The sequence below is a fragment of the Kitasatospora xanthocidica genome (genome assembly GCF_014656195.1).
Taxonomy (GTDB): Bacteria; Actinomycetota; Actinomycetes; order Streptomycetales; family Streptomycetaceae; genus Kitasatospora; species Kitasatospora xanthocidica.
The window spans coordinates 1-54,225 of record NZ_BNBY01000031.1; the positions used below are offsets into that span (position 1 = coordinate 1).

General features: G+C 74.4%; 62 protein-coding genes and 1 pseudogene (1 of these 63 only partly in view). 29 read left to right on the plus strand and 34 right to left on the minus strand.

Annotation, left to right across the window (positions count from 1 at the left end):
• Positions 1-63: 63 nt before the first annotated feature.
• Positions 64-1,002, minus strand: a complete 939-nt coding sequence (locus IE332_RS33975) for an NADP-dependent oxidoreductase (protein WP_229929142.1) — start codon at positions 1,000-1,002, stop codon at positions 64-66.
• Positions 1,003-1,120: 118 nt separating this feature from the next.
• On the opposite strand from IE332_RS33975, the gene IE332_RS33980 reads away from it, so the two are divergent.
• Both IE332_RS33980 and IE332_RS33985 read left to right on the plus strand, forming a co-directional pair.
• Complete coding sequence (locus tag IE332_RS33980) at positions 1,121-1,531, plus strand: winged helix-turn-helix transcriptional regulator (RefSeq protein WP_229929133.1); 411 nt, start codon at positions 1,121-1,123, stop codon at positions 1,529-1,531.
• 388 nt (positions 1,532-1,919) lie between these two features.
• Positions 1,920-2,321 carry a hypothetical protein gene (locus IE332_RS33985; RefSeq protein ID WP_189924129.1) on the plus strand — a complete coding sequence of 134 codons (402 nt, stop codon included), beginning with the start codon at positions 1,920-1,922 and terminating at the stop codon, positions 2,319-2,321.
• A 39-nt stretch (positions 2,322-2,360) separates the two neighbouring features.
• Here IE332_RS33985 and IE332_RS33990 read toward each other — a convergent pair whose 3' ends face one another.
• The 3 genes from IE332_RS33990 to IE332_RS34000 all read right to left on the minus strand — a co-directional run bounded on the left by IE332_RS33990 (position 2,361) and on the right by IE332_RS34000 (position 4,336).
• Positions 2,361-2,975 carry an AAA family ATPase gene (locus IE332_RS33990; protein ID WP_189924132.1) on the minus strand — a complete coding sequence of 205 codons (615 nt, stop codon included), beginning with the start codon at positions 2,973-2,975 and terminating at the stop codon, positions 2,361-2,363.
• Between the two features lie 258 nt (positions 2,976-3,233).
• On the minus strand, positions 3,234-3,755 hold the full coding sequence (locus IE332_RS33995; RefSeq protein ID WP_189924134.1) for a DUF6328 family protein: 522 nt from the start codon (positions 3,753-3,755) through the stop codon (positions 3,234-3,236).
• Between the two features lie 11 nt (positions 3,756-3,766).
• Positions 3,767-4,336 (minus strand): MarR family winged helix-turn-helix transcriptional regulator, encoded by a 570-nt coding sequence (locus IE332_RS34000; protein WP_189924136.1) that lies wholly within the window; start codon positions 4,334-4,336, stop codon positions 3,767-3,769.
• A gap of 49 nt (positions 4,337-4,385) precedes the next feature.
• On the opposite strand from IE332_RS34000, the gene IE332_RS34005 reads away from it, so the two are divergent.
• From IE332_RS34005 to fusA, 3 genes are all read left to right on the plus strand, one after another.
• Positions 4,386-5,342, plus strand: a complete 957-nt coding sequence (locus tag IE332_RS34005) for a DMT family transporter (RefSeq protein ID WP_189924139.1) — start codon at positions 4,386-4,388, stop codon at positions 5,340-5,342.
• A 77-nt stretch (positions 5,343-5,419) separates the two neighbouring features.
• Complete coding sequence (locus IE332_RS34010; protein ID WP_229929134.1) at positions 5,420-5,929, plus strand: hemerythrin domain-containing protein; 510 nt, start codon at positions 5,420-5,422, stop codon at positions 5,927-5,929.
• A gap of 394 nt (positions 5,930-6,323) precedes the next feature.
• Positions 6,324-8,459: an elongation factor G gene (fusA, locus tag IE332_RS34015; RefSeq protein WP_189924145.1), complete on the plus strand. Its 2,136-nt coding sequence runs from the start codon at positions 6,324-6,326 to the stop codon at positions 8,457-8,459.
• 71 nt (positions 8,460-8,530) lie between these two features.
• Here the strand turns inward: fusA and IE332_RS34020 are convergent, their stop codons facing one another.
• From IE332_RS34020 to IE332_RS34035, 4 genes are all read right to left on the minus strand, one after another.
• Entirely contained in the window at positions 8,531-9,388 is an 858-nt protein-coding gene (locus IE332_RS34020) for an NAD-dependent epimerase/dehydratase family protein (RefSeq protein ID WP_189924148.1), read from the minus strand.
• Between the two features lie 150 nt (positions 9,389-9,538).
• The gene (locus tag IE332_RS34025; protein WP_189924151.1) at positions 9,539-9,910 is read right to left on the minus strand and encodes an ArsR/SmtB family transcription factor; all 372 of its coding nucleotides are present in this window, start codon (positions 9,908-9,910) and stop codon (positions 9,539-9,541) included.
• Positions 9,907-10,365 carry an SRPBCC domain-containing protein gene (locus IE332_RS34030; RefSeq protein WP_189924153.1) on the minus strand — a complete coding sequence of 153 codons (459 nt, stop codon included), beginning with the start codon at positions 10,363-10,365 and terminating at the stop codon, positions 9,907-9,909. Before IE332_RS34030 ends, IE332_RS34025 begins: the two co-directional genes overlap by 4 nt.
• Before the next feature lie 133 nt (positions 10,366-10,498).
• Positions 10,499-11,029, minus strand: coding sequence for an EF-hand domain-containing protein (locus IE332_RS34035; RefSeq protein ID WP_229929135.1), 531 nt, complete (start codon positions 11,027-11,029; stop codon positions 10,499-10,501).
• A gap of 147 nt (positions 11,030-11,176) precedes the next feature.
• Here IE332_RS34035 and IE332_RS34040 point away from each other — a divergent pair, with 147 nt between their 5' ends.
• Together IE332_RS34040 and ypfJ are read left to right on the plus strand one after the other, a co-directional pair.
• Positions 11,177-12,007, plus strand: coding sequence for a helix-turn-helix transcriptional regulator (locus IE332_RS34040; protein WP_189924314.1), 831 nt, complete (start codon positions 11,177-11,179; stop codon positions 12,005-12,007).
• Between the two features lie 136 nt (positions 12,008-12,143).
• Positions 12,144-13,046 carry a KPN_02809 family neutral zinc metallopeptidase gene (gene ypfJ / locus IE332_RS34045; protein ID WP_189924155.1) on the plus strand — a complete coding sequence of 301 codons (903 nt, stop codon included), beginning with the start codon at positions 12,144-12,146 and terminating at the stop codon, positions 13,044-13,046.
• Between the two features lie 51 nt (positions 13,047-13,097).
• Here ypfJ and IE332_RS34050 read toward each other — a convergent pair whose 3' ends face one another.
• A complete protein-coding gene (locus IE332_RS34050) occupies positions 13,098-13,988 on the minus strand; it encodes a LysR family transcriptional regulator (RefSeq protein ID WP_189924157.1) in 891 nt (296 codons plus the stop codon).
• A 194-nt stretch (positions 13,989-14,182) separates the two neighbouring features.
• Between IE332_RS34050 and IE332_RS34055 the strand changes: the two genes are divergently transcribed.
• Together IE332_RS34055 and IE332_RS34060 are read left to right on the plus strand one after the other, a co-directional pair.
• Positions 14,183-15,844, plus strand: a complete 1,662-nt coding sequence (locus IE332_RS34055; RefSeq protein WP_189924158.1) for a hypothetical protein — start codon at positions 14,183-14,185, stop codon at positions 15,842-15,844.
• A 115-nt stretch (positions 15,845-15,959) separates the two neighbouring features.
• Positions 15,960-17,576, plus strand: coding sequence for a hypothetical protein (locus IE332_RS34060; protein WP_189924161.1), 1,617 nt, complete (start codon positions 15,960-15,962; stop codon positions 17,574-17,576).
• Between the two features lie 55 nt (positions 17,577-17,631).
• On the opposite strand, the gene IE332_RS34065 is transcribed toward IE332_RS34060, so the two are convergent.
• On the minus strand, positions 17,632-18,480 hold the full coding sequence (locus IE332_RS34065) for a patatin-like phospholipase family protein (RefSeq protein WP_189924163.1): 849 nt from the start codon (positions 18,478-18,480) through the stop codon (positions 17,632-17,634).
• Positions 18,481-18,568: 88 nt separating this feature from the next.
• Here IE332_RS34065 and IE332_RS34070 point away from each other — a divergent pair, with 88 nt between their 5' ends.
• Complete coding sequence (locus IE332_RS34070) at positions 18,569-19,141, plus strand: TetR/AcrR family transcriptional regulator (RefSeq protein ID WP_189924166.1); 573 nt, start codon at positions 18,569-18,571, stop codon at positions 19,139-19,141.
• Positions 19,142-19,233: 92 nt separating this feature from the next.
• Here IE332_RS34070 and IE332_RS34075 read toward each other — a convergent pair whose 3' ends face one another.
• From IE332_RS34075 to IE332_RS34085, 3 genes are all read right to left on the minus strand, one after another.
• Positions 19,234-20,463 (minus strand): cytochrome P450 family protein, encoded by a 1,230-nt coding sequence (locus IE332_RS34075; protein ID WP_189924168.1) that lies wholly within the window; start codon positions 20,461-20,463, stop codon positions 19,234-19,236.
• 204 nt (positions 20,464-20,667) lie between these two features.
• On the minus strand, positions 20,668-21,198 hold the full coding sequence (locus IE332_RS34080) for a GNAT family N-acetyltransferase (RefSeq protein WP_229929136.1): 531 nt from the start codon (positions 21,196-21,198) through the stop codon (positions 20,668-20,670).
• Positions 21,199-21,367: 169 nt separating this feature from the next.
• The gene (locus IE332_RS34085; RefSeq protein WP_189924170.1) at positions 21,368-21,733 is read right to left on the minus strand and encodes a hypothetical protein; all 366 of its coding nucleotides are present in this window, start codon (positions 21,731-21,733) and stop codon (positions 21,368-21,370) included.
• Between the two features lie 348 nt (positions 21,734-22,081).
• Here IE332_RS34085 and IE332_RS34090 point away from each other — a divergent pair, with 348 nt between their 5' ends.
• Entirely contained in the window at positions 22,082-22,435 is a 354-nt protein-coding gene (locus IE332_RS34090) for a DoxX family protein (RefSeq protein ID WP_189924172.1), read from the plus strand.
• 13 nt (positions 22,436-22,448) lie between these two features.
• Here the strand turns inward: IE332_RS34090 and IE332_RS34095 are convergent, their stop codons facing one another.
• The 5 genes from IE332_RS34095 to IE332_RS34110 form a co-directional block, all read right to left on the minus strand.
• Entirely contained in the window at positions 22,449-22,976 is a 528-nt protein-coding gene (locus IE332_RS34095; RefSeq protein ID WP_189924174.1) for a YcxB family protein, read from the minus strand.
• Positions 22,977-23,116: 140 nt separating this feature from the next.
• Entirely contained in the window at positions 23,117-24,424 is a 1,308-nt protein-coding gene (locus IE332_RS34100) for an outer membrane protein assembly factor BamB family protein (RefSeq protein ID WP_189924176.1), read from the minus strand.
• Between the two features lie 27 nt (positions 24,425-24,451).
• Positions 24,452-24,577: a hypothetical protein gene (locus IE332_RS42075; protein ID WP_268256659.1), complete on the minus strand. Its 126-nt coding sequence runs from the start codon at positions 24,575-24,577 to the stop codon at positions 24,452-24,454.
• An 82-nt stretch (positions 24,578-24,659) separates the two neighbouring features.
• The gene (locus IE332_RS34105; protein ID WP_189924178.1) at positions 24,660-25,103 is read right to left on the minus strand and encodes a GNAT family N-acetyltransferase; all 444 of its coding nucleotides are present in this window, start codon (positions 25,101-25,103) and stop codon (positions 24,660-24,662) included.
• A gap of 11 nt (positions 25,104-25,114) precedes the next feature.
• A complete protein-coding gene (locus IE332_RS34110; protein ID WP_189924180.1) occupies positions 25,115-25,501 on the minus strand; it encodes a nuclear transport factor 2 family protein in 387 nt (128 codons plus the stop codon).
• A gap of 272 nt (positions 25,502-25,773) precedes the next feature.
• Between IE332_RS34110 and IE332_RS34115 the strand changes: the two genes are divergently transcribed.
• The 6 genes from IE332_RS34115 (at position 25,774) to IE332_RS34140 (ending at position 30,530) form a co-directional block, all read left to right on the plus strand.
• Positions 25,774-27,405 carry a serine hydrolase gene (locus tag IE332_RS34115; RefSeq protein WP_189924182.1) on the plus strand — a complete coding sequence of 544 codons (1,632 nt, stop codon included), beginning with the start codon at positions 25,774-25,776 and terminating at the stop codon, positions 27,403-27,405.
• Positions 27,406-27,556: 151 nt separating this feature from the next.
• Complete coding sequence (locus tag IE332_RS34120; protein WP_189924184.1) at positions 27,557-27,955, plus strand: hypothetical protein; 399 nt, start codon at positions 27,557-27,559, stop codon at positions 27,953-27,955.
• Positions 27,956-28,169: 214 nt separating this feature from the next.
• Positions 28,170-28,418 (plus strand): hypothetical protein, encoded by a 249-nt coding sequence (locus IE332_RS34125; RefSeq protein ID WP_189924186.1) that lies wholly within the window; start codon positions 28,170-28,172, stop codon positions 28,416-28,418.
• 187 nt (positions 28,419-28,605) lie between these two features.
• Positions 28,606-29,121 carry a DinB family protein gene (locus IE332_RS34130; protein WP_189924188.1) on the plus strand — a complete coding sequence of 172 codons (516 nt, stop codon included), beginning with the start codon at positions 28,606-28,608 and terminating at the stop codon, positions 29,119-29,121.
• A gap of 95 nt (positions 29,122-29,216) precedes the next feature.
• Positions 29,217-29,858, plus strand: a complete 642-nt coding sequence (locus tag IE332_RS34135) for a LysE family translocator (protein ID WP_189924193.1) — start codon at positions 29,217-29,219, stop codon at positions 29,856-29,858.
• A gap of 153 nt (positions 29,859-30,011) precedes the next feature.
• Complete coding sequence (locus IE332_RS34140) at positions 30,012-30,530, plus strand: hypothetical protein (RefSeq protein WP_189924195.1); 519 nt, start codon at positions 30,012-30,014, stop codon at positions 30,528-30,530.
• 4 nt (positions 30,531-30,534) lie between these two features.
• Here IE332_RS34140 and IE332_RS34145 read toward each other — a convergent pair whose 3' ends face one another.
• The 9 genes and pseudogenes from IE332_RS34145 to IE332_RS34180 form a co-directional block, all read right to left on the minus strand.
• The gene (locus tag IE332_RS34145; RefSeq protein WP_189924198.1) at positions 30,535-31,035 is read right to left on the minus strand and encodes a PH domain-containing protein; all 501 of its coding nucleotides are present in this window, start codon (positions 31,033-31,035) and stop codon (positions 30,535-30,537) included.
• A gap of 44 nt (positions 31,036-31,079) precedes the next feature.
• Positions 31,080-31,739, minus strand: coding sequence for an ATP-binding protein (locus IE332_RS34150; RefSeq protein ID WP_189924200.1), 660 nt, complete (start codon positions 31,737-31,739; stop codon positions 31,080-31,082).
• Between the two features lie 182 nt (positions 31,740-31,921).
• Positions 31,922-32,995, minus strand: a complete 1,074-nt coding sequence (locus IE332_RS34155; protein WP_229929137.1) for an ABC transporter substrate-binding protein — start codon at positions 32,993-32,995, stop codon at positions 31,922-31,924.
• Between the two features lie 86 nt (positions 32,996-33,081).
• Complete coding sequence (locus IE332_RS34160; RefSeq protein WP_189924205.1) at positions 33,082-34,635, minus strand: RICIN domain-containing protein; 1,554 nt, start codon at positions 34,633-34,635, stop codon at positions 33,082-33,084.
• A gap of 220 nt (positions 34,636-34,855) precedes the next feature.
• Complete coding sequence (locus IE332_RS34165) at positions 34,856-35,125, minus strand: hypothetical protein (protein WP_189924207.1); 270 nt, start codon at positions 35,123-35,125, stop codon at positions 34,856-34,858.
• A 45-nt stretch (positions 35,126-35,170) separates the two neighbouring features.
• A pseudogene (locus IE332_RS42290) lies at positions 35,171-35,335 on the minus strand (IS630 family transposase); the annotation flags it as partial.
• A gap of 95 nt (positions 35,336-35,430) precedes the next feature.
• Positions 35,431-35,847, minus strand: coding sequence for a GNAT family N-acetyltransferase (locus tag IE332_RS34170; RefSeq protein ID WP_189924209.1), 417 nt, complete (start codon positions 35,845-35,847; stop codon positions 35,431-35,433).
• A 185-nt stretch (positions 35,848-36,032) separates the two neighbouring features.
• Positions 36,033-36,242 (minus strand): DUF397 domain-containing protein, encoded by a 210-nt coding sequence (locus IE332_RS34175; RefSeq protein ID WP_229929138.1) that lies wholly within the window; start codon positions 36,240-36,242, stop codon positions 36,033-36,035.
• Positions 36,227-37,066 (minus strand): helix-turn-helix domain-containing protein, encoded by an 840-nt coding sequence (locus IE332_RS34180; protein ID WP_189924211.1) that lies wholly within the window; start codon positions 37,064-37,066, stop codon positions 36,227-36,229. Before IE332_RS34180 ends, IE332_RS34175 begins: the two co-directional genes overlap by 16 nt.
• A 119-nt stretch (positions 37,067-37,185) precedes the next feature.
• On the opposite strand from IE332_RS34180, the gene IE332_RS34185 reads away from it, so the two are divergent.
• The 4 genes from IE332_RS34185 (at position 37,186) to IE332_RS34200 (ending at position 40,030) form a co-directional block, all read left to right on the plus strand.
• Positions 37,186-37,395 (plus strand): hypothetical protein, encoded by a 210-nt coding sequence (locus IE332_RS34185; RefSeq protein ID WP_189924213.1) that lies wholly within the window; start codon positions 37,186-37,188, stop codon positions 37,393-37,395.
• Complete coding sequence (locus tag IE332_RS34190) at positions 37,392-37,640, plus strand: hypothetical protein (protein WP_189924215.1); 249 nt, start codon at positions 37,392-37,394, stop codon at positions 37,638-37,640. The genes IE332_RS34185 and IE332_RS34190 overlap by 4 nt, the downstream gene beginning before the upstream one ends.
• 74 nt (positions 37,641-37,714) lie before the next feature.
• Positions 37,715-38,182 carry an NUDIX domain-containing protein gene (locus IE332_RS34195; RefSeq protein ID WP_189924216.1) on the plus strand — a complete coding sequence of 156 codons (468 nt, stop codon included), beginning with the start codon at positions 37,715-37,717 and terminating at the stop codon, positions 38,180-38,182.
• Positions 38,183-38,344: 162 nt separating this feature from the next.
• Positions 38,345-40,030, plus strand: a complete 1,686-nt coding sequence (locus tag IE332_RS34200; protein ID WP_189924217.1) for a CocE/NonD family hydrolase — start codon at positions 38,345-38,347, stop codon at positions 40,028-40,030.
• Between the two features lie 54 nt (positions 40,031-40,084).
• On the opposite strand, the gene IE332_RS34205 is transcribed toward IE332_RS34200, so the two are convergent.
• The gene (locus IE332_RS34205; RefSeq protein ID WP_189924219.1) at positions 40,085-41,023 is read right to left on the minus strand and encodes an alpha/beta hydrolase; all 939 of its coding nucleotides are present in this window, start codon (positions 41,021-41,023) and stop codon (positions 40,085-40,087) included.
• Between the two features lie 43 nt (positions 41,024-41,066).
• On the opposite strand from IE332_RS34205, the gene IE332_RS34210 reads away from it, so the two are divergent.
• On the plus strand, positions 41,067-41,549 hold the full coding sequence (locus IE332_RS34210) for a MarR family winged helix-turn-helix transcriptional regulator (protein WP_229929139.1): 483 nt from the start codon (positions 41,067-41,069) through the stop codon (positions 41,547-41,549).
• A gap of 75 nt (positions 41,550-41,624) precedes the next feature.
• Here IE332_RS34210 and IE332_RS34215 read toward each other — a convergent pair whose 3' ends face one another.
• Both IE332_RS34215 and IE332_RS34220 read right to left on the minus strand, forming a co-directional pair.
• Positions 41,625-41,918, minus strand: a complete 294-nt coding sequence (locus tag IE332_RS34215) for a hypothetical protein (protein ID WP_229929140.1) — start codon at positions 41,916-41,918, stop codon at positions 41,625-41,627.
• 168 nt (positions 41,919-42,086) lie between these two features.
• A complete protein-coding gene (locus IE332_RS34220) occupies positions 42,087-43,271 on the minus strand; it encodes a serine hydrolase domain-containing protein (RefSeq protein ID WP_189924223.1) in 1,185 nt (394 codons plus the stop codon).
• Between the two features lie 209 nt (positions 43,272-43,480).
• On the opposite strand from IE332_RS34220, the gene IE332_RS34225 reads away from it, so the two are divergent.
• Complete coding sequence (locus IE332_RS34225) at positions 43,481-44,089, plus strand: DUF2306 domain-containing protein (protein ID WP_189924225.1); 609 nt, start codon at positions 43,481-43,483, stop codon at positions 44,087-44,089.
• A gap of 59 nt (positions 44,090-44,148) precedes the next feature.
• Here IE332_RS34225 and IE332_RS34230 read toward each other — a convergent pair whose 3' ends face one another.
• Positions 44,149-44,556, minus strand: a complete 408-nt coding sequence (locus IE332_RS34230; protein WP_189924227.1) for a hypothetical protein — start codon at positions 44,554-44,556, stop codon at positions 44,149-44,151.
• A 216-nt stretch (positions 44,557-44,772) separates the two neighbouring features.
• Between IE332_RS34230 and IE332_RS34235 the strand changes: the two genes are divergently transcribed.
• A complete protein-coding gene (locus IE332_RS34235) occupies positions 44,773-45,183 on the plus strand; it encodes a PPOX class F420-dependent oxidoreductase (protein ID WP_189924229.1) in 411 nt (136 codons plus the stop codon).
• Between the two features lie 57 nt (positions 45,184-45,240).
• Here the strand turns inward: IE332_RS34235 and sigJ are convergent, their stop codons facing one another.
• Positions 45,241-46,188, minus strand: coding sequence for an RNA polymerase sigma factor SigJ (gene sigJ / locus IE332_RS34240; RefSeq protein WP_189924231.1), 948 nt, complete (start codon positions 46,186-46,188; stop codon positions 45,241-45,243).
• Between the two features lie 122 nt (positions 46,189-46,310).
• Between sigJ and IE332_RS34245 the strand changes: the two genes are divergently transcribed.
• Together IE332_RS34245 and IE332_RS34250 are read left to right on the plus strand one after the other, a co-directional pair.
• Positions 46,311-46,787, plus strand: a complete 477-nt coding sequence (locus IE332_RS34245) for a carboxymuconolactone decarboxylase family protein (RefSeq protein ID WP_189924233.1) — start codon at positions 46,311-46,313, stop codon at positions 46,785-46,787.
• 84 nt (positions 46,788-46,871) lie between these two features.
• Positions 46,872-47,399 (plus strand): SixA phosphatase family protein, encoded by a 528-nt coding sequence (locus IE332_RS34250; protein WP_189924235.1) that lies wholly within the window; start codon positions 46,872-46,874, stop codon positions 47,397-47,399.
• A 30-nt stretch (positions 47,400-47,429) separates the two neighbouring features.
• Here IE332_RS34250 and IE332_RS34255 read toward each other — a convergent pair whose 3' ends face one another.
• On the minus strand, positions 47,430-48,803 hold the full coding sequence (locus tag IE332_RS34255) for an FAD-dependent oxidoreductase (protein ID WP_189924237.1): 1,374 nt from the start codon (positions 48,801-48,803) through the stop codon (positions 47,430-47,432).
• Positions 48,804-49,073: 270 nt separating this feature from the next.
• Between IE332_RS34255 and IE332_RS34260 the strand changes: the two genes are divergently transcribed.
• Both IE332_RS34260 and IE332_RS34265 read left to right on the plus strand, forming a co-directional pair.
• On the plus strand, positions 49,074-49,439 hold the full coding sequence (locus tag IE332_RS34260) for a hypothetical protein (protein WP_189924239.1): 366 nt from the start codon (positions 49,074-49,076) through the stop codon (positions 49,437-49,439).
• A gap of 71 nt (positions 49,440-49,510) precedes the next feature.
• On the plus strand, positions 49,511-51,217 hold the full coding sequence (locus tag IE332_RS34265) for a hypothetical protein (protein ID WP_189924241.1): 1,707 nt from the start codon (positions 49,511-49,513) through the stop codon (positions 51,215-51,217).
• Positions 51,218-51,230: 13 nt separating this feature from the next.
• On the opposite strand, the gene IE332_RS34270 is transcribed toward IE332_RS34265, so the two are convergent.
• Entirely contained in the window at positions 51,231-51,881 is a 651-nt protein-coding gene (locus tag IE332_RS34270) for a histone deacetylase (protein ID WP_189924243.1), read from the minus strand.
• Between the two features lie 426 nt (positions 51,882-52,307).
• Between IE332_RS34270 and IE332_RS34275 the strand changes: the two genes are divergently transcribed.
• Positions 52,308-54,225, plus strand: the 5' end (the start) of a protein-coding gene (locus tag IE332_RS34275) for a Pls/PosA family non-ribosomal peptide synthetase (protein ID WP_189924245.1). The gene runs 2,051 nt beyond the window's last position; 1,918 of the gene's 3,969 nt are visible here — the first part of the coding sequence; it begins with the start codon at positions 52,308-52,310; its stop codon lies beyond the right edge, outside the window.

The window sequence follows — 54,225 nt, forward strand, 5'->3', positions numbered from 1 at the left end:
CCTGGTCCCACCACGCAGACCTCCATGCCGCTTGACCTCAAACGTCATGGGGTGTCTGACCCCTCAGGGCGTCAGCACCAGGCGCCCGCGCAGTCCGCCCGCCGCCAGGCGTTCGTGCGCCTGGCCGGCCCGCTCCAGCGGCAGGGTGTCCGCCACCCGCAGGGTCAGCCGGCCCTCGCCCGCGAGGGCGGCGAGGCCGGCCAGGGCGGGGCCGTCGGCGGTGATCCACACGTTGGCGACCCGGATCCCGCGCAGCCCCACCGGTTCGCTGCCGCCCGCGACCGCCACGAACGCCCCGCGGCCGCGTACCGCGCCAAGGGCCCGTACTCCCAGCAGGGCCGCGTCGACCGCGCCGTCGACCCCGCCGGGCACCAACTCCCGTACGGCCGCGGCCACATCGTCCGCCGTGCGCGGCACGAACCACTGCGCGCCGAGCGCGCGAACCAGCGTCTCGTCCCCCTCCCCGGCCAGTGCCGCCACCCGCAGGCCGCGCCGCGCGGCGAGTTCGACGGCGAAGCCGCCGACCGCGCCCGCCGCGCCGGTGACCAGCACGGTGGAGCCGGCGGGCAGGTCGAGCAGGCCGAGGGCCTGCAGGGCGGTGAGGCTGTTCAGGGGCAGGGTCGCGGCCTGCTCGAAGGGGACGGAGGCCGGCAGGGGCGCGAGGGCGCCGGCGTCCAGGACGATGTGCTCGGCGTAGGTGCCGAGGTCGGCGTCCAGGCGGTCGCGCAGGCCCACCACCCGCTGTCCGGGCGCGAATCCGGTGACCCCGGGGCCGACGGCGTCCACCACCCCCGCCACGTCCCAGCCGATGCCCGTCACCGCCCGGGGCGTCATCAGCCCGGCCCTGGCGAGCACCCCGGCGCGGGTGACCGCGTCCACCGGATTGACCCCGGCCGCCGCCACCCGCACCCGCACCTGCCCGCGACCGGGCTCCGGCAGCGCCACCTCGACCAGCTCCAGCACCTCCGGACCGCCGAACTCCCGCACCACCACGGCACGCACCACCCACCACACTCCTTCAGACGGAACCAGGGGAACGCCGCCCAACCTAAGGAGAGCTACTCTCCGACGGGAAGCACGCACCCGAAGGTGCGTACCGAACGGCAAGGAGAGCGAGCACGTGCCCACCATGACCGCCGCCCAGCGCCGCGCCGCCGACGCGGCCGGCTTCGACGCCTACCTCGCCGAGTGCCCGGCCCGCCAACTCCTGGACCGCATCGGGGACAAATGGACCAGCCTGGTCGTCAACGCCCTCGCCGACGGGCCGCGCCGCTACAGCGACCTGCGCCGGCGCCTGTCCGGGGTGAGCGAGAAGATGCTCACCCAGACCCTGCGCGCCCTGGAACGCGACGGCCTGCTCACCCGCACCGTCACCGGCGGCGTCCCGGCCCGCGTGGACTACGAACTCACCGTGCTCGGACGGGACTTGCTGCCGCTGATGCGGGCCATCAAGACGTGGGCGGAGTCCCACATGCCGCAGGTGCTGGACGCGCGGGCCGCCTACGACGACGGGCAGGGCGCGCGGGGTTGAGCCGTGGCGCCGGGACGGCCGCTTTCGGGTGATCGACGGCGCGACGCACGCCCACGGACGGAGGCGTGTGGGACGTCGGCGAACGGAACGTCCCGCAGCAGGAGAGGGAGCGGGTGAGCCACGTCCTGCGCCGTCGCGTAGGGCGTCACGGCACCTTGCCGCAGCCGTTCGCGGCCGTGTCGGCCCGCACGCTCGTTCGCGTGCGGGCCGACACGCGTGCGGGGCCGGGGCGCCGGGGCCTCGGGGGACGCCAACTCGGCGGTGCCGGCGGCGCGATGGGGATTTCGTGGCCGCAACCTCCCCGGTTCCGGGCTCGTTGTCCCGGGCGGGTCGAACGGCCCGGCCGGGCGGCGGCGAGCCGCTGCGGCCCTGACGAAGGGACACGTTCATGACCGACACCGACACCGACACCGAGACCGGCGCGGGCTCCGCCGTGCGCGGAGGCAGCCCGGACTCCGCGGTGGACCGGGTCGCCGACTTCTACGGGGCGTACATCGACGCGGTCTCCGACGGCACCGACGACCTGGGCGGCGAACTGCGCGCCCACTACCTGACCGAGGACTTCCGCCAGCGGCTGGCGGCCTGGGAGGAGGCCAACCACGCCGACGGAGTGCTGCGCGCCCAGGACGTGCCCACCCGCTGGGAGGTGCGCTACCAGGACTCCGGCGCCGGGCACCTGTTCACCACCGTCACGCTGACCTGGGGCACCGGCCCCGACGCCGGCCACACCCGGCTCGCGGTGCAGAGCGACCTGGGCACCAGGCTGATCTCGGACATCGAGGACGCCTGATCCGGCCCCGCGGCCTGAGGGCCCCGCGCCCCGGGGGCCTCAGGCCAGGGTGGCGGTGAGGCGTTCGGGGAGGGTGGGGTAGGGGCGGCAGTCGACGACGGGCAGGGCGTGGGCGGTGGCCTGGGCGGCGAGCCAGGCGGAGTAGCGGGCGCTGACGGCGGCGCGTTCGGGCTGGGGGCCGTCGTCGGGCTCGCGGTCGGCGTAGTTGGCGGCGATGCGGTGCGGGTCGCCCTCGTGGAGGAAGACCGCCCTCACCCGCCGGCCCCGCGCGGCGGCCTCGGCGGCGGCGCGGGCGGCGGCGGCCGGGGTGAGGTAGTCGCCCTCGACGATCGCGGGCACGTCGACGGTCAGCCGGTTGCGTACGACGCCGAGCAGGGCGTCGTCCAGGGCGTGGGCGGTGGCGATCTGCAGCTCCAGGACGCGTTCGGCGCTCAGGGCCCGTTCGGCGCTACGGGCCCGGTCGGGGGCGGTGAAGTGGTGGAGTCCGGGGTGGGTGGCCGCGGTGGTGGCGGCCTGCAGGGCGGCGACGACGTCGTCGAACTCCACGGTGAACGCCCCGTGCCGGGCGGCGAGGCGGGCGGCGGCGCGGCTCTTGCCGGTTCCGGAGGCGCCGCCGATCAGCAGGACGTCCCAGGGGGTGTCGTCGGTGTGCATACCGTCACGGTAGGCGGTGGGGGCGCGGACGGGCCCGGTGGGGGTACGGACGGGCCCGACAGGGGGCCCGGTAAGCGGTCCGGGGGGTGGGTGGGCTCTAGGGGGCGGGGGAGGCGGCACGGGGTGCGGCCTCCCCGGCCCGGCCCCCGGCGTCGGCAGCCGGCCCAAGGCCCGGTCCGTCGTCCGCCGCCCGCGTTCCCCGCGCGGGCGGCGGAAACGGACGGCCCCCGGCGGCCGGGTGTGGCCGGCCGGGTGCGGTCAGCTGCTGTCGTGGGTGGTGGCGCGGCGTACGGCCCAGGGCAGGACGAACCACAGGGCGGCGAAGATCAGCGCGATGAGGCAGGTGATCGGCACCGCGACCGCCGTGCCGAGGACGACGTCGAGGACCAGCAGGACGGCGCCGCTCAGGGCGGCGGCGAGCAGCAGCAGGCCGGCCTGGGCGATGCGGGCGGAGACGGTGACGATCCGTTCCTTGCCGGGGTGGCGGTACAGGCCGCGGTGCAGGGCGACGGGGGTGGCCAGGACGGCCGCGGCGACGACGGCCAGCAGCAGGGTGGCGACGTAGACGTCCTGCTGGGCGTCGGTGAGTGCGGCGAAGCGCGGGGTGAAGGCGACGCCGAGGAGGAAGGCGAAGACGATCTGTACGCCGGTCTGCAGCACCCGCAGTTCCTGCAGCAGTTCCACCAGGCGCCGGTCTGCCCGTACGGCGGGGTTCTCCCAGCCGGGCGGGGGCGGGGCGGCGGGCGGCGGGGAGTCCGGGGGAGGCGGCGCGCTGGTCATGGGTCAGCTTCTCACCCCGCGCGGCGGTCCGGCTGCCCGGTGCCGTCCAGGCGGGTCTGCCAGGCGGTGAGCAGGGTCTGCAGGGCGGCGGCCTCCTCGGGGGCGAGGTGGGCGAGCAGGCGGTGCTCGTTGCGCATGTGGGCGGTGAACGCCTCGTCGATCAGGCGCCGGCCGGCGTCGGTGAGGGCGACCACGCGCCCGCGCCGGTCGTCCTCGGCGGGGCGGCGGGTGACCAGCCCGGCGCGTTCCAGGCGGTCGATCCGCTTGGTCATCGCGCCGGTGGTGACCATGGTGTGTGCGGCGAGTTCGCCGGGGGCGCGCTCGTAGGGGGCGCCGGCGCGGCGCAGCGCGGCGAGGACGTCGAACTCGCCCTCGCCGAGGCCGTAGCGCTGGTAGACGAGGGTGAGTTCGGCGGTCAGGCGGTCGGCGAGGCGGTGCAGGCGGCCGATGACGGCCTGCGGGGAGACGTCGAGGTCGGGGCGTTCGCGCTGCCACTCGGCCTGGATCTGCGCGACGTGGTCGACGGGGTCGACGGGGGCGGGGTGGCCACCGCGCCGGTCGGGGTGCTCGGGGTGCTCCATGGCGTCCAGTGTAGCGCGGGTAGCTTCCAAGGAAGCTATATTGTCTTCCATGGAAGCCAATGCGCGCTGGGTGCTGCCGACCGCCCTCGCCCCGCTCGCCTGGGGCGCCAACTACTACGTGACCCACGCCTACCTGCCCGCCGACCGCCCGCTGTGGGGCGCCGTCCTGCGCGCCCTGCCCGCCGGCCTGCTGCTGCTCGCCCTCGCCCGCCGCCGACCGCACGGCGCCTGGTGGTGGCGCAGCGCCCTGCTCGGACTGCTCAACACCGCCGTCTTCTTCGTCCTGCTCTACCTCGCCTCCCAACTGCTGCCCACCAGCGCCGCCGCCACCGTCATGGCCGCCTCCCCGCTCGCGATGCTGCTCACCGCCTGGGCCCTGGCCGGACGGCGCCCGCACCGCGCCCACCTGACCGGGGCACTGGTCGGGCTGGCCGGGGTCGCGCTGACTCTGCTCGGCACCGGCGGCGCGATCGGCTGGCCGGGCCTGGCCGCCTCGGCCGGGGCGATGCTGGTCTCCTCCGTCGGCTACGTCCTCGCCGCCCGCTGGCGCGAGGGCGCCGACCCGCTGGCCGCCACCGCCTGGCAGCTGAGCGCCGGCGGCCTGATGCTGCTGCCGCTCGCCGCGGCCGACGAGGGCCCGCCCCCGGCGATGGACACCCCCGCCCTGCTCGCCTTCGGCTACAGCACCCTGATCGCCACCGCCCTCGCCTTCACCTGCTGGTTCGCCGGACTGCGCCACCTGCCGGCCGGGACGGTGGGCCTGCTCGGACTGCTCAACCCGATGGCCGGGGTGCTGCTGGGCACCGCGCTGGACGGCGACCCGTTCGGGCTGCGGCAGGGGCTGGGCCTGGCGCTGGTCGCGGCCGGGATCCTCCTCGGACGCCCGCGCGGCCGGGCCGCGGAGCCCGCACCCGTCGAGCGGACCGAGGAGCCCGCACCCGTCGAGCGGACCGAGGAGGCCGGGCAGACCGAGGGGGCGCGCTTGCCCGGGAGCCGGACGGCATGATCTGCTGGCGCCAGCATCGCGTGCCGGTGACGGACCGCGTCAGGCATGGAGGTGCGGAACCGAAGGGACCGCCACCCGTGGCCTCCCCCGTGAACGGCCGTACGGCCGCCCTCAGTCTTCAACTCTCCCGCGCGCACCAGGACTTGCGACGCCGCCTCACCGACGTGCGCACCAACCTCGGCCGCCGCCCGGACGACGGCACGCTCCTCACCCACTGCCTGGCCTTCTGCACCGCCCTGACCAACCACCACCAGGGTGAGGACGACGGCCTCTTCGCCCAACTCCTGCGCGAGCGGCCCGACTTGGCGCCGACCGTCGCCAAACTCGTCGAGGACCACGGATTCATCGCCGCCATCCTCACCCGGGTCCGCGACCTCGCCGAACAGGCCGCCGCGGCGCCGGACGCCGACGCGGCGGACGCGGGCGACCCGGCGGACCTGGAGGCCGTCGGGCGCGAACTCGACGGGCTGGCCGCCATCATGGACTCCCACTTCGGCTACGAGGAACGGGCCATCTCCGCCGCCCTCGACGCCGGGGTGCCCGACGACGGCTGGTCCGAACCGGTCCTGCGCTTCAGGGGGCCGTAAAGACCCGGCGCCGGGTCTTTACGCCGTAAAGATCCGGCCCCGTAAAACCCCTCGCCCCGCGAGGCCCGTCCTCCCTACACTCGCCACGCAGCCGCGCTCCGACGCGCGGCCCACCGTGCCGATGAACGAGACAGACGAGAGAGAGGGGGGTGAGCGGCCGTGCCGAAGCAGAGCGCCGCCGCCCCCTCTCCCGCCTCCCGGTACGAGGTGATCCTGGTGTCCCCGTCCTCCCGGTGCCCGCTGCGCGGCCGGCACCGGAGCAGCGCCGCCACCGTCTGAACCACGCCCTCGCCCGGCCCGCAAAGGCCTTGCCGGGAACCGCACATGACGGTCTGCGGGCGCTGCACGATCGCGCGCCCACCCGCAGGAGAACGCCTCGAAAGGCACCCGGGCCATGCGCACCGACACCACCACCAGCACCAGCACCCGTACGACCGCCACCGCCACCGCGACCACCGCCGCCGCGACCGCCGCCATCGCCGAGGTCCGCAACCTCGGCATCCTCGCCCACGTCGACGCCGGCAAGACCACCGTCACCGAGCGGATCCTCTACCTCACCGGCACCACCCACAAGCGCGGCGAGGTCCACGACGGCACCACCGTCACCGACTTCGACCCCCAGGAACGCGACCGCGGCATCACCATCTTCGCCGCCGCCGTCAGCTGCGCCTGGGCCGGGCACCGGATCAACCTCATCGACACCCCCGGCCACGTCGACTTCGCCGACGAGGTCGAACGCTCCCTGCGCGTCCTGGACGGCGCGGTGGCGGTGTTCGACGCGGTCGCCGGCGTCGAGCCGCAGAGCGAGTCCGTCTGGCGCCAGGCCGAACGCCACGGTGTGCCCCGCATCGCGTTCGTCAACAAGCTCGACCGCGCCGGCGCCGACCTGGACGCCGCCGTCGCCTCGATCCGCGAACGCCTGCACCCGCGCCCGCTCGCCGTCCAACTCCCCATCGGCACCGAGGAGTCGTTCACCGGCGTCGTCGACCTGCTGCGCCTGCGCGCGCTCACCTGGCACGACGACGGCACCCCCGCCCCCGAAGGCCCGGTGCCCGCCCACCTCGCGGCGCAGGCCGCCGAGCGCCGCCGCGCCCTGGAGGAGGCCGTCGCCGAACTGAACCCCGAGGCCCTGGAGGAGTTCTGCACCCACGGGAGCGTCACCGCCGCCACCCTCGCCACCGCCCTGCGCGAACTCACCCGCACCGGCGAGGCCGTGGTCGTGCTGTGCGGCTCCGCCTACCGCAACCGCGGCATCGAACCCCTCCTGGACGCCGTCGTCGCCTACCTGCCCTCCCCGCTCGACCTCCCGCCGGTCCGATCCGCCGAGGGAACAGGCACCGCCGACCGCGCCGAGGAGCGCGCCGCCGACCCCCGACAGCCCCTGACCGCCCTGGCGTTCAAGGTCGTCGCGGCCCCCACCGGCCGCCTCACCTACCTGCGCCTGTACGCAGGCACCCTGCACAAGGGGGCGACCGTGCTCGACACCACCACCGGCCGCACCGAACGCGTCGCCCGCATCCTGCGGGTGATGGCCGACCGCCACACCGAGACCGACCACGCCCGCGCCGGCGACATCGTCGCCGTCATCGGCCCCAAGGCCGCCCGCGTCGGCGCCACCCTCTGCGACCCCGACCACCCGATCCGCCTGGAGGCACCCGTGAGCGCCGAACCCGTCGTCACCGTCGCCGTCGAGGCCCGCCGCGCCACCGACACCGACAAGCTCACCGCCGCCCTCGCCCGCCTCGCCGAGGAGGACCCCTCGCTGCGCCTGGCCACCGACCCCGAGACCGGGCAGCGCACCCTGGCGGGGCTGGGCGAACTGCACCTGGAGGTGGCGATGGAGAAGGTGCGGCGCGACAGCGGCGTCGAGGCGGTCACCGGAGCGCCGAAGGTCGCGCTGCGCGAGGCCCTGGTGGAGGGCGTGCGCGGCTTCGTGTACCGGCACGCCAAACAGGACGGCGGCGCGGGCCAGTTCGCCCACCTCGTCCTGGACGTCCAGCCGCTCGCGCAGGACGAGGGGGAGGGGTTCGTGTTCACCTCCACCGTCACCGGCGGGCGGGTGCCGCGCGAGTACGTGCAGGCCGTCGAGGCGGGCTGCCGCGACGCGCTGACCGAGGGGCCGCTGGGCGGGCACCCGGTCACCGGCGTCGCGGTCACCCTCACCGACGGGGCCACCCACCCCAAGGACTCCTCCGAGCTCGCCTTCCGCACCGCCGCCCGCCTCGGACTGCGCGAGGCGCTGCGGGCCGGGCGGATGCGGCTGCTGGAACCGGTCGCGGAGGTGACGGTCACCGTGCCCGAGGACGCGCTGGGCACCGTCCTGGGCGACCTCGCCGCCCGGCGCGGCCACGTCCGGGCCACCACGGCCGGACACGGCACCACCGCGCAGGTGAGCGCGCTGGTACCGCTGGCCGAACTGTTCGGCTACGCGGGCCGCCTGCGCGGCCGCACCCAGGGCCGGGGCACCTTCACCACCCGCCCGGCCGGCTACGCGCCCGCGCCGGCGAGCGGGCCGGTGAACGCCGGCTGACACCGGGGCGCCCGGCCCTCCCGGACGACGGGAGGGCCGGGCGCCGCGCGGCTACGCCGTCACCGTCACCGTTACGCCGCGCCGGCCTCCGCGGCCGACCAGGCCGACGGGTACAGCGGGCGCCAGCCGAGGTCGCGGCGCGCCGCTGCCGTCGACATCTGCCCCTCCCACGGGTCGAACGGCGTCTGCGCCGAAGTGCCCGGGTGGGTACGGCCGTTGAGCTCGTGGACGTCCCAGGCGGTCAGCGGCGCGTCGTCGCCGACGTTGTAGGTGCGTCCTTCGATGCCGGGCGCGGTCAGGGCCCGCCACAGGGCCTGCGCGACGTCCGCGTGGTGCACCACGGCCAGGCGCTGGTGCGCGGGCCAGGTGGCCGCCCACTGCGCCGCCTGCGCGAGGTGCGGGTCGCCCTCGCCGTACACGAACGCCAACCGGGCGACCACCAGCGGCAGTTCGTCGCCCAGGGCGCGCAGTCCGGCCTCGGCCTGCGCCTTGGACGCCGCGTACACGCCCCACGCCGGGTGCGGCGCCAGCCGGTCGTCCTCGACGGCCGGGCGTCCCAGCTCCCGCCCGTAGACCAGGTTGGTGCTGGTGTGGACGAACCGGGCCACCCCCGCCTTCGCCGCCTGGCGGCCCAGCGCCACCGCGGCGTCCCGGTTGACCGCCCACGCGTCCTCGTCCGGCACCCCGCGCAGCGCCGCCGCGACGTTCAGCACCGCGTCGGCCCCCTCCAGGGCCTTTGCCCGGTCGGCCTCTTCGGTCAGGTCGCCGGCCACCACCTGCGCGCCGAGCGCGGCCAGGGGGGCTGCCTTCCGCTCGTCGCGCACCAGCACCCGGACCGAGGAGCCCTGCGCCCCGGCCCACCGCAGCAGCCGCGGCACCAGCCGGGTGCCCACGGAACCGGTCGCGCCCGTCACCAGGATCGTCGTCATGGTCTGTCTCCTTCGGGAAGTCGCTGTCCTTCGACACCCACAACCCTGCCCGCGGCGCGCTCGGCGCGGCAGAGACCTCCCGAACCAGGGACCGCCGGTCCCTGGTTCGGGCCGGCGGCCGGGCCGGCGTCCGGGACGGCCGGCGCGGCCTCACGGCGCAGTGCCCTCCTCCTCGGACAGCTCCTCGGACAGCTCCTTGATCGCGTCCAGGCGCTCCTCCCACCGGGCGGCGAGGGTGTCCATCCACCGGGTCGTGCGCCGCAGCGGCCGCAGGTCGGCCTCGTAGCGGACCTCGCGGCCGGCCCGGCGGGCGCGCACCAGCCCGGCGCGGCCGAGGACGGCCAGGTGCTTGGCGACCGCCTGGCGGGTGACGGGCAGCCGTGCCGCCAGCGAGGTCGCCGTCGCGCCGCCTTCGAGGGCGAGGGCGGTCAGCACGTCCCGGCGGACCGGGTCGGCGAGGGCCACCAGGACGTCCTCGGGGACCGGTTCGGGAGCGGGGCCGCCCTCAGGGGCGCGGGTCACGCCGGAATCTGTTCGCAGTCCGCGGCCAGCCGGTCGAGCTTGCCGGGCCAGTTCAGGGTGTTGGCGCGGTGCCGGTCGGCGGCCTGGCCGGCGGGCAGGCCGAGGCGGGCGAAGCCGCTCTCGACCATGGTGAGCCGGGTGCCGGCGGTGGAGCCGTCCGCGGTCAGGGTGAACTCGACCAGGGTGGCGTCGGTGTCGCCCGGCTCCTGTCCGGCGGCGCCCTGGGACCACCGCCAGGACAGGGTGTGCGGCGGTTCGACCCGCTGGAGGCGGGCGGGGATGGTGCCGTGGACGCCGTGGTCGAAGACCAGGAGGCCGCCGGGGCGCAGGTCGACCTCGACCGGCGCGCCGCTGCCGAACCAGCGGCCGAGGAACGCCGGTTCGGTCAGGACGGACCAGACCCGCTCCCTGGGGGCGTTGATCATGACGGTGCGTTCGATCGTGTCGGGGATCACGGGCAGCCTCACTTCGTCGTCATCCGGATGCGCAACTCCAAGGTTGCACACCCGGAACCCCATGCGCAACCGTACGGTTGCGTGAAGCGGTCGGCCGGCCGACCGCCAGGCCGCCGGGGCGCGGGTCGACCGGTCAGCGGGCGGACAGTTCCCGCGGGTCCGGGCGGTCCTGGCCGTAGGCGCCGGCCATGGGGGAGGCCCCGGTGGTGAGGAAGTCGTGGATCGCGGCCAGGTAGGCGGCGCGCGCCACCGTGCCGAGCCCGTCCGGGTCGAGGGCGTCGAACGCGGCGTCCGCCCCCTCGGCCGGGTTGCCGCTGGTGGTGCGCAGCCGGGTGAACTCCGGGCGGGTCAGGCGCCCGTCGCCGTCACCGTCGGCGAGGTCGAACAGCGAGCCGAGGGCGGGCCGGCAGGTCGACTCGAAGGCCTCGTGGCCGGCCCAGTCGCGGTACTCCTCGAAGGTCACGCCGCCGTCCCCGTCGCCGTCCATCTGCCCGAACACCTCCCGGTGGGCACCGAGGGCCGCGGCGACCAGCGGGTCCCGGTCGCCGCGCCCGAAGGCCGCGGCCGCCCGGTCGACCCGGGCGAGGTACTCGTCCCGCGTGATCACGCCGTCGCCGTCGCTGTCCAGCATCGCGAAGATGCGCCGCTTCGCCGTGTCCGACATCTCGTCACCGTCCGTTCTCCGAGGGGAAGTGCGCCCGGTCCAACGCGACGGGCGGGGAAGGGTCACCCGGCGGGGCGGCGCGGCCCGCAGCCAGGGACCGGTAATCCCTGGCCACGGCCCGCCCCCGGGGGCCATGCTGGGGGCATGATCGACCGCGCGGCGCTGGCCGACTTCCTCACCCGCACCCGGGCCCGGCTCACCCCCGCCGACCTGGGGCTGCCGCCCGGGGCGCGGCGGCGAACCCCCGGGCTGCGCCGGGAGGAGGTGGCGCAGCTGGCCGGGCTGTCGGTGGACTACTACGCGCGCCTGGAGCAGCGGCGCGGCCCGCAGCCCTCGCCGCAGCTGCTGGCCTCCCTCGCCCGGGCGCTGCGGCTCAGCGAGGACGAGCGCGACCACCTGTTCCGCCTCGCCGGGCACGAGCCGCCGCGCCGCCACGGCCCGCTCGGACACGTGCGCCCCGGCCTGCTGCTGGTCCTGGACCGGCTGCACGACACGCCCGCCCAGGTGGTCTCCGACCTCGGCGACGTGCTCGCCCAGAACGCGATGGCCGCCGCCGTCTTCGGCGACGTCGGCGCCCTGGCGCCCGAGCGGCGCAACCTGCTGCTGCGCTGGTTCACCGAACCGGACGTCCGCGCGCTGTTCCCGCCCGAGGACCACGAGGACCTCACCCGCGCCCACGTCGCCTCCCTGCGCGCCGCCCGTACCGCCCGCCCCGGCGACCGGCGCGCCGCCGACCTGCTGGAGCAGCTCCTCGCCACCGGCGAGGAGTTCACCGCCTGCTGGCAGCGGCACGAGGTCGCCCGGCGGCGCAGCGGCCGCAAGCGGGTGCTGCACCCGGTGGTGGGGCCGCTGGACCTGGAGTGCGAGGTGCTGGCCACCGCCGGCGAGGAGCAGCTGCTGCTGGTGCACACCGCCGCGCCCGGCAGCGAGTGCGCCTCCCGCCTGGACCTGCTGCGGGTGGTCGGCGCCCCCGTCTGACGGCCCCTGGAAAGCCCCCCCGCCCGGGGCCCCGCTGCGGCGCGCCGGGCGCCGCCCGCCGTAGGCTGGGCCGGGCCGCCGACGGCACAGACCGTCACCATCCGGGCGGAACGCGACAGGAACGGGCAGGCAGGGCATGCAGTTCGACGACCAGGGCGACCTCGACACCTCGCAGGTGGACGACCGGCGCGGCATCCCGGGCGGCAAGGTCGCCATCGGCGGCGGGGCCGTGGGCCTGATCGCGGTGCTGTTCGCGGTCATCCTCGGCGTCGACCCGCAGCTGCTGGGCCTGTCCTCCGGCGGCGGCTCCGCCTCCTCCCCGGGCGTACGCACCGCAGGCGAGGCGCAGCAGGCCTGCAAGACCGGCGCGGACGCCAACAAGCGCCAGGACTGCCGGATCGTGGCCGTCACCAACAGCCTCCAGGACTTCTGGCGCACCGAGCTGCCGCGCCGCACCAGCATCCCGTACCGGAGCGCCGAGACGGTGCTGTTCACCGGCCAGGTCTCCACCGCCTGCGGGCCGGCGACCTCGGCGGTCGGCCCGTTCTACTGCCCAGGCGACAGGAAAGCCTATTTCGACCTCGGCTTCTTCAACGAGCTGTCCTCCCGCTTCGGCGCCAAGGGCGGCCCGTTCGCCGAGTCCTACGTCGTCGCCCACGAGTACGGCCACCACATCCAGAACCTCACCGGCGCCATGCAGAAAGCCGCCGGCGACCGCCAGGGCGCCAACAGCGGCTCGGTGCGCCTGGAGCTGCAGGCCGACTGCTACGCGGGGGTGTGGGCGCACCACGCCACCACCACCCCGCAGCCCTCCACCGGGCGCCCGCTGATCGCCTCGCTCACCGACCAGGACATCGCCCAGGGCCTGGACGCGGCCGCGGCCGTCGGCGACGACCGGATCCAGCAGCAGGCCACCGGGCGGATCAACCCGGAGGCGTGGACGCACGGTTCCTCCGAGCAGCGCAAGGCCTGGTTCACCACCGGCTACCGCGGCGGCGACCTCGCCCAGTGCGACACCTTCTCGGTGGCGAAGCCGTAGCCGTCGAGCCCCGGGCACCGTCTGCCCTTCCGCCGTCAGCCCCGCCCGCCGTCAGCTCCGGGGGCCGCCGCCCGTCCAGTCCCAGCCGGCCAGGGCGTCGCGCAGCAGCCGGACGGCGGTGGGCAGGCGCCCGCCCGTACCCCAGGACAGGGTGAGGGTGCGCCGGCAGCCGGGGTGGTCGATCGAGACCCAGGTCAGCGGCAGCCGGGTGGCGGTGCGGTGGGCGATGGCGGGCACCAGGCCGACGCCCAGGTCCGCGCTGATGAGTTCGGCGATGGTGCCGGCCTCGTCGACCTCGCAGACGATCCTGGGCGTCAGGCCCTGCCCGGCGAACAGCCGCTCCAGCAGGCGCCGTTGCCAGTGCCCGGGACGGCCGGCGACGAACGCCTCCCCGGCGAGGTCCGCGACGGCGACCGGGCCGCGCCCGGCCAGCGGGTGGCCGCGCGCGACCGCCAGGCCGACCTCCTCGTCGAGCAGCAGCACCGACTCCAGCCCCGGGGCGTCGACCGGCAGGGAGGCGACGGCCAGGTCGATCTCCTGGGCCCGCAGCCGGCGGGCCATCTCCTCGACGGACAGCTGGTGCAGCTCCATCTCCACGTCCGGATGGTCCCGCTTGAACGCGGCCAGCGGCCCGCTGAACGCCAGCAGGGTCTCCGAGGCCAGCCGGACCGTGCCGAACCCCTGCCCGGCGGCCTCCGCCACCGCCCGCCGCCCGGCCGCCAGTTCACCGAGCGCCCGCTCGACGTGGTCGCGGAAGACCCGCCCCGACTCGTTGAGCCGCAGCCGCCCGCCCCGGTCGAACAGCGGGGTGCCCAGCTCCGCCTCCAGCCGGGCGATACTGCGGCTCAACGACGGCTGGGCGACCCGCAGCTCCTCGGCCGCCCGGCTCAGGTGCTCCACCCGCGCCACGGCCAGGAACTGCGTCAGCGCGTGCAGATCCACCGGTACCCCCCCCAGGTCCTGTGTCCACGGCGGCATGACGCCATGGTGATGGTGGTCCCGGCCACGATAGCCCTCCGGTCATGACCCCGTCCGCACCCCGGGGGCGGACGGCGGCGTGGACGGTGTGTCACGATCTTGGAACAAGTGTTCTGCCGGTGTTCCGGTGGCTCCGGTCGGTCGGGTGTGATCGGCACATGGTGCATGGGGGAGTGGCGGGGACGGGGCGGTTGCGGGTGTGCGGCCGCTCGGTCGGCGTCCTGCTCGCGGCGGCGGCTCTGTTCGCCGCCGCTCCGGCCGTCACCCCGGCTCAGGCGGAGGGGGCGGACGGCCTGGTCCTCACCGTGCCGTCCACGCTCGCGGTCATCAGTCCGAGGGATGCGCTGGCCGCCGGCCCCCCGCTCTTCCTCCCGTTCGAGGTCGCCCGCAGCGGTGGCGGCGCGCTCCGGCAGGTCACGATCACCGTCGACGACGCGGCCACGGGGGTGCGGGTCACAGCCCCGGGGACGGGCCAGGGGGGCCAGTACACCGCCCCCCACACATGGACGCTGCCCCTGGGGGACGGCGACGGGCCGGTCGCCCGGGCCCTGCAGCTCGACATCCCCCGGGGCGGCTTCGACTACAACTACAAGACCCTGCACGTCACCGCCTCGGCCGCGGGGCTGGCCCCGGTGACCAGGGACGTCGTCCTGAGGCCCGCCGACCGCAGCCCGCTCATGCAGCTCGCCCCGATGGCCCCCGTGTCGGCCGGGCCCGGGGATGTGCTCACGCCGCGGCCGGGCATCCAGAACTCCGGGGCCGCTCCGGCGCAGAAGGTGGTCCTCTCGTTCACCACCGTGGACGGGCTGGATCCGGCCGAGACCTTCTCCAACTGCGAGTACGCCGAGTTCCCGGAGGACGATCCGCCCACCGGCGGGCGTCCCGACGCCCAGCACGCCATCTGCACCTTCGACCGGACGGTGCAGCCCGGTGAGGCCTACGTCCTCGACCCGTTCGCCCTGAACGTGACCGGCGCCCTCGACTCCACCTGGGCGACCTTCGCCGTCGGCGGCGAGGAGGGCGCCGAGGCCGTCAACTGGCGCGCCCTCCACCCGTTCCGGCAGGGCACTGGACGCCCCCTGGAGCTGGTCCGGATCGCCGGGCTTCAGAAGGAGGGCCTCCGCAGCGTCCAGACCTACCGGGTGGCCGCCGGGGAGGCCGACGTCACCGTCGAGGCGGCCTGGAAGCCGACGTCACCGGACGGCCTCGCCGGGGACCTCACGGTCACCCTCCGCAACACCGGCCGGGTCCCGTTCGTGAACGATCCCGCCGACCTCCTCCGGCGTGACCACATGGATGTCACGCCGCCGTGGGGAACCAAGGAAGCCGAGCGGCCGGACAACTGCGTCATACGCCTCTCCGGCGAGATACCCACCCCTGAGGGCGCCTCGAACTGCACGATTCCCCGGTTCATCGACGTGGGCGGGAAGTTCGGCTTCACCCTTCCCCTGGTCCTCACCGAGGAGAGCCTGGGCCGGCCGGCGAGAATCGCCGGCCTCCCCGACTTCGTCCTCAGCACCGAGCCCGCCGAAGCCGGCCCCGCGCCCCTCTACCCCGGCACCAGGCCGGCCCCTCCGGTGGAGGCGCCTCCGCTGACGGCCTTTCCGCCCGGGGCCGACGCACCCCCGGCGTCCGATGCCGCCCCGGCCGCCGCGCCGCCGCCGGCTCCCCAGGCGGCCGCCGCGCCGGCCGCCCACCACGTCAGGCTCCGCTGGAAGGCCGCCGGATTCCTCGCCGTGCTCGGGGCGGTCGGCGTGCTGCTGCTGGCGGCCCGCCGCCACCGCCGGAAGCGGGAAACCGGGGCGGACCCGGGGGCCTGACCGGCCCGCCGCCTCGACGCCGTCCGACGCCCCGGGCCCGGACGGTGTGTCACGATCGCGGAACAAGTGCCGTGCTCGCGTTCCATCCGCCGCGCCGGTCGGATGTGATCACCGCATGTTGGTTCACAGAGGAGCGTCGGGGGCGGGGCGCACCCGCCCGCGTACCCGGCTGCTCACCGGCCTGCTCGCCGCGATCGCCCTGCTCACCGCCGCCGCCCCGGCCGTCTCCCCCGCCCACGCCGACGAGGCCGGCGGGCTGGTCCTGACCGTGCCGTCCACGCTCAAGGTCACGCAGGGCACCCCTCTGAACGGGAAGCGTCAGAACCTCCTTCGCGTCGAGGTCGGCCGCAGCGGTGGCGGCGCGCTCAAGAAGGCCCGGATCACCGTCGATGCCTTGGGGGCGTGGGCCACCGCTCCGGGTTCCGGCCAGCGGGCCGTCTCCCTTCACGGCTGGACGCTCCCCCTGGGAGACAGCGACGGGCCGATCACCCGGGCCCTGCTGCTCGACGTCCCGTCGGTCGGCGGCGTCCACAACACCGTGCACGTCACCGCGTCCGCCGAGGGCCTGGCCCCGGTGACCAGGGACGTCGTCCTGGAGGCCGCCGACAGCGGCCCGGCCCTGCGGCTCGCCGGAATCGATCCCGCGACGGCGGAGCCCGGGGCCGCGCTCACGCCGCGGCCCGCCTTCGAGAACTCCGGCGACGCCCCGGCGCAGAAGGTGGTCCTCACGTTCAGCACCGTGTACGGGCTGGCCCCGGCCGAGACCTTCTCCAACTGCGAGTACGCCGCGTTCCCGGAGGACGAGCCGCCCACCGACGGCCGTCCCGACGCCCAGCACGCCATCTGCACCTTCGACCGGACCGTGCGAGTCGGCGAGGCCTACGTGGTCACCCCGTTCGTCCTGAACGCGACGGACGCCGTGGACTCCACCTGGGCGACCTTCGCCGTCGGCGCCGAGGAAGGCGCGGAGGCCGCCAACTGGCGCAGCCGCCACCGGTTCCAGCAGGGCACCGGCCGTCCCCTGGGGCTGGAGCGGATCGACGGGCTCCGGCAGGAAGGTCTCAACCCCGCCCAGACGTACCGGGTGACCGGTGGACAGGCCGACGTCACCGTGGAGGCGTCCTGGAAGCCCACGTCACCGGACGGCCTCGCCGGCCATCTCACGGTCACCTTCAGGAACTCCGGCCCGGTCCCGTTCGCGGACGATCCCGACGACCGCAGCCGGGAACACTCCGTGAGAGTCTTCCCGCCGAGCACGGTCAGCGGGGGCGGGAGCAGCGAGGTGCCCGAGCGGCCGGACACCTGTGTCCCCGTCGCCGTTACCGAGCTCAGCCCCGTTTCGGGCACCACGAGTTGCACGTTCCCCAGGTTCATCGAGGCGGGTGGGGAGTACGGCTTCACCCTTCCCGTGATCCTCTCCGAGGGGGCGCTGGGACAGCCGGCACGGTTCTCTCTCCCCTCCCACCCCTCCCTCGCACTCGGAGCCGAACCCGCCACCACCGGCCCCGTGCCCCTCTACCCCCCGCAGCAGGCGTCCCAGCCCTCGCCGGCACCCCCGGCGGCCGGCGCCCCACCGGCCGCCGCGCCCCCGGTAGCCGACGCCGCGCCGGCCCCCGCCCACCACGTCCGGCTGCGCTGGAAGGCGGCCGGGTTCCTCGTCGTGCTCGGGGCGGTCGGTGCCCTGTTGCTGGTCGCCCGCCGTCACCGCAGGGCCGGGCAGCAGCAGCCGTAGCCGGCCTGCCCGTAGCCGGCCCGTCCGCGGCGGGCCCTCCGGGGGCGGGGGGCCGTCAGGCCGTCGTCCAGAGGGCGCGCACGCGGTCGGCGGCGTCGGCGGCCTGGCGCGTGCCCTCGGCGTAGGCGGCGGTCCAGGCGTCCCAGTCGGGGCGTTCGGAGTCGAGGAGGGCCTGGGCCGGGGTGTCGGGGGTGAGGGCCAGGGCGGCCGGCCAGGGGGTGAGGTCGGTGGGCCGGTGGCGGTGGGCCAGCGGCTCGACCACGACCAGGGTGCGGGCGCCGGCGGCGAGGTCGGCGTTGGCGCCGGCGCGCAGCGCGCCGTCGATGGCGCGGCGCCCGCCCGGCAGGGTGACGGGTACCTCCGTGCCGGGGAAGGCGCTGGAGGCGGCGACCGCGCGCAGCAACGGCACGCCGTCGTCGGCGCCGAGGACCAGCGGTGCGCCGTCGACCGCGTCGACGGCGGTCACCAGCAGGCGCCGGGCCGGCCAGGCGGGCGTGCCGACCATGGCCTCGCGGCGGGCCAGCAGGTCGTGTTCGGCGTCGTCGTCGGCGCTCGTGAGCGCGATGCGTCCGACCAGGCGGCGGGCCTCGGCGGGCTCCAGGCCCCGGCCGAGGACGGCGAACACCTCGCCCATGACGGCCGGATCGGGCCGGCGGGCGGGGGCCGGGGGGCGCCGGGCCGGGTCCACCAGGCGCGCCGGGTCCTGCCCGCCGGCCAGCAGGGCGGCCACGATCGCCCCGGCCGAGGTGGCGACCGTCAGGTCCGCCTCGCCGAGGTCCACCCCGGCCTCGTGCAGCCCGCCGACCAGGCCGGCCGTCCAGGCGGCGCCCAGCCGGCCCCCGGGCCCGAGCACCAGCGCCCGCCCGAGTCCGTGACCGTCCGTCACCGCGTGCTCGTCTGCCATGGTTTCCCCCTTGATCGCGGCGGCCTCCGCCGTTCTTGAAACAGTCGTACCATAAACTCGGGCCACTCCGCAGAAAGGACCGACCGCCGTGGGACGACCCGCCGACCCCGCCCGCCGCGAGCGCACCCTGGCCCGCGCGACCGACCACGTGCTGGCGCACGGACTGGCCGGGCTGAGCCTGCGCCCGCTGGCCGCCGCCCTCGACACCAGCCCGCGGATGCTGCTCTACGACTTCGGCAGCAAGCAGGAGCTGGTGGCCGCCGTCCTGGCCGAGGCCCGCCGCCGCGGCGCGGCCCGTCTGGCCTCCCGCCCGCCGCAGGGGGCGGGCACACCCGCGCAGCGGCTGCGCGGCATCTGGGCCTGGCTCAGCGCACCCGACCGCGCCCCGTTCGTCCGGCTGTTCTTCGAGGTCCACGCCGACCTGCTGGCCCACCCCGAGCACTACCCGGACCGCGCCCGGGCGGTCACCGACTGGTTCGACACCCTGAGCGCCGCCTTCGCCGACGTCTGCGAGGGGGAGGGCGACACCGCCACCCCCACCCTGGTCATGGCCGTCCTGCGGGGCCTGCTGCTCGACCTCACCCTCACCGGCGACCGCGACCGCGCCGACCGCGCCCTGGAGCGCTTCGCCGACCTGCTGGGGGCGGCTCGGGGTGCCTGACCGGGCCGATATATGGACAACAGGGGTGAGAGCGGGCAGTTCCGGTCGATCCCGATCATCTGATCGACCATCACCGAACTGCCCTACGAGGATCACCAGGGCGTGGGGACGATCCAGAGTTCGCAGGGGCCGTTGACGATGACGGACTCCAGCCGGGCCGGTGCCGTCCTGGAGGGGTCCAGGACGGCGTCGGGGCAGGCGGTGAAGAGGCCGGCCAGGGCGACCTCGGCCTCCAGGCGGGCCAGGGGCGCGCCGAGGCAGAAGTGCGGGCCGTGGCCGAAGGCCAGGTGGTCCTTGTCGGGGCGGGTCGGGTCGAAGTCGTCCGGGTGCCGGGGGTGGACCTCCGGGTCCCGGCCGGCGGCGCCGAAGCCGAGCAGGATCGGCTCGCCGCGCCGGATGACCACGTCCTCACCGAGGTCGATGTCCTCCAGCGGGTAGCGCAGCGGGACGTGCATGACCGGGCTCTCGTGGCGCAGGGTCTCCTCGACGACGTCCTCCCAGCCGAGGGTGCCCGCGCGGACCAGGGCCAGGTGGCCGGGGTGGGTGAGGAGTTCCTGGACGGCGCTGGTGATGAGGTTGACCGCGGTCTCGTAGCCGGCGCCGAGCATCAGGAACAGCGTGTCGCGGGACTCCTGCTCGGTGCGGCCGGTGTCGCCGCCGGTGCCGAGGGCGGCGACGTCGCTGGCGAGGTCGGGCCCGGGCTCGCGCCGTTTGAGGTCCAGCAGTTCGGCCAGCACCGCGTCGATCCGCTCCCGCCAGAGCGTCATCTGCCCGGTGGTGGCGGTCGTCGTCAGCAGGGCGTCCATCGCGGTGCCGATCCGGGGCCGCAGGTCGGCGGGGACGCCGAAGAGGTCGCAGATCACCGTCATGGTCAGCGGGAGGGCGAGGGCCCGGCGGACGTCCACGGCCTCGCCGGGGCCCAGGTCGCGGAACGCGCCGACCAGGGCGGCGGTGGTCGCCTCGATGCCGGGGCGCAGCGCGCTCACCCGGCGGGGCGAGAAGGAGGGGGCCATCCGCCGCCGGGCCGTGCGGTGTTCGTCGCCGTAGAGGTTGAAGAAGTTCTCCTGGAAGGCGATCGGGCCCAGCGGCCAGCCCTCGGGTACGGAGGCCAGGGCGGGCCAGTGCTTGCGCGGGTCGCGGGAGATGCGCGGGTCGCCGGTCAGGGCGCGGATCACCGAACCGCGGGTCACGGACCAGGCGATGACGCCGTTGGGGAGTTCGACCCGGACGGCGGGTCCGGCCGAGCGCAGCCGCGCGTTCTGCTGGTGCGGGGTCCGGGCGCTCATGTCCAGTACCGGGCAGCGGCGTTCGTCTGGAGCCATGGCCTTGCTCCTCGGGATCTCTCGGGGGTGCCCCCGGTGGGCCTGTGCTCCGTTGTAGGCGGGCCCGGCGCGGCCGTCAACGGCGCACGGCCCGTGCGCCCCGTGTCCGCGCCGTGTTCGTCCGGACGGCCCGCGCCGTGTCCGCCCGGACGGCCCGCACGGGAAGTCGGCGGGCCCGACTTCTCACGCGGGGGAGCCGGGGGTTCAGCGGGCCGGACGGATCATCACGGCCAGCCGGGGGGACTGCGCGGTGGCGTCCTGGGCGTTGAACTCCCGGTAGCCCCAGGCCTCGTAGAGCCGCCGGACCTTCCCGTCCCCGGCGAGCGGGTTCACCATCAGCACGGCGCGCTCCTCGGCGCGGCGGGCCAGCAGCGCGTCGTGGATGCGGCGGGCGGTCCCGGTGCCGCGCCAGGGCGCGCGGACGCCGATCTCCTTGACCGCCAGCACCGGGGCGTCGGTGAACCCGTCGGGCAGCGGCTCGGCCATCCGCCGCCAGTACCGGTCGCCGGCGCCGACACTGTTGCCGTAGGCGTACCCGACCGCCACCTCGCCGTGGTAGCCGAGGACGAGCTCGAAGCCGGGGTCGGCGGTGTGCTGCTCCAGGCGTTCGGTGAACGCGGCGACGCCGTAGTTCGGCAGGTGCAGCAGCGGGGCACGCACGTCGGTGTAGACGTCCAGCAGGTCCCGGCGCACGGCCGGGGTCAGGGCGGTGTGGTGGCGCAGGTCGACGCTCACGCGCTTCTCCGGGTCTCGTGGGTGTGCGCGGGACCCCGAAACGCTTGGAGACCGACCGCACGTGGAGGACGGGTGCGCCTGCCACGGTAACCCCCCGGGGGGACGCGAAAAGGGGGGTGCCCGCCGCTCCCCCTGCGCGGCGGGCACCCCGGCATCCGGTGACGGAACGTCAGGGACGGTCGAGGGTGATCGAGTTGATCGGCCCCAGGTCGTAGTAGACGCCGTTCTGGGCCGGGATGTCGTACACGCAGTCCCGGCCGCCCGAGCCCCGGCACAGGTGCGCGTGCGCGCCGCCGGTCTGGTTGTTGAGCACCCAGTGGTTGCCGTACTGGTTGCTCAGGTTGTGGGCGCCGTAGCTGTAGTACACGTCGGTGGGGGAGACGGCCGGGTTCTGGTTCTGCGGGTAGATGCAGACCGCGCCGGACGGGCAGTTCGCCCAGGAGCCGTCGGCGGCACCGGCGCTGCCGGTGCCCATCGCGGTCAGGGCGGCGGTGGCGAGGCCGAGGGCGGCCAGGGCGTGGGTGATCCTGCGCATGGGGTGGTACTCCCTTGGCTGGTGCGGGGCGGACCCGGCGGTCCGCCGCTCCGGTGCCCGTCAGCCTAGGAACGCGAAGCCGGCGGCGGTCCCTGACATCCGACAGGGGCGCGCCTGCTTGCCCCCGGCGCCCGGAGTGATCCCGTTGCGGGCGGGATCAGTGCGGGTGGCCCAGGTACGGGAAGGCGGGCAGCAGGTCCGCGTGCGGCCCGATGCGGTCGGCGGGCACCTTGCCGTCGGTGAGCATCGACAGCCGCGCCGGGGTGATGTCACGGATCGCGGCGCCGTCCGGTCCTTCAGGCGCACCCCGTCGCGACCACGCGGGGCGAACCGTTCGAAGGAGTTCCTGTGATCCAGCCCTGGTGGCCGCTGGCCGCCCTCGCCGTCATCCACCTCGCGGACGCCGCGATGTGCCTCAAGCCGCTCGGCTTCATCCGCGACTGCCTGAGCGACGTCGGGTTCCCTCGGCGCTGGTGGCCGCTGCTGCCGGTGCTGAAGACCGTGACAGCGGCGGGACTTCTCGCGGGCATCCGGTTCACCCCGCTGGCGGTGCTGACCTGCGCCGCCGTGGTCTGCTACTTCCTCACCGCCGTCGCCATGCACATCCGCGCCCGCGACCTGGGACGCAACCTCTTCCTCAACGCCACCGGCATGCTCGTGCTCAGCGCGGCCACCCTCGGCTCCGTCCTGGCGGCCGCCTGAGCGGGCGTCCGCGCTACCCCGCGTGGGCCGCCGCGGCGGCCTGGACGACGGGCGTCGTGTGCCGGGCGATCAGGGCCCGCAGCGCGTCGGGGGAGGAGGTGCCGCGCTTGGGCAGCACGAGGAAGCAGTTGCCGCTGCGGTTGAGCACCACGAACAGGCGCTCCGTCTCCAGGGAGCGCGGCACCCGCTCCCAGCCCAGGGCCCGGGTGCCGCGCGCGTCGGTGACGCTCACCCCGGTGACGTCCACCACCGCGCGGTACTCCCCGCCGCGCCGCCGCGCCCGCCGGCTCGCCGCGGACACCTGGTAGCGCGGCGCGAGCAGGGCCAGCGCCGCCAGGACGGCCACCAGCACGGCGTCCGAGGCGCCGACCCCGCCGGTCATCGCCGTCGCGGCGCAGCCGAGCGCGGCGACGGCGGCCGGCACCCACACCACCACCCGGGACAGCCGGCCCAGCGAGGTGTGCCGGGCCTGGGCGGCCATCGCCTCGCGGAAGTCCTCCGCGGTCGGCGCGTACGCCAGCTCCATCCGTGCCTGGTCCACTGCCGGCTCTCCTTGATCCACTGTCGGGCGCGGTGGATCCTAGCAAGGGCCGGCGGGCCGGGCGGACCCGCCGGCCACCCCCGTGACCAGCGGATTTCCACGCTCCGTACTCCCACTCCCGTTCGTCAGACGCCGCCCCGTCAGGCCGACGGCGGCGCCCCCAGCGCGCGCAGACCGCTGCGGCTGCCCCGGAAGACCGCCGACCCGGAGGCCGCCAGGAACACCCGGGTGAACTCGGTGTCCTCCCGCAGCCGCTCCGGCTCGTCCCGCCAGCGTGGCAGGCCCGACGCGAGGTCGAACGCGAACAGCCGGTCGTCGTTGGTCCCCACGTACACCGCGCCGTCCGCCGCGGTCATCGAACTCACCCCGCGCCCCAGGCCGGCGGCCACCTCCGCCGTCCACCGCGTCTCTCCGGTGTCCGCGTCCAGCGCCATCAGCCGGTCCCCGCTGAGCAGGCACACCGCCCGGTCCGCGACCGACAGCGGCCCCGCCACCGGCAGGCGCCCGCGCTGCCACACCACCCGCCCGGTGGCCGCGTCCAGCGCGAACACCCGCGCCGAACCCGGCGTCGGACCGTTCTCCAGGACGTGGACGACACCGCGCTCCACCACGGGCGGGGTGTCGAGGACGCCGACCGTCCGCTGCGCCCAGCGCCGTTCACCGCCGCGCGCGTCGAAGGCCAGCAGCCCGCCGCGCTGCCCGGCCGCGTACACCGTGTCCCCGTCCAGCGCCAGAACGCCCGAGACACCCGAGGCGTCCGAGACGTCCGAGACGCCCGAGGCGTCCGGATCACCCACGGCACCGACGGCACCCTCGCCGCTCCAGCGCAGGGCGCCGCTCGCCGCGTCGTAGCAGCGCAGCGCCGACCCGTGGACCGCGAACACCGCGCCACCGCCGACGACCGGGCCCTGCTTCCACCCCGAATCCGCCCCCTGCGGCAGCGCCACCTCCCACCGCGGCTCACCCGAGGCCGCGTCGAAGACCTGCACATGGCTCGTGGACACCACGCACACCACGCCGTCCCCCGCGGCCACCGGCCACCCGCCGGAGGAGTCCAGCTGCCACACCCCCAGCTGGTCCACCGGCGCGGCCGCCCGCACCTCCCGGCTCCACCGCACCGCCCCCGTCCCCGGATCGAGCGCCCGCACCCGGCCGTCGTACCCCGAGGCGAACAGGCCGCGCTGCGCCCCGGCGGGCAGGACGACCCGCCCGCCGAGGTCGGCCGCGCTCCACAGCCGGGGCCCGCGCGCCTGCGGCCGGCGTACCCACCAGCCGACCCCGCCGGTGACGGCGAGCGCGCCGAGGCCCCCGGCGGCGCTCAGCAGCAGCCTTCTGCGGTCGATCTGACGGCGGGCCGGGACGGAGGCGCCCCGGGTCTCGTCCCGGGTCTCGTTCCGGGTTTCGTTCTGGGTGGCGTCGGAGTTCACATCGGACATGACTTCGGACACGGACTTCCGGTTCCCCTCGGAGTGCGGCTAGAAGGCGGTCCAGTCGTCGCGGTCCGGGGTGCCGAGGGTCTTGACGCGCTCGCCGACGGCGGACAGCGGCCCGGCGGCGACCAGCAGGCCGGTCGCCGTGACGGAGCGGGGGGCAGCGGACACGGAGTCCTCCGGGGTCGTGGAACGGCGCGGGGGTACGCGGCCGCGCCCCGACCCGGTCAACGGCCCCTTCCGGCGGGCCGGTTCACCGGGCCTCCCGGACCGGAAGCTCCCAGTGCACGTACCCGCCCGCCGTACGGACCGGCACCAGCCCCGCCTTGGCGAGGACCCGGCCCGAGGCCGCGTTCGCCACCCGCTGCACGGCGACCACCTTCTGCTCCTCGGCCGGCCGCACCCGCGCGAGCAACTCCCGTACGGCGGCGGTGGCGTGGCCGTTGCCCCGGGCGTCCTCGCGTACCAGGTAGCTCAGTTGCCCGCTCGCCCGGTCGAGCCGCACGACGCCGACCAGCTCCCCGTCCACCTCGATCCCGCGCACCAGCAGCACCGGGTCGCGGGCGGCCTCGCGCACGTAGGCGAGGGCCTGGTCGGCGGTCATCGCGCCGAACCACACGTCCGCCGCCGCGCCGCCGCCGTACACCCGGCGCACCGACTCGGCGTCGCCGTCGGCCAGTTCGCGCAGCCGCAGCACCGGGGGAGGGGTCAGCCGAGGAGCAGCCGGAAGACCTGGTTGTAGACGAAGTAGCCGCCCGCCTGGCCGGGGATCGGCTGCAGGTTGAAGGTCTCCGAGAAACGCATCGCCTTGTCGAAGGCGTTGTCGACGGCGAGCACGCCGGTCACGACCACCAGGACCCCGCCGCCGGGCGAGGGCTGTGCGTCGATGCTCTGCACCTGGTGCTTCACGACGGCCAGTTCGGGACCGGTCAGCTTCGCGACGATGTTCGACGCCCCCTGGAGCTGCTGGCCCTCCCAGGTCGCCATCGACTCGGGCCGGTAGAGGCTCAGCAGGTTCTTGCGGACGCCGTCGCCACCGTCGAAGGTGTTGTAGTAGTGCGGGACGAACGAGTTCGCAATGCTCATGAAGTCCATGGGCGGAACGTACCAGCGTGATCACGTTCGGTGCGGGCAAACGCCCCCGGATCACCCCTCGGAGCGCGTGCCCGGTACGCCCCCGCGGTCCACGACCCCCCCGGCCCCCGGCCCCCCGCCCCCGGGCCGACGCCGCGCCGCCCCACGGCCGCCGCCGGACGGGTGGAATCGGACCCGGGCGGCGCGCGGCACCCGCCCGGGGCGTCGCGGCGCGTCGAATACTCGCGCGGTGGGGCGGACGGCCGCGCCCGCCCGGACGAGGGAGGACCCAGATGCACCGCCGCACCGTTGCCCGGCAGGGACGAAGCATCGCCGCACCACTGCTGGCCGGTGCGCTGCTCGCCGGGTGCACCTCCGCCGCCACCGGTCCCGAGGCCGCGCCCACCAGCCCCGCCTCCACCGCCCCCGCCACCGCGCCGCCGCAGCCCTCGCCCCAACTCACCGAGCAGCAGGTCGACTCCGCCGTCGACCGGATCGACGCCTACGTCCAGGACGCCATGCGCACCACCGGCGTGCCCGGCCTGGCCCTGGCCGTCGTCTACAAGGACAAGGTCGTCCACGCCAAGGGCTTCGGCGTACGCCAGCTCGGCAAGCCGGACGCCGTCACCCCCGACACGGTCTTCCAGCTCGCCTCCGTCTCCAAGCCGATCGCCTCCACGGTCGTCGCCGGCGCCGTCGGCCAGAAGACCGTCAAATGGGACGACCCGGTCACCGCCCACGACCCCGGCTTCACCCTCGCCGACCCCTGGGTCGGCAGCCACGTCACGATCGCCGACCTCTTCTCCCACCGCAGCGGCCTGCCCGACCACGCCGGCGACCTCCTGGAGGACCTCGGCTACCCGCGCGACTACATCCTCCAGCACCTGCGCGACCAGCCCCTCGCCCCCTTCCGCGCCAGCTACGCCTACACCAACTACGGCCTGACCGAGGCGGCCGTGGCCGTCGCCAAGGCCAAGGGCGTCACCTGGGAGGCCCTCGCCGCCGACACCCTCTACAAGCCGCTCGGCATGACCTCCACGAGTTCCCTGCGCTCCGCCTACGACAGCGCCGCGAACAAGGCCGTGCCGCACGTGCGCACCGCCGACGGCAGCGGCTGGCAGGTCTCCACCACCAACGACGCCGACCCGCAGTCCCCGGCCGGCGGTGTCTCCTCCACCGTGCAGGACCTCGCCCGCTGGATGCGCCTGCAGCTCGCGAACGGCGGCTACGAGGGCCGGCAGGTCATCGACAAGGCCGCCCTGGGCGAGACCTGGATCCCGCACAGCCTCTCCAACCCGCCGTCCTCGCCCGCCGGCAACCCCGGCCAGTACGGCCTGGGCTGGAACGTCGGCCGTGACAGCGGCGGCCGGCTGCGGCTCAACCACTCCGGCGCCTTCGAACTGGGCGCCTCCACCGTCGTCACCCTGCTGCCCGCCGAGCAGCTGGGCATCGTCGTGCTGACCAACGGCCAGCCGACCGGCCTGCCGGAGGCCGTGGGGGAGGAGTTCTTCGACCTCGCCGAGGTGGGCCACGAGAGCGTCGACTGGCTGGGCTTCCTCGGCAAGGTCGTCCCCGCCGCCGCGCTGACCGGCGTCTCCCCGACCGACTACACCAAGCCCCCGGCCGGCGCCGCCCCCGCCAAGCCCGACGCGGCCTACGTCGGCACCTACGCCAACGGCCACTACGGCCCGCTGACGGTCGGCACCGGCAACGGCGGAGGCCTGGTGATGACCCTGGGCCCGGACAACCGCCAGTTCCCGCTCCAGCCGTACGCCGGGGACGTGTTCAGCTTCCAGACCAGGGGCGAGAACGCGGTCGGCCGCTCCGGCGTGACGTTCACCGTCGGTGCGGACGGGCGGGCGTCGAAGGTGGTCGTCGAGCAGCTCGACCACGACGGCCTGGGCACCTTCACCCGCAACGGCTGAGCGCGGGGACGACCGGCTGACCGTCACATGTACGCGCCTGTGCGCGCCGCAGAGCAGTCACATGACTGATGCCGCGCACGTGACGGCAACGGGACAGTGGAGGCGCTCGCAGAGCAGACCCACAGGAACCGCACCAGGGGAGTCGTCACCCATGAACAACACGTCCGGCAAGCTGGCGAGGACGGCCGCAGTCCTCGGCCTCACCGTGGCCGCGCTGACCGCCGTATCGGCCGCCCCGGCCACGGCGGGCACCTCCGCCACGGCCGGCTGCACCAAGTACTACAAGGTCGACAACATCCAGGTCCAGGTGGACAACTGCTCCGACGGCTGGGTCTGGATCTACACGGGCAGCGGCACCTACTACACGGCCACCGTCCGCGTCACGGACAACTTCGGCCACGACCGCGGCGAACAGCGGGCGGACGCGGGCAAGGCCGTCGCGAACAAGTACCAGCAGGTCCACAGCATCAAGATCTGCGGCACCAAGTGGCTCGGCATTCCCCACGCCAGCCCGTGGTGGACCGACTGCACCAACGAGATCTACGTCTGACCGTCCGGCGGTGACCCGGCCCCGCCGCCGCGGCGGGGCCGGGAGCGTGCCACGGGGGCGGTGTCGGGCGGGCCGCGGCGGGCCGCGGGCGACCGACAGCTTGATGCCACAATTGGTCTCTACCATTGCCTCGAATCCCGGATTCCGGAAGGCTCGCAGCCGAACGCCGGGACGCGGAATCCGGTGTTCCCGCCCGAGGAGGGAAGACACCGACATGGCACTGCGCAGAGCGGTTTCCACCGTGGCCCTGGCCGGACTGCTGACGGTCGCCGGCGGCCTGGCGGCCGCCCCCGCCGCCCAGGCGTCCACCACCAGGACGACCGGCTACACCTACATCGGCATGTACCCGAGCGGCGCCGCGTGCGACGCCGCCGGCCGGGCCTACGTGACCAGCGGGGAGGCGGTCACCTACTTCTGCGACGTCGCCCCGACCACGGCCCGTCTCTCCGTCCTGTTCTACTAGCCGGGCTGTCCGGCCTGGCGTCGAACCCGGCCGGCCCGGAACACGCCGCCGCTCGCCCCTCCCCTCGGCGAGCGGCGGCGCCCGCGCCCGTACCGCTGCCTCGACACCCTCTGACGGGCGGCGCTCTGACGGGCTGCCCGGAAAACCGCGTGCCCCCGCCCGGCCGCCCGGGGTATCCTGCGCCGCCATGGCACCCGAACTGCAACGCCCCCCGCTCCGAGCGGACGAACGCACCGCGCTCATCGGCTGGCTGGACCTGCAACGGCAGATCCTGCGCTGGAAGTGCAAGGGGCTGAGCGAGGAGGACGCGCACCGCGCGGTCATCCCCACCTCGCCGGCGATGACGATGGCCGGGCTCGTCTCCCACATGCGCTGGACCGAGCACATCTGGCTGGAGGTGCTCTTCCTCGGCGGCGACGAGAAGCAGAACCCCGCCTGCGACGAATCGACCGAGGGCGCCGACTGGCACACCGGCGGCCGCCCCCTGGCCGAACTCCTCGCCGAGTACGAGGCCCAGTGCGCCCGCAGCAACGAGATCGTCGCCGCGGCCTCCCTGGACGACGTGGGCCGCCACACCGGCTTCCACTCCGCCGGCGCCAACCTGCGCTGGATGCTGATCCACCTCGTCGAGGAGACCGGCCGCCACGCGGGCCACGCCGACATCGTCCGCGAACTCCTCGACGGCACCAAGGGCTACTACTGACCCCCCGTCCAACCGCCGACCCCTGTCCAACCGCCGGGTCCTAGGCCGAAAGTCGCTCTGGTGCCCGTGTGCGGGCGCGGGGGAGGATCCCGGGCGTGATCAGCTCTCATCAACTCATCGCCTTCTGCTCCACGTCCCTGCTGCTGTCCGCGATCCCGGGGCCGAGCGTGCTGTTCGTCATCGGGCGGGCCCTGGCCCACGGGCGCCGCACCGCGCTGGCCTCGGTGCTGGGCAACGCGCTCGGCGGCTACGCGCTGGTCGTCGCGGTCGCCCTGGGCGTCGGCGCGGTGGTCGAGCGCTCGGTCGTGGTCTTCGAGACGGTCAAGCTGGCCGGGGCCGCCTACCTCGTCCTCCTCGGTGTGAAGGCCCTGCGGGCGAGCTGGAGGAACCGCGCGCAGGCGGTCAGTTTCGCCTCGGGGCCGTCGCGTCGCGGGGGCTCGGTGTGGGCCGGCTTCACCGTCGGGGTGACGAACCCGAAGAGCGTCGTCTTCCTCACGGCGATGCTGCCGCAGTTCGTCGACCGGGAGGCCGGCCACGTCAGCGCCCAGATGCTGCTGCTCGGACTGGCGGGCGCGGTGCTGGCCCTCATCTCCGACGGCCTGTGGGGGCTGACGGCCTCGGCCGCGCGCACCTGGTTCGGCCGGTCACCGAGGCGGATGTCCCTGATCGGCGGCACCGGCGGGCTGGCGATGATCGGGCTGGGCACGGCCGTCGCCGTGTCCGGCCGCGCCGACTAGACCTGTTGCGTGGGACGTCGGACCGGCCGACTTCCCACGGGGGCTGAGCCCGCGCCCGGCCGCGCCGGGCGGGGAAACCCGTTGCCCGCACGCGCCCGACCGGCCACGATGAGGCCCGCCCCGCACACCCGCACGAGAGGACCCCGACGTACCGTGCCGAACCCGACCGACACCCTGGGCGCGGTGACGGCCGCCGCCGAGCGGCTCGAGGACCTGCTCGACGACGGCAACCACGTCGCCATGATCGAGCTGTACCCGGTGGTCCCCGTCCCGGTCCCGGCGGCCGGGGCGGCACCCGGCCAGGACGGGCTGCGGGAGATCGCCCAGGCCGTCTACGACGCGGTGCCCGGCGGATGCCGGCTCGCCCTACCGGTCCGGCCGTACGAGCAGGCCGACGCCTGGCGGGACATCCTGCACCACGACGTCACCGAGGGATACATGCAGCCCGCCCGGCGGTTCGGCTCCGCGGTGCCCCCGTTGCGCACCCCCGAGGAGATCCGGCGCACCGGCGAGGCCGCCGACGGCCTCGCCGACCTCATCGAGGCGCACCTGGGACCGGTCCGCAGCTGCGGACCGGTCCCAGGCCCGTACCCGAAGGTGATCTGGTGGCGCCGCCTGCTGCTGGTCTCCGACCGTCGGGCCACCATCCTGTACCTCGGCATCGACCACTGAGAGGTCAGGAGCGGGGAGGCCGCACGGCGTCCGTGACCGACGCCCGGTAGCCGTTCAGCCTGCGGAGGTTCTCGGCGAACGCGTGGTCGCGCCGGCCGCTGGTGTGGAAGCCGGGCATGGTGAGCGGGCGGCCGTTCGCCCGGTGCAACCGGACCTGCCAGTACGGGCCGGCGCGCGGCGTGGTCCGTCGCCGCTCCTCGAAACGGGTGATCTCCGCCCACGGGATCGACCGCCTCATGACGAGGCCGCGCAGGTGGACGTGGTCAGGGGTCAGGCGGGTGGTGCCGACGGCCTGATTGACCATCCGCAGCATGATGACCAGCCAGAGGACCGCGATCCCGATCACGAACGCGCCGCGGTCCGGATCGGGCCGGTTGCCGGTCCTGGTTCCCGGGAGCCACCAGCACGCGGCGGCCACTCCACCGAAGAGCACGCTCATGCCGACGATCGTCCATCTGCTGCGCAGCAGGTCGCGTCGCCCGAGCCCGAGCCGGATCTCATCCACCGGCCGAGCACAGAGGCCGAACCAGGGTCTGTTGCGAAAGTGGATCAAGAATCGTGGCCGGCTCGGGCGGCTGTCCGGTCGGACCAGCCCCGCCGCAGGGGGAGACAGCCGGATCGGAGCGCGTCGCGCTGTTCGGTCACCCAACGCTCAACCTGGTCCACGGATTCCGCGACGGGCTGATCCGTGGTGTCGAGCAGGTGGGTGCGCCATCGCCGGTCGCCGGCCGTCCACCCGGTCCAGCGGTGCCAGGCCATGCGGTGCCAGCTGTCGTCGACGATGACGTCGGGCCGGTACCGGGGATCCTCGGCGTGCCGGCGGTGCCAGGCGGCCCAGCCGAGGAAGGCGTCAACCGCCGGAGCGTCCCACCGGCCCGGGTCGCGCATGGTGAGCCTGTCGCGCCGGACCTCGTCGGACACGTCGACCAGACACAGGGCGATTCCGTCCAGCAGCGGGGCGGAAGGGCTGGCCAGGACCTCTCCCATCGGGGACTGCCCGGTCAGCAGGAGGTCGACGCCGCGGTCCTGGTACTCCAGCGCGCGACGCACCCACCTCTCGGTCGTACGGTTGCGCCACCGGCGGTCGGCGCCTTCCGGCACGCCGAGCTCGTCGACGTCGTGCACGGCGACCCGCTCCAGCCGCTCGCCCACGGCGTAGGCGAGCGTGGTCTTGCCCGAACAGCTGGAGCCGGTCAGTTTGAGCAGCATCCGACCAGGATGGCGGGTCGGTGGTGGTGTCCTCGAAGGGTTTTCCGCGAGACGTTCCGCGCCCGCTCGGGCTTGCCACATCAGGCCCTTCGCATCGGCCACGGCCCGCAGTTGCACGAAAGACCCCAGTGGTGGCCGCGNGGGAAGTCGGCCGGGCCGACTTCCCACGCGGACGGGCCCGTTCAGCCGGTGTGGAGGACGCGGAAGCGCTCGGGGGCCGCCGGGTCGCGGTCGGCGACCTGGACCGGGGGCCAGGCCCACTGCCAGGTGCTGCTGTCCGGGGTGCGGGAGAAGCGGATCCGCCCGCGGGTGCCCTCGACGTCGACGCGCGGCCACGCTTCGGCGATGCGCGCCCGGTCGGTGCCGGCGGAGCGCAGGACCTCGGCGAGGACGGTGACGGTGTCGTAGCCCTCGAAGGCGACGAAGGAGGGCTCGGTGCCCAGCTGTTGGCGCAGCGCGGCGTGGACCCGGGTGCCGAGCGGGCCGAGGTGCTCGGGCAGGTAGCGCAGGAACGGGACCGCCGATCCGCCGTCGCCCAGCGGCTGCGCCCATTCGGCGAACTCCGGCTGCCCCGCCGGGGCGCCGATCAGGACCCCGGCCAGGCGCGGGTCCTTGCGGACGGCCTCGACGACGGCCCCCGCCGCGTCCGGGGCGCCGGCCAGGAGGAGGAGTGCGGTCGCGCCGTGGCGGGCGAGTCCGTCGGCGACGGCGGTGGGGGAGAGCGTGGTCAGGTCGAGTTCGACGAGGGTGGCGCCGTGGGGAGTGAGGTGTTCGCGCAGGATGCCGGTGCCGGAGGTCCAGTAGACGTTCGGCTGGATCGCGACGGCGATCCGGCGGTGCCCCGCGCCGAGGAGGAAGTCCGCGTAGCAGCGCCAACCGTGCGCCTGCGCCGGGCAGATGCGGGCGACCCACTCCGAGGGCCGCTCGGTGAGCGCGCTGAGCACGGCGGAGGAGCAGAGGTACGGCAGGCCGAGCACGTCGGCCCGGGCGGCGACGGCCTGGGCGACGACGCTGTGGTACTCCCCGGCGATGGCGGGCACGCCGAGGGCGGCCAGCTCGTCCACGGCCGCCACCGCCCGCCGCGGATCGGCGGCCGTGTCCCGGACGAGGAGTTCGAGCGGCCGCCCGCCGATCCCGCCACTGGAGTTGACCTCCCGCGTGGCCGACTCCAGCCCGGCGAGCAGGTGCCGGCCCGCCTCCACCCACCCGGGCCGGGACAGCGGGGCAAGGGCGCCTATCTGCACGGAGGTCGTCATGGCGGACATTGCATCCACCGTGATCGCCGCCAGGCAAGCGGTTATCGGGGGCAGGGAGTGGGAAGTCGGCGGGGCCGACGTCCCACTCACGCCAGGGGCACCCAGGACTGGGAGTTCGCGCTGCCCGGCGCTGTGGTGGTCAGGGGGGCGCCCACGGCGATGCGCGAGCTGTCGAGGACCCGGCCGGTCTGCGGGTTGGTGAACCTCAGGGTGCCGTTGCCCTTGGTGACCGTCCACTTCTGGTACGCGCTGGCCGGGTCGAAGGCCTTGGCGGTGACCGCGCCGCCGACGGCGGCGGGGGCGGTGAGGGTGAGCGGCTGGGTGCAGGCGTCGGAGATCCGCACGGTGCCGTCCGCGTTCGCGTCGACCCTCCAGCGCTGCCAGGCGCGGGTGGTGTCGAAGGTGCCGAGGGTGACGTTCGCGCCGCTGCCGGCGACGCACGAACCGTAGACCTCCAGCGCCAGGCCGCCGCCGTCGCTGAGGCTGTGGTACGTGCCGTCGCCGACGATGCTGGGCCCGTAGTCGATCGCGTGCCGGGCCAGCTTGCCGAGCGCCGTGCTGTCGGTGGGCAGCGGCGGATTCGCCGCCGGGCGGGCGGTGTTGAAGTAGGCCGAGAAGGTGCCCGGCCGCCGCGCGGTGAGCGCGTCGATGCTCCTGTTCCAGCCTCCGTCGGTGGTGCGCCACAGGTCGAGCAGCGAGCCGCCCACGTTGCCCTGCACCTGGTCGCCGACATCCCACCCGCTGCCGTAGGTGAACTCGGTGCTGTCCCCGGTGCCGTGGACGAAGCGGTTGTCGCCGAGCAGGTAGGCGGCGGTCACGTCGGCGAAGCCCTCGGTCCACGCGCACGTCGCGGAGCTCGTCCACTGGATGTAGTGCGGCGAGCAGTTGTCGACGGCCGGCCACATTCCGTTGTAGAGGCGGTGCAGGAAGAAGTGGCCGGCCTCGTGCAGGATGAGGTGCTCGGAGTCGGCGCCGGCGCCGACGAGGTAGACGGTGTTGGAGCCCGGCGAGTACTGCGACTGGTCGTGGTCCGACTCGTACGCGCGGATGGTGAGCTCGGTGCACTTGCCGCTGTCCGGTTCGAGGGCGGACCAGCAGGCGCTCTTCGGGTTGTTGCGGGACCACCACAGGAGATTGACGGTGTCGAAGGCGTGCCAGGCCCGCGCCGTGGACGCCTCGGCCTTCATCGTGCCGAGGTTCGTACTGGCGGTGACGGCGAGCCGGGGCATCGACTCCATGGTGACGTACTGGTTCTCGCCGTCCAGGACCCGCCACAGCCGGCTGCTCTCCGCCCAGGCCTGCACCCACACGACACTCAGCGAGGTGGTCTTGGTGGGCGTGTAGCAGAGGTTGTAGCTGCCGTCGTCCCTCCCGCTGTACCCCCAGACGCCGAGGTAGTGCGGGTCGTCGTTGCCCTCGGCGCCCCACAGTTCGAGGTTGGCGTTGCGCACCGGCTTGGTGCGGGTGGGCTTGGCCGTTCCGTCCTCGGCGGACTGGTAGTCGTACTGGAACGCGCCGCTGAGGCAGATCGGGGCCGCCGCCCTCGCGGGGGTGGCTGTGAACGGGACGGCGGCCACGGCGGCGAGCAGGGCCGCGGCCAGGGCGACGACCTGGTGGAGCAGTCGCTGTCGGACGGTCATGTCGGTCCTCCCGGTAGTGCCTTCTGAGAAGCGCTACGTAACCCGGGGCGCCGGACACCGTCGTTCGCCGTCGATCCACCCCGGACGGCCCATGATCGACGGCGCCGTCAGCCGCACGGCAGAGCGCGAAGCACGGCGTGCGGAAGCGCGCGTGGGCGCCCGGGGCGGTGGACGAACCGTCACGTGCCCGCGCTCGGCGCGGGCACGTTGGCACGCGTCGCTACTTCTCGACGGCGATGTCGGCGAAGCTGATCGCGAAGGCGTCGGGGTCCTCGTCCTCGTCCAGGTGGTAGCTGGCGCTGGCCCAGGCGTCGACGAGACGGAGGCGGCGCGACGTCGGGTCGGCGGGGTCGCCGGCGATGAGGACGACGTCCTGGTGGGTGTCGGTGTTCTCGACCTCCTCGACCCACGGGGTGGTGGCCTGGTGGCGGTCGTCGCCGGGGGTGATCAGGCGGGTCGCCTTCTCGAACATGAGGTGCCAGTGCCGCATCAGGCAACGTTGTGGCTGGCGTGGTCGGTGCCGTCGAGGGTGAGTCTTGATCTCCCGGCGCTCGGGCAGGGTGAACGGCCGTGGCCGCCCGCCCAGCACCATCTGCGCCCGCCGCCAGGTCACCACCGACCCGGTGCCCCGGCGGACGATCCGCAGCAGCCGACTGCCCCCGTCATCATCGATCTCGCGGACCCGCACGCGTTCCGCCACCAGGCCAGCTCGACGGAGACCCGCACATCCCAGGTAGTCCACCGGACGCCGGGTCGCCAACCATGCGGTGCGGGAAGGGGATCCGTTGCGTCCGTCTACAGCTGATCGAATGTCCAGGTGAGTACCACCTGTCCCGTTTCCGGGACACCGCCGGCGCGACGGTACGTCGCCAGTGCCGCCGCATTCTCCTCGTCCGTGATCGTCCACACGCCGTAGCAGCCCTGTCCACGTGACAGGTCCGCAAGCGCCGACACCAGAGCCCGGCCGACGCCACGCCCACGGAACGACTCATCCACGCCCAGCTCGTACAGGAACATCTCGGTTCCCTTGTCCGGATGGGTCATCTCGACACCGGTGACAATCCCCGCCGGGACGTCGTCCACGTAGGCGATCAGGAGGTGATGGCGCTCGTCCGTCAGGAACCGTTCAGTGGCCTCCCGCCCTGGGGCGGTGTCGAAGAGATGTCCAGCGGCGTTGACCGCCTCGACCTGAGTGACACGACGGATCTCCATTCGAGGATCCTGACACGTTCCGGCATCGGGGGGCCGCCACTTTGTTGTAGAGCGCTCCCGACGCCGAACCCATCTCTACGGCCTTCGGAACCCCACCGCTCTGACCTCTGTCGGTTTCTCAGCAGGGCGAACGTAACGACACGGCCCCGCCACCCCGGGCGGGGTGGCGGGGCCGGTACGTGCGGTCAGCGGGCGTCGAATTCGCCGGTGCGGACGGCGGTGACGAAGGACTGCCAGGCGGAGGAGGAGAAGACGAGGGCCGGGCCGGAGGGGTCCTTGGAGTCGCGCACGGGCGTGACGGCGGCGAAGCCGTCGGCGACCTCGATGCACTGGCCGCCGTTCGGGCCGCTGTACGAACTCTTCCGCCAGGAAGCGCTCGTCAGGTCGACATCCACTCCAAGTCCCTCCTTACCGCGCGGATGAAAGCCAACGATTCGGCCTGGCCGTGGGCCTCGACCGCAAGCCGATCGTAGCCCCTGGTGAGTTCGGCAACCGACCTGGAATCGTGGTCGAGGTATCCGCGCTGTTCGGTCTCGCCGTAAGCGAGAACCTTGCGGTTCGGCATGGTAAGGAGAGTCACCGGGTGTGAGAACACCCGGCTCTCGCCCAGAGTGAACGGCGCCACCTGGATGACCACATGGGGTCGAGCAGCCAACTGCTCAAGGTGGAGCAGCTGTTCGACCATGACATCACGCCCGCCGATGATCCTCCTGAGGCAGCTCTCGTCCAACACCACGTGGACGAACGGAGGAGGGGTGCGCTCCAGGACTTGCTGCCGGGCAATCCTGAACGCGACGCGTTCCTCGGCCACCTTCTGGGTTGCAAAGCCTTGCCTGGCGTAACCGACCTGGAGCGCGGTTGCATACGCCCGGGTCTGAAAAAGTCCCGTGATGACGTCAATCTCGAAGATCCTGATCTGCTCGGCAACGGCCTCGTAGCGGGCGAAGTCCGGGAAGCCCTGCAGGATCGCCGCGTTCTTCAGCTGAAACCACATCAGCAGCAAGGTGCCGTCGGTGTCGAGCGCTTCGTCCGCCAGTTCGGCAAGCCTGCGCTTCGGGGGGCGCTGCGCAAGTTCGACGTACGACAGGTGCGAGGCGGAGCACTTCAGGCGCGGGGCCAGCTGCTCCTGGCGGAGGCCCTTGGCCTCGCGGAACTTGCGGAGTTGGATCCCGAAGGGCGCCCAGGGGCTCGATTCAGGGTCGATCGTCTTCTTGTTCACGGCAGTCCTCAACTCCCGCCCGGCCCGAAGGCAAGTAGCAAGCCGCTTCCGATCGTAGGCCACGCTGCGCCACCATGTGCACAGAACGTGAAACTCCGATCGCAGAGGGTTCCATTCCCATGCCCATGCCCGACGACAAGGTGCCCCGCCTCCTCGGCTACGGGGTCCGCTTCGACCCCGACTCCCAGCGCTACCGGGTCCGCAACGAGATCACCGGTGAGTGGATGCTCCAGGACTCCGGTGAGCTGGCCACCTTCACCTTCTTCACCGACGCCTACAGCGCCTGGCGGCAGTTCGAGGTCCACCCGAGGCCGGGGGAGGAGCGATGAGTTCCACGCTCTCCCGGGCGACCGCCGAGCAGCGCCGGCAGGCCGCCGCCGTGCTGGACGACCTGACCACCGTCCTCACGCTCGGTGGTGTCAAGTTGCCCTCCATCGAAGTCGACTGGGAGTACGGCCGCCTCACCGGCAACTTCCTGATCGACCTCGGCCCGGCCCGCCCGGTCGACCTCCTGCGCGTGGTCGACCTGCTGCGCAAGGGCCTGCGCTACGAGCGCCTCACCCATGACGACTGAACTCCTCGGCCGACTCCTCTGGTGGGCCTGCTTCGCCGTCGTCCTCCTCGCCGCCCTCAGGAAATGAGCCCCTGGTGCGTGACCCCCGCCTCCTCGCCAAGCCGCCGGTGTGCCGGCTCGGTTGCCTCGTCCTCGTCCGCAACCAGTGCGGCGACGTCCTGCTCGTCGACCCCGACTACATGGACGGCCTCATCCTCCCGGGCGGCGCCGCCCGTCCCAACGAGCCCCCGCACCTGGCCGCCGCCCGGCACCTGCGGGCGGAGACCGGCCTCAACCTCCGCCTGACCGAGGTGATCGCGGTCGACTTCACCCCGGCCGACCGCTACCTGGAGCGCCTCAACCTGGTCTTCGACGGCGGCACCGTCCCCGACCACGTCCGCCTCACCGTCCCGCCGCAGCACAAGTCCGGCCTGCTCGGCGCCCGCTTCGTCCCCACCCACGAGCTCCCCCACCACATGGCGCCCGCCCAGGCCGCCCGCGCCGCCGAGGCCCTGGCCAACCGCTCCCTGCCCGTCCTCCTCCACGGCCAACGCGCGGCCTGAACACCACAGTTGGGCCCGAACTTTTTCGCGCCTGGAGGTTTAACTGACGCCGATCACTCGTTCGAGTGATCGGCGTCAGTTGCTTTCCTGTGAAGATCTCGACGGATGGAGCATGTCTCTGACACTTCGTCATCCCCTTTTCCCTGGAAGGCCTTCACAGCCATGTCGACTGACAGCCCCTCGAACAGCCCGTTCGCGCTCAACGCCGACGAAATCGCCAGGCTGGACGCGATCCGCGCCGGGCTGCTGGACCCGTCGCCGCGCCTGATCGGCAGCCTGGACCAGTGGGGCCTGGCCGACACCTACGAGTCGTACGCGGAGATCGCCTCGTACCGCGAGCTCTCGATCGCGATGGACGACGGGACGGAGCTCGACGTGTCGCTGAGCGTCCCGCGCAACCTCGCACCCGGGCAGACCTGTCCGGTGGTCGTCCTGCCCGCCCCGCTGAACAAGTACGGGCACCGGGCCTACCTCGGCATGTTCCCGCGCTGGGCGCTGGGCGGCTACGTCGTCCTGGCCTACAGCCAGCGCGGCCTGGCCGCCTCCGGGGGCGAGATCCAGGTCGCCGGACCGCAGGACGTGGCCGACGCCACCACGCTCATCAACTGGCTGACCAGCCAGGAAGGCGTCGACTCCGAGCGGATCGGCTTCTTCGGCGCCTCCTACGGCGCCGGGACGAGCCTGCTGGCGGCCGCGAAGGACCGGCGGATCAAGGCCGTGGCCGGCACCAGCGCCTGGGGCGACCTGTTCGCCTCGCTGTACGAGAACGGCACCCGCCACCTGAAGGCCTTCGAGGAACTCGTGAAGCTCTTCGGCGAGGAGAAGTGCTCCAAGGAGTTCCGCAACGTCATCGAGAAGATCCGCAACAACATCATCGACGACGAGGTCCGGGAGTTCGCGGAGGTGCGCTCGCCCAAGAACTACCTGGCCGAGTACAACGACTTCGCGACGCCGATCCTGATGGCCACCGCCTGGCACGAGACGATCTTCTCGGTGCCCGCCGTCGTCGACTTCTTCACCGACCTGACGGTGCCCAAGTCGCTGCTCGTCCAGATCGGCGACCACGGCAACAGTGAACTCCCGGGCCTGGCCGGCCTCTTCTCCAAGCCCACCGAGATGGCCTACCGGTGGATGGACTACTACCTCGGCGGCCACGCGGGCGACGGACGCGAGCCGCGGTTCGGCGTCCGCTCGGAGTACATGCACAACCTGCTGTCCGACCTCCGGAACCCCGACTGGGAGAGCTACGTCCTGCCGCCGAGGCGGTTCCACCTGGCCGAGGCCGCCGGCGAGCGCGACGGGCAGCTGACCGACGGGCAGCCGCAGTCGGGCTGGTCCCGCTCCCTGAAGGCCACCGGCCGGGACGCCGGGGTCTACGTCGCCCCGAAGCTGATCCAGACCGGCCTGGCCGAGCGCGCGGGCCTGCCCCACGTCTACAGGACCGCCGAGCTCGACCGCGACCTCGCGGCGGTCTGGACGACCGCGCCGTTCACGCAGTCCATGCGCCTCCAGGGCACGGCGGAGGTGCGGGTGGCCGTGAAGCCGCGGGCGATGGATGCCACGATCGTGGCCTACCTGCTGGACTGCGACCCGGCCACCGGCAAGGCCCAGATCATCACCCACGCCCCCTACACCGTCACCAACGCGGAGGCCGGCCAGGCCACCACCGTGACCTTCCCCCTCCAGCCCGCCCACTACGTCCTGGCCGCGGGCCGCCGGCTCCAGCTGGTCATCGGCACCCACGACCCGTTCTTCTCCGACGCCAACTCCGCCCCGACCACCCTGGACATCACCGCCCCCGAGGGTGCCGGGGCCTACCTCGACGTCCCGCTCGGCAGCGTGGACTGACAGCGGCCCAGCCCGCCGTTCGGATCGGCGTAGGAAGTCGGCCCGGCCGACTTCCTACGCCGTCGTGGCGCGCGCGGCGCTGACGCGCTGGCGCAGGAAGAGGGCGGCGCGGTCCAGGGCCTCGTCGGCCTCGTCGAGGACGCCGGCGAAGGCCTGGAACACGTGCGGCACGTCCGCGGTGACGTCGAGGATGACGTCCACGCCCGCCGCGATCGCCCGCGCGGCCAGCCGGGTGGAGTCGTCCAGCAGCACCTCGTTGGCGCCGACCTGGATCAGCATCGGCGGCAGGCCGGTCAGGTCGGCGTGGAGGGCCGGGCTGAGCAGCGGGTGGCGCGGGTCGGCTCCGGCGAGGTACATCGCGCCGGTGTGTTCGAGGGCGGCGCGGGTGAAGATCGGGTCGACGTCCTCCTTGGTGTCCATGCTCGCGCCGGTGCGGGTCGCGTCGGTGCCCGGGGAGAAGGCCAGGACGGCGGCGGGCAGCGGCAGGCCCGCGTCCCGGGCGGCGAGGCAGGTGGTGACGGCGAGGCCGCCGCCCGCGGAGTCCCCGGCGAGGACGACGGCGGCGGGGTCCGTGCCGCCGTCGAGGAGGGCGCGGTAGGCGGCCAGGGTGTCCTCGATCGCGGCGGGGAAGGGGTGTTCGGGGGCGAGCCGGTAGTCCAGCGAGTAGGCCGGCAGGCCGGTCCTGGCTACCAGGTTCCCGGTCAGCGAGAGCGCGGTCTCGGGCGAGCCGAAGACCCAGCCGCCGCCGTGGAAGTACAGGATCACGCCGGGGGTCGGTTCTCCGGTGCCCGGCCCCGCCGTCGGTTCGACGCGCAGGGCGGGCCGGCCGCCGAGCGTCGTCGGCGTGGTGCGGATGCGGTCGTGCGGCACGATCATCCGGGCCATCAACTCCCGGAATCCGGCCCGGATCTGCTCCACCGACCGGGGTCCGTCGGGGCCGGGGTCCGGCTGCCGCAGGATCCGGTCGACCTGGATGCGCTGTTCCCTGCTCATGGGCACACTCCCGCCACAAGTAGCTTCCCGTACACTATATGCCGTGGAATATACATTGAGTGGGGACCGTGCCGCAGCCGGCTTCTCCGGGCTCTTCGCCGACCTGGTCCGGTGCGAGACGCGCCTCTACAACGCCCTGGGCGACCGGCTCCGCGAGCGGCACGGGATCGTCACCTCGCAGTACGAGTTCCTGAGCTACCTGCGTGACCACCCCGGCTGCCGGGTGGCCGACCTCGCCGCCGAGTTCGCCATCGGCGTCGGCGCCACCAGCAAGGGCGTCGACCGCCTGGAGAAGCTGGGCTGGGCCGCCCGCCGGCCGAACCCGGCCGACCGCCGCTCCTCCCTGCTCGCCCTCACCGACGACGGCGCCCGGCTCGTCGCGGAGGCCGAACGGACCTTCACGGACGGCCTCGCCGAACTCCTCGGCGGCACCCTCGACGACCCCGCGCTGACCGCCCTCGCCCGGGCCCTCGCGACCCTGCGGACCGCGCTCGAACGCGACCGGGTCGGCACCCCCACGGGCTGACGGGCCGACAGGTCAACGCCGCAGCGCGGGAAGTCGNCCCGGCCGACTTCCCGCGCAGCGCCGCCCGTCCCGGGGCTACTCCTGCGCGGCCTTGCGGCAGGCGTTCCCGGCGATGACGGCGGGGACGTAGTCCTCGCGCAGGAGGTGGTAACAGCTCTGGAACGCCTCCTTGCCGCCGGCCGCGCCGATCTCGCAGGCGTCCTGCGTGACCTGGGTGTCGGCGTCCGGCTTGTGCTCCAGCACGTAGTAGAAGCAGCCCTGCGGGGTCGCGCTCGCGGCCGGGGCGAGCGCGACGGCACCGCCCAGGGCGAGGGCGAGGGCGCAGCCGACGGAAGCGACTCGTCGTACCAGCTTCACAGTGATCAACATCCTTTCGGAATACCGGCAATGGACGGGCGGGCCCGGGGGGTGCTTCGCCCACGAAGCCTGACCCCGGACATGCATACCGGACGGTGCGCCGCGACCCTCCGGACGCCGCGCCGACACCCGATCAAGATCACCCCGAAACGGTGGCCGCCCGAACCGTTCGGTGGGCGGTCAGTCGCCCGCGCCGCACAGCGCGTGCTCGATCAGGGCCTCGGCCGCCTTCTCCTGCGCGACGACGTGCTCCAGGGAGTCCCCGCGCGCCTCCGACATCGAGACCACCGCGCTGCGCCGACCGTCCCCGGTGACGCCGTTGAGGGTGATGTAGCCGCCGTCGCCGCCCTCGTGGCTCCAGTACGTCCCCGTCCTGCCCCCGCCGCAGTCCAGCGGGATCCCGACCAGGCCCAGCCCGTACCGGGTGCCCTTCGGCCACATCGCGGCGGCCTGCGGGTTCCCGGAGACGTCCACCCCGTCCTTCATCGCGGCCAGCTGACGGGCCGGCAGCAGGCGCCCGGAGAGCAGCGCGCGGAAGAAGGCGTTCTCGTCCCGGGTCGTGGTGACCCACGACAGCTCGGAGGAGACCGGGACCTGCACGGTGACGTCCTTCTCGGCGCCGGGGCCGTAGAACTCGTAGGCCCGGGCGTGCGGTCGGGGCAGGGTGGGCGTGGTGCCCGTCCACCGGGTCCGGCTCAGGCCGAGGGGTCGCAGGACGCGGTCCTCGACCTCGAGGTGGGAGGGACGGCCGGTGGCCCGCTCGATGACCAGGCTCAGCATGACGTAGCCGGTGTTGGAGTAGCTCCAGCCCTTCGCCGGCTCCTGGTTCATGGCGCGGGCGACCAACTCCTCGGAGCTGTAGCGCAGGAAGCGCTGCTCGTCGTACTCCTTCGCCGTGCGGTACCCGGGCAGGCCGGCGTCGGAGATGCCGCCGGTGTGCTGGAGCAGGTCGCGCAGGGTGATGCGGGCGGGGTCGTAGTCCTTGCCCCAGGGCACGTCCGGCAGCCACCGGCCGACCGGGTCGTCCAGGGACAGCCTGCCCTCGGCCTCCAACTGCAGGACCACCGTGGCGATCAGCGTCTTGGACGTACTGGCCATCCGGAAGTAGCCGTCGGGGGACACCGGGCGCCCGGTGCGCAGATCGGCCGTGCCGGCGGTGGCCACCGACGAGCGGCCGTCCGGGCCGACCGTCCGGGCCTGCACGCCGCTGATCCCCAGGGCGTGGATCGCCGCCACGTCCCGCTGCAACTGCTGGGCGGGGGAAGGGGCATGGGCGGGCCGGGCGGAGGCGGTGGCCGTGCCGGTGGCGAGCAGCACGGCGACACCGGCCGCCACGGCGAGGTGCTTCCGAAGATTCGAGGTCATGTCCGGACGCTAACCATTTCCGGCCCGTGGCGGGGCGTGCTCGGGTTTGCCTCAGGGGGGATTGGGGGGATGTCCCCATGGCATCGGCCGCGAAGGGCGTAAAGGTCTCCAATTCCCTTTTGTGGAAACGAAAATGAGGGTTCTTTGGGGGATTCTTCTCGGGGTTGACCCTGATGCCGGGCCGCTCGGCGCGCCCCGACACTCGGGGCATGCGCATCACCCGGGCCGGTTGGGCCCTCATGACGGTGCTCTCCACCCTGATCGTCCTGCTCTCCGCCAAGTACGCCGGCCTCGACCCGGACGACTTCCTCAGCGAGCAGCGCGACACCTACCTGCGCCACGAACTCGCGCTCGGCGTCCACATATCCGGCGCGATCGTCGCGCTGGCGGTGGGGCCGTGGCAGTTCTGCGCCCGCCTGCGCCGGCGTTGGCCGCACTGGCACCGCCGGATCGGCGTCCTCTACCTGCTGGGCTGCCTGGTCGGCGGGATCGGGGCGCTGTTCCTGGCGCCGCTCGCCTACGGGAACGCGGTCTCCCGGCTCGGCTTCGCCTGCCTGGGCGTGGCCTGGCTGATCACCGGCGGCATCGGACTGCGGATGATCCTGCGAGGCCGGGTCGAGGGCCACCGCCGGTGGATGGTCCGCAGCTTCGCCCTCACCTTCGCCGCCGTCACCCTGCGGCTCATGCTGGTCGCCGCCCTCGCGGCGGGCCTGGACTTCCGCACCTGCTACCTGGTGATCGCCTGGCTGTGCTGGGTGCCCAACCTGCTGCTGGCCTGCTGGTTCACCCGTCTGCGCCCGGTACGGCAGGTGAGCTGACCGGGCGCAGGGGAGCGCCCCGGACCCGGGGTGGCGGGTCCGGGGCGCTCAGGTCTTCGTCAGGGGGTGGTGCAGACGGCGGAGGCGCGGATGGACTCGTCCACGGTGTTGGTGTTGGTGCCGCGGGCGAACCAGTAGCTGCCGCTCGGGAAGGAGTCGGTGAAGAAGATCTTGATCCCGCTGGTCTGGCCGCCGCCGCCGGTGGGCACCTGGCCGGAGGGGCAGGCGACGAGGGCGACCCCGTTCGAGCCCGGGGGCACGACGACCCAGTCGCCGAAGACCTGCGCGTGCGCGGCCAGCAGCGAGGGGTTGGCGGCGGTCGGGTCGTTGGGCATGGCGACGGCCGGCTTCCCGACCGGCTTGTCGTCGGGGGCGGGCTTGTTGTCGGCGACCGCCGTCGCGGTGCTGCCGGCCAGGACGATGGTCGCGGCAAGGGCGGTCAGGACGAGGGGCTTCATGCGGGCCATGCGTGGTCTCCTGGGACGTCGGGTTTCGGCTTCGTCGGCGGAGGGTGGGTTCCCGCGCCGCAGTCGATGCGTACTCGAACTGCCTCGGGTGTTCCCGGAGGGCGCGGTGGCCCGTTACCCGGGCGGAGGAACGCCGGCGCTCGGCCGGGCTAGCGGGTAGCGGGTGTGGCGTCCGGCCTTGACCTCCAGTGGACTTGAGCTCCTAGGGTCGGCCGGGTGATCTTCACTGAGACAGAACGCGCCTACCTCGCCGCCCAGCCGCTGGCCCGGCTGGCCACCACCGGCCCCGATGGCGGTCCGCAGGTCCGCCCGGTGGGCTTCCGGCTCAACGCCGACGGCACCATCGACATCGGCGGGCCCGCCATGGCCGACAGCCGCAAGTACCGCAACGCCCGGGACCGTCCCGAGGTCTCCGTGCTGGTGGACGACATGGCCCCGGCCGACGACCCGGTCGCCGCCGGGTGGGGGCGCGGCGTCGAGATCCGGGGCCGGGCCGAGGTGCTGGCCGTCGACGTGCCGCCGGTGGCGCCCGACCGCTTCAGCCGGGACATCGTCCGCGTCCACCCCCGGCGGATCGTCACCTGGAATCTGGAGTCGCGGGGGAGCGCGGCCCGCGACGTCGGGTGACGGCCGGGGAGTGGGAAGTCGGTCCGTCCGACGTCCCACTCCCCGGCGGCACGCGCCCTACCGCCGGGGCCGCAGGCCGAGGTCGGAGAGCGGCAGTCCGAGGTGGGCGAGCTTGTCGGGGTTGTTGACCGCGTGGAAGGCGCGGATCGCGCCGTCGGCGATGTCGAGTGCGATGACGCCGGCGACGCGCCCCCGGGGGTCGAGCCAGAGGGCGCCCGGGCGGCCGTTGACCAGGACCGGCTTCCGGGAGATGCCGAGCTCGCGGTTGCGGCCGAAGCCGAACATCAGCAGCTGGGCGACGCGCTGCAGGCCGGCCACCGACCGGCCCACGGAGCGGGCCTTGCCGCCGCCGTCGCCGTGGAAGACCACGTCGGGCGCCAGCAGTTCCAGCAGGGCCTCCAGGTCGCCGCCCTCGGTGGCGGCGAAGAAGCGGCGGGCCAGCTCCTCGCCCTCCGCGCGCCGCCGCGGCGCGGGCCCGGCGTCCGGGGCCGCGGGGGCCAGGTGCTTGCGGGCCCGGGCGAAGATCTGACGGCAGTTCGCCTCCGACCTGCCGGTCATCGCCGCCACCTCCGGGTAGCCGTACCCGAAGGCCTCGCGCAGCAGGAACACCGCCCGCTCGGCGGGGGAGAGCGCCTCCAGCATCAGCAGGAACGCCATCGACAGCCGCTCGGCCACCTCGGCGTGCTCGGCCGGGCCGTCCGGGCGCTCGGCGAAGGCGACCACCGGCTCGGGCAGCCACTCCCCGACGTAGCTCTCGCGCCGCACCCGCGCCGACTTGAGGTGGTTGATGCCCAGGCGGGTCACGGTCGTGGTCAGGTACGCCTTCGGGTTGTCGACCGTCGTTCCGGCCAGGCCGGCGCGGGTCAGGCCGAGGAAGGTGTCCTGGACGAGGTCCTCGGCGTCGCCCACCGAGCCCGTCATCCCGTAGGCGATGGAGAACAGCAGCGGCCGGTACCCCGCCGCGTCCGCCGCCGTCGCCGCCGCGTCCGCCGCCGGTTCCGTCATGGAAGTCCCCCTCTCCGGCGCCCCGCCGTCGGGTGGCGCACGTCACATCCGGGGCCTGTCACAGACCGCCGGGCTGCCCTGTCTTCATGGGCAGCAACGGACAACGTACCGAGGAGCACACCATGGAAGCCCGCCTGAACCCCTTCGCCAGCCCCGTCCTCGGCAAGGTCTTCAAGCACTTCATCGCCGCCAGCAAGGCCGTCACCGACGACGTCCTGCCGTACACCACCCAGGAGCTGGTGCGGCTGCGCGTCAGCCAGATCAACGGCTGCGGCGCCTGCCTCGACATGCACTTCAAGGAGGCCGTCCACGCCGGCGAGGACCCGGTGCGCCTCAACCTGGTCGCCGTCTGGCGGGAGGCGACCGTGTTCACCGACGCCGAGCGGGCCGCCCTGGAGCTGGCCGAGGAGGGCACCCGGCTGGCCGACGCGGCGGGCGGGGTCAGCGACGAGGTGTGGGCGAACGCCGCCAAGCACTACGACGAGGAGCAGCTCGCCGCGCTGGTCGGCGTGATCGCGGTCATCAACGCCTTCAACCGGGGCAATGTGATGATCGGTCAGCCCGCGGGCGGCTACGAGGTCGGCATGTACAGCCACTGAGCCGGTGTGGCGCGGGGCGGGTGGGCGGGCGGGGCTGTCACGATCCTTGCCGTCGCAGTTCGCGGGGGAGTGAGGGAGGACGCCATGTCCGAGGAGATGCCGCGCCGGATCGTCCTGGTCCGCCACGCCAAGGCCGAACGGCCCGACGAGTTCGACGGGGAGGACCACGGGCGCCCGCTCGCCGAGCGGGGCCGCAAGGACGCCCCCGTGCTCGGCCGCTGGCTCGCCGGCGCGGGCCTGGCCCCCGACCTCGCGCTGGTCTCCACCGCCCTGCGCACCCGCGAGACCTGGGAACTCGCGGCCGCCGAGCTGGCGACCAAGCCGAGGACGGTCTTCGAGGACCGGCTGTACGAGGCGAGCCTCGGTGAGCTCATCGGGGTCCTCAACGAGGTGTCCGACGAGGTCCAGGACGTGGTCGTGGTCGGCCACAACCCGGGCGTCCACGCGCTGGCCGACGCCCTGGCGGGGGAGGCGGAGGGCGACCTGCTCGCGCGGATGAACCGCTCCGGGTTCCCGACGGCGGCCGCCGCCGTGCTGACGTTCCAGGGGAGTTGGAAGAGCGTCGAGCACGGCGCCGGGCGGCTGGCCGCCTTCTGGATGCCGCACGCCTGATGCTGAGGCTGATCAGGCCGGGCAGTCCGGTCAGGCCGGTATGAGCGCGTCCCACTGGTCGCGGGTCGGGCCGTCGTGGGTGGGCGTGAAGTCCGGGCGGGCGGCCAGCCAGGCGCTGACGCGCTCCTGCACCTCCTCGCTGCCGAACGCCTCGTCGGGGGTGCGCAGCAGGTGGCGGACCTGGGCCCGGGCGCGCATCACGACGGGGTCGTCGAAGGCGCAGGCGGCCTGGGCGGCGGCCCGCACGTCCGTGGACGGTTCGCTGTCGGCGAGGCGCTGTGCGCCGGTGCGGTCGGACGCCACCTGCGCGTCGAACCACCGGCGCAGGGCCCGCCTCGTCCAGGCGTGGTAGCCGGTGGGGTCCGCGGCGATCTCCTCGACGTGGGTGGCGAGGTGCTGGGCGGCGAGCAGGCCCAGCGCCACGCCGTGGCCCAGGGTGGGGTTGGTGTGGATGAGGCTGTCCCCGGCGTTGACCAGGCCGGTGACGACGGGTCCGTCGTCGTCCGCGAGGGAGGTCCAGCGGTTGTCCAGCCCGGCCATCGCCAGGACCGGCGAGCGCGGCTCGGGGTCCAGGTCGAGCCAGGCGGCGGTGGCGGGGAAGCGGCGGGCGGCGGCCTCGAACACGGCCGGGTCGGTGAGCGCGCCGCGGGTGCGGTCCGCCGTGGAGAGCACCACGTTGACCGCGAAGGTGCCGTTGTCGGAGGGGAAGACGCCGGCGAGCGCGAACGGTGCCGCCGAGCCGGGCCTGATCCGCCCCGGGCCGCGGGGGCCGTCGGGGCGCAGCCGGTACCAGCGGCACAGGTAGGCGATCCCGGCGCGGTGGCTCTCCACCACGGGCGGGCGGGCCCCGGCCGCCACCAGCCAGGCGGGCACCGGCGAGCGGCGGCCGCAGGCGTCGACGACGAGGTCCGCCCCGTACGTCTCCTCGCCCACCCGTACGCCGGTGACCCGGGGCGGCCGCCCGTCCCGGACGGCGAGGGCGCTCACCCGCCGGCCCCGGCGCACCTCGACGGTGGGCTCCCGCCGCACGGCGGCGGTCAGGGCGGCCTCCAGCACGATGCGGCGGGTGCGCAGCGTCACCAGGTCCTCGTCGCCGGCCCGGTGCGGCGGGTGCTCGCCGAACCAGTCGAAGTCGTGGTACTCCTCGGCGCCGCGGGCCAGCAGGTCCGCGTAGACGTCGGGGGCCTCGGCGTGCAGCACGGTGCGCACGGGGGCGAGGAAGGAGTGCGGCTGGACGGCCTGCGGGACCCGGGGGCGGTGCCAGCGGTAGAAGTCGTGTTCCGGGTCCTCCCCGGCCTGCCGGACGTCCTGTTCGAACAGGGTGACCTGGTGTCCCCGCCGTCCCAGCATCAGCGCCGTCCCCAGCCCGCTGATCCCGCCACCCATCACCGCAACCCGCGCCATCCGGCTTCCCTCCGCGTCGTGTTGCGGGCCGAGCCTACCGCCCGGCCGGTTCCGGTCCGACACCAGGTCAGGGCATGTGGCGGAGGTCTCAGGGCCCCGGTCCCGGCGGCGCACTCCGGCGGCGGGCCCGCCGGGCGCCGGGGCCGACCTTCACGGATTCGTCACGCAATCGCGAACTCCGGTGTCGCGCGGCATCCCTGAGCCCTATGGTGATCCCGGACCTGGGCGGGGGCCGGTCCGGTCGGAGTGGCAACGGCGCTTGGGGGACACATGGGCGAGTGGGACGGATTCCTGGCGGAGGACCACACCGTGGCGGAGAGCGGCGCCTCGTTCGCCTACGCGGAGACCGAGGCCGTCGCGGTCGAGGAGCACGCGGAGTTCACGGCCGAGACCGAGGTCGAGGTCCACGCGGTCCAGGTGGTGGAGGCCGTCCAGGTGGTGGAGGTCGACGTGGTGGAGGCGGTGGCGGTCACGGAGGTCGGTTTCGAGAGCTACCTGTCCGTGTCGGAGACCGATGTCGCCGTGGGGTCCTACGAGTCCCACGAGTCCGAGGCGTTCTACGGCGGCGAGGCGGCCCACGACAGCGACCCGGGGTACGACGCCGACACCGGGCGCGACGGCCAGGACCTGATCTGACGCTGCCCCAGGCCCACCGCGCCCGGCGCCGGGTGGGCTGACCCTCCCCGCCTGCCGCCACCGGAGGTGCCGTGGCCCCCTCGATCACCCTGGACGCCGAACGCCGGATCGCGGCCGCGCCGGAGCGGGCCCGCGCGGCCGTGGTGGCGGTGCTCCAGCGCTCCGGCTTCCAGCTCACCGCGGACCTCGCCACCGTCATCGAGGCCCAACGCGGCTCCGCCGTACGGGCGGTGATGATGGTGGCGGACCAGGTGCCGGTGCTGGCGCGGATCAACGTGCTGCCCGACCCCGGGCCCGCCGTCGGGCCCGCCGTCGGGTCCGGGATCGAGCCCGAGCCCGGGTCCGGCCCCGGGCCGCAGGCGGCGCTGGTGCGGGTGCACTTCTCGGACCGGGCGCTGTCCGCCGTGGTGGTCGGGGTGCAGGAGCCCTTCCAGCAGGCGTTCCTGTCGACCCTCGCCGCCTTCGACAAGGCGCTCGCCGACCTCGTCCCCGGGACCGCCCCCGGCGCCTTCCCCGCCCCGAACCTGTGGGCGCGCCAGCGCAGTTCGGACGTCGCCGAGCGCGGCCACGCCGCCGGGCAGCGCCTGGTCGACGGGGCCTCCTCGGTGCTGTCCGGCCGCCTGTCCGGCGCGCCGAGGAGCAGCGGCCCGGCGGGCTGGGCGGGCATCACCCACGTCCGGTTCGTCTCGGACGCGGGCCAGGCGGTGCTCGGCATGCCCGCCGTCGGCGCGCTGCTGGCGGTCCCCGCGCTGATCGGCTCCGAGCGGGTGTCCGCGGGCGGGGCGCCCTCGCTGCCGGACGCGCTGCGCGCCAAGGTGCTCGACCTCGCCGCGCTGATCGAGACCAGGCTCTCCCAGGGTGGCGCCTACGGGCCGCAGACCGTCCACGTCCCGGACGAGCACCGGCTGACCTTCCAGTTCCTGTGGCAGCAGGCGGCGATCCGCTCCCAGCTGCCGGTGCGCACGCTCTGCGTCTGCCGGGACTGCAAGCACCCCAAGGTCGTCAACCTGGACCTGAAGCGGCTGCGGGCCAGGAACCGCAACCTCAAGATGCTGGCGTCCGTGCTCGGCGTGACCGCGGGGCGCGACAACCCGAACCCCTTCCAGGTCTTCAGCACCGTCTTCCGCCAGGCCAAGCTGGAACCCGACTTCATCTGCACCCGCTGCGAGAGCACCGAGGCCGACGAGCGCCCCGTCACCTTCTGCCCCGGGTGCGGCGACCAGCGCGCCGAGGCCGTCCTCACCACCTGCGACAAGTGCCGGCACGACTTCCGCACCCCGATGCGCGGCGCGCGCATCTGGGAGGACGTTCCGGCGGCGCCCCCGATGCCGGCCGTGCCGCCGACCCCGCCGCCGCCGGTGGCCCCGCCCGCACCACCGACGCCGCACGCGCCGCCGACCCCGCCGATGCCCGCGGCCCCGCCGCCTCCCGCAGCGCCCCCGCCCCCGCCCCCGCCCCCGCCCGCGCCCGCCGTGCCGCCCGCCACCGGGTTCGGGCCCCCGTCCACCCCGTACCCGGCACCCGCACCCCCGACGGTGCCCTCCGCGCCCCAGCCGTGGACCACCCCGCCGCCGGTCAACCCGTACGCGCAGCCCGTCCCCGCCCCCGCCCCCGCGCCCCAGCCGCCCGCACGGCACTGCGCGATCTGCGGCCTGCCCTCCCCGGTGCTGTGGAGCGTGCAGGTCCCCCGCGAGGGCGGGGCCTGGCAGCGGCTGACGGTGTGCGCGACCACCCCGCGCTGCTCCCCGGCCTCCGCCACCGCGCCCGTGCGGGTGTGAACGGCGGGGCCGTTCAGCCCAGCGGCGCCGCTCGGCCCAGCAGCGCCGCGACCGCCGCCGGTGTCCAGTGGCCCGCCGCGCCGGGGCGGGTGGCGAGGTAGCCGGCGGTGCGCCAGGGCCCCCAGGCGTGGGACTCGGCCAGTCCGGCGGCCAGCGTGCGCAGGTACGAGGTGGAGGGGGCGTCGAGCGCGGCGCCGGCCAGGCCGTGGGGGGCGGTGAAGGTCAGCAGGGGGTGCCCGTCCAGGGCGCCGACGTGCAGCAGGGTCTCGTAGCGGCCCGGGCCCAGCGCGGCGCGCCCGTCGGCGAGCACCCGGGTGAGGTCGAGGTCGGCGCCGGGGGAGCGGCGCATCTCCTGCGCGGCGATGTCACTGAACTGACCGACCGTCACCAGATAGGCACGGCACGGCACTTCGCCGTGCGCCGTCGGGTCGTAGAAGGCCGAGCCGCCGCCCCAGGCCGCTGACCGGCCGGCGAAGTACAGGGTGCCCGCCAGCGCGGCCGCCACCGTCCGGCGGGCGGGGCGCCGGTCGCGGCAGCCGGGGTGGGTGTGCGCCGAGCCGTCGGGGCGGCCGCCGCGCAGGTAGCAGGCGAGGCGGGCGGCGTGCAGGTTCGAGCCGTACGCCACGTACCAGACGAGGTCCTCCCCGCCCGGGCTCGCACTCACGGCCCGCTCGCAGGACCGGGGACGCCGCGGCGGGCCGGCGCGCACCCGCACCGGACGGCCCGCCCGGGCGGCCCGAACAAAACCTCCCGATTCGGTAAAACCACCCCCACTGCCGGTACGGTGCCGGACGCGACGGTGTTCATCACTCCGCCCTCTCCCACCACACCCGCCCACCGCCGGGCGACTACCCTTCACCAGCGAAAATGCTCGAAAATCTCCGAATCGACATTCGATTCACGTGCCGCCGGCCCCGCGCGGCAACGATGATGAGAATTTCCTTTGACCGCACCTTCGCTGCATCCAGCGGACTCCCAGCGGAGTCATGGTGAGTGGGCGCGCCCGCCGGTGACCTCAGTGTCACCTCCCACCACCCCCGACACAGCCCGACCGCGCCCCCAGAACCACGGAGCCGAGGAACAACCCCCCATGGACGCACGCCACGACCAGGCCGGCCCAGGCACGCTGCACCGCCCCCACCCGGGCCCCGCGGCCGGCTGGCCGGTGGCCCAGCCCGCCCACCCCCGCAGCCTGCTCGACGTCATCGCCGCCACCGCCGACGCCCACCCCCAGGCACCCGCGCTCGACACCGGCGACACCGTCCTGGACTACCGCGCCCTGCTCCACGAGGCCGACACCCTCGCCGGCCGGCTCGCCGCCCACGGCATCGGCACCGGCGACCGGGTCGGCGTGCGCATCCCCTCCGGCACCGCCGACCTCTACATCGCGATCCTCGCCGTCCTGCGCTGCGGCGCCGCCTACGTGCCCGTCGACGCCGACGACCCCGACGAACGCGCCGAGATGATCTGGCAGGACGCCGCCGTCTGCGCCGTCATCGGCGCCGGCGCCCAGCTCTACGCCGGACCCGCCGCCCGGCCCTCGGGCCGCCCCGCCTGGCCCACCCCGGCCGACGACGCCTGGATCATCTTCACCTCCGGCACCACCGGCCGCCCCAAGGGCGTCGCCGTCACCCACCGCAGCGCCGCCGCCTTCGTCGACGCCGAGGCCCGCCTCTTCCTGCCCCACGCCCCCCTCGGCCCCGGCGACCGCGTCCTGGCCGGCCTCTCGGTGGCCTTCGACGCCTCCTGCGAGGAGATGTGGCTGGCCTGGCGCCACGGCGCCTGCCTCGTCCCCGCCCCCCGCTCCCTCGTCAAAGCCGGCACCGACCTCGGCCCCTGGCTCGTGGACCGCCGCATCACCGCCATCTCCACCGTCCCCACCCTGCTCGCCCTGTGGCCCCAGGAATGCCTGGACGCCGTACGCCTGATCATCGTCGGCGGCGAAGCCTGCCCCGCCGAACTCGTCGACCGCATCGCCACCCCCGGCCGCGAGTTCTGGAACACCTACGGCCCCACCGAGACCACCGTCGTCGCCACCGCCGCCCGGATGCTCCCCGGACAGCCCGTACGCATCGGCGCCCCCCTGGCCGGCTGGGAGATCGCCGTCGTCGACCAGGCCGGCCACCCCGTCCCCTGGTACGAGAGCGGCGAACTGCTCATCACCGGCGTCGGCACCGCCCGCTACCTCGACCCCGCCAAGGACGCCGAGAAGTTCAGCGCCCACCCCGCCCTCGCCTCACCCCGCGTCTACCGCAGCGGCGACCTGGTGCGCAACGACCCCGAAGGCCTCGTCTTCCTCGGCCGCGCCGACGACCAGATCAAACTCGGCGGCCGCCGCATCGAACTCGGCGAGATCGACGCCGCCCTCCAGGCCCTGCCCCACGTCCGCGCCGCGGCCGCCGCCGTCCGCAAGACCCCCGCCGGCGCCGACCTGCTCGTCGGCTACCTCGTCGCCCGGCCCGGCACCACCCCCGACCTCACCGCCGCCCGACAGCACCTGCTGGAGCGCCTGCCCGCCCCGCTGGTCCCCGTCCTCGCCCTCGTCGACTCCCTGCCCACCCGCACCTCCGGCAAGGTCGACCGCAACGCCCTGCCCTGGCCCCTGCCCACCACCGGCACCGCCGCCGGCGCCGAAACCCTCCACGGCACCGCCGGACGGCTCGCCGGACACTGGGAACGCCTGCTCGGCATCGCCCCCGGCCCCGGCGACGACTTCTTCGCCCTCGGCGGCTCCAGCCTCACCGCCGCCCGCCTCGTCTCCGAACTGCGCACCCGCCACAGCGGCGTCTCCGTCGCCGACCTGTACGCCCACCCCGTCCTGAGCGACCTGGCCGACTACCTCGACTCCCTCGACCCGGCCCCGCAGCCCGAGACCACCCCCGCCGCCGCGGCCCAGCGGCGCACCGTCCGCCGCACCCCCCGCACCGCCGCCCTGTGGCAGACCCTCCTGCTCCTCGGCATGTTCTCCCTCGCCGGGCTGCGCTGGATCCTCGCCCTCACCGCCCTCG

Bases quoted from the DNA above. Each gene is read 5' to 3' on its own strand.
- IE332_RS33985 (WP_189924129.1), top strand. From the start codon at position 1,920: ATGACCGACACCGACACCGACACCGAGACCGGCGCGGGCTCCGCCGTG.
- IE332_RS33990 (WP_189924132.1), bottom strand. From the start codon at position 2,975: ATGCACACCGACGACACCCCCTGGGACGTCCTGCTGATCGGCGGCGCC.
- IE332_RS33995 (WP_189924134.1), bottom strand. From the start codon at position 3,755: ATGACCAGCGCGCCGCCTCCCCCGGACTCCCCGCCGCCCGCCGCCCCG.
- IE332_RS34000 (WP_189924136.1), bottom strand. From the start codon at position 4,336: ATGGAGCACCCCGAGCACCCCGACCGGCGCGGTGGCCACCCCGCCCCC.
- IE332_RS34005 (WP_189924139.1), top strand. From the start codon at position 4,386: ATGGAAGCCAATGCGCGCTGGGTGCTGCCGACCGCCCTCGCCCCGCTC.
- fusA (WP_189924145.1), top strand. From the start codon at position 6,324: ATGCGCACCGACACCACCACCAGCACCAGCACCCGTACGACCGCCACC.
- IE332_RS34020 (WP_189924148.1), bottom strand. From the start codon at position 9,388: ATGACGACGATCCTGGTGACGGGCGCGACCGGTTCCGTGGGCACCCGG.
- IE332_RS34035 (WP_229929135.1), bottom strand. From the start codon at position 11,029: ATGTCGGACACGGCGAAGCGGCGCATCTTCGCGATGCTGGACAGCGAC.
- ypfJ (WP_189924155.1), top strand. From the start codon at position 12,144: ATGCAGTTCGACGACCAGGGCGACCTCGACACCTCGCAGGTGGACGAC.
- IE332_RS34055 (WP_189924158.1), top strand. From the start codon at position 14,183: ATGGTGCATGGGGGAGTGGCGGGGACGGGGCGGTTGCGGGTGTGCGGC.
- IE332_RS34060 (WP_189924161.1), top strand. From the start codon at position 15,960: ATGTTGGTTCACAGAGGAGCGTCGGGGGCGGGGCGCACCCGCCCGCGT.
- IE332_RS34065 (WP_189924163.1), bottom strand. From the start codon at position 18,480: ATGGCAGACGAGCACGCGGTGACGGACGGTCACGGACTCGGGCGGGCG.
- IE332_RS34075 (WP_189924168.1), bottom strand. From the start codon at position 20,463: ATGGCTCCAGACGAACGCCGCTGCCCGGTACTGGACATGAGCGCCCGG.
- IE332_RS34085 (WP_189924170.1), bottom strand. From the start codon at position 21,733: ATGCGCAGGATCACCCACGCCCTGGCCGCCCTCGGCCTCGCCACCGCC.
- IE332_RS34110 (WP_189924180.1), bottom strand. From the start codon at position 25,501: ATGGACTTCATGAGCATTGCGAACTCGTTCGTCCCGCACTACTACAAC.
- IE332_RS34115 (WP_189924182.1), top strand. From the start codon at position 25,774: ATGCACCGCCGCACCGTTGCCCGGCAGGGACGAAGCATCGCCGCACCA.
- IE332_RS34120 (WP_189924184.1), top strand. From the start codon at position 27,557: ATGAACAACACGTCCGGCAAGCTGGCGAGGACGGCCGCAGTCCTCGGC.
- IE332_RS34125 (WP_189924186.1), top strand. From the start codon at position 28,170: ATGGCACTGCGCAGAGCGGTTTCCACCGTGGCCCTGGCCGGACTGCTG.
- IE332_RS34130 (WP_189924188.1), top strand. From the start codon at position 28,606: ATGGCACCCGAACTGCAACGCCCCCCGCTCCGAGCGGACGAACGCACC.
- IE332_RS34150 (WP_189924200.1), bottom strand. From the start codon at position 31,739: ATGCTGCTCAAACTGACCGGCTCCAGCTGTTCGGGCAAGACCACGCTC.
- IE332_RS34155 (WP_229929137.1), bottom strand. From the start codon at position 32,995: ATGACGACCTCCGTGCAGATAGGCGCCCTTGCCCCGCTGTCCCGGCCC.
- IE332_RS34160 (WP_189924205.1), bottom strand. From the start codon at position 34,635: ATGACCGTCCGACAGCGACTGCTCCACCAGGTCGTCGCCCTGGCCGCG.
- IE332_RS34165 (WP_189924207.1), bottom strand. From the start codon at position 35,125: ATGCGGCACTGGCACCTCATGTTCGAGAAGGCGACCCGCCTGATCACC.
- IE332_RS34170 (WP_189924209.1), bottom strand. From the start codon at position 35,847: ATGGAGATCCGTCGTGTCACTCAGGTCGAGGCGGTCAACGCCGCTGGA.
- IE332_RS34185 (WP_189924213.1), top strand. From the start codon at position 37,186: ATGCCCATGCCCGACGACAAGGTGCCCCGCCTCCTCGGCTACGGGGTC.
- IE332_RS34190 (WP_189924215.1), top strand. From the start codon at position 37,392: ATGAGTTCCACGCTCTCCCGGGCGACCGCCGAGCAGCGCCGGCAGGCC.
- IE332_RS34200 (WP_189924217.1), top strand. From the start codon at position 38,345: ATGTCGACTGACAGCCCCTCGAACAGCCCGTTCGCGCTCAACGCCGAC.
- IE332_RS34205 (WP_189924219.1), bottom strand. From the start codon at position 41,023: ATGAGCAGGGAACAGCGCATCCAGGTCGACCGGATCCTGCGGCAGCCG.
- IE332_RS34215 (WP_229929140.1), bottom strand. From the start codon at position 41,918: ATGTTGATCACTGTGAAGCTGGTACGACGAGTCGCTTCCGTCGGCTGC.
- IE332_RS34220 (WP_189924223.1), bottom strand. From the start codon at position 43,271: ATGACCTCGAATCTTCGGAAGCACCTCGCCGTGGCGGCCGGTGTCGCC.
- IE332_RS34225 (WP_189924225.1), top strand. From the start codon at position 43,481: ATGCGCATCACCCGGGCCGGTTGGGCCCTCATGACGGTGCTCTCCACC.
- IE332_RS34230 (WP_189924227.1), bottom strand. From the start codon at position 44,556: ATGGCCCGCATGAAGCCCCTCGTCCTGACCGCCCTTGCCGCGACCATC.
- sigJ (WP_189924231.1), bottom strand. From the start codon at position 46,188: ATGACGGAACCGGCGGCGGACGCGGCGGCGACGGCGGCGGACGCGGCG.
- IE332_RS34245 (WP_189924233.1), top strand. From the start codon at position 46,311: ATGGAAGCCCGCCTGAACCCCTTCGCCAGCCCCGTCCTCGGCAAGGTC.
- IE332_RS34250 (WP_189924235.1), top strand. From the start codon at position 46,872: ATGTCCGAGGAGATGCCGCGCCGGATCGTCCTGGTCCGCCACGCCAAG.
- IE332_RS34255 (WP_189924237.1), bottom strand. From the start codon at position 48,803: ATGGCGCGGGTTGCGGTGATGGGTGGCGGGATCAGCGGGCTGGGGACG.
- IE332_RS34260 (WP_189924239.1), top strand. From the start codon at position 49,074: ATGGGCGAGTGGGACGGATTCCTGGCGGAGGACCACACCGTGGCGGAG.